This window comes from Streptomyces sp. NPDC020192 (assembly GCF_044388685.1).
Lineage (GTDB): Bacteria > Actinomycetota > Actinomycetes > Streptomycetales > Streptomycetaceae > Streptomyces.
The window spans coordinates 113,425-153,873 of record NZ_JBIRXG010000023.1 but is presented as its reverse complement, the minus strand read 5'-3'; the positions used below and the strand labels follow the sequence as shown (position 1 = coordinate 153,873).

Genomic DNA, 40,449 nt, shown 5'->3' with positions numbered 1-40,449 from the left:
CGCCCGGTTACATTCCGAACCCGGAAGCTAAGCCTCACAGCGCCGATGGTACTGCAGGGGGGACCCTGTGGGAGAGTAGGACGCCGCCGAACAATTCTTCCAAAAAGGTCGGATCCTGAACTTCGGTTCGGGGTCCGGCCTTTTTACGTTGTCCTTAACGTGTCGTTCACCCTGCGCGCCCAGCATCCAGCACATGGGAACTGCTGCAATGCTCAGGGCCGCCGGCGTCGGAGTGGGTGACGAGGTCGTCGTACCGGCCTTCGGAAACGTCGAAGTCGCCGAGGCCGTGACCATGGCCGGTGCCCTCCCGGTGTTCGCCGACATAGACCCGGTGACGTACTGCCTCGACCCCGGCGCTGTCGAGGCGGCCGTAACTGCCCGTACGGTGGCGGTCGTTGCCGTGCATCGGTTCGGACGGCGGGCTGACATCGGGCGGCTGCACGCGCTGGGGCAGCGGCAGGGGCTGCTGGTGCTGGAGCAGGGCGAGTCCGAGGTGCCGTACGACGAGATAGCGCAGCGCCGGCAGCGGGCCGCGTACCTCGACGCCAAGCTCAAGGGCGTACGGACGCCGGACGGCGGTGACGGGCACACGTATCAGCAGTACGTCGTACGGGTGCCGGGGAACGGCCGGCCGGACCGGGACGCCTTCGCACGAGCCCTGCGGGCCAGGGGAGTTGAGTGCCGGGTGCCGGTGAAGACGCCCGTGCACCGGCTGCCGGAGTTCCGGCGGTGCGTGTCGCTGCCCGAGACCGAGCTGGCCGCCGACGAGACGCTCGCGCTGCCCGTGGACGCCGCGCTCACCAAGCGGGAGATGCAGCGCGTCGTCTCCGCGTGCAACGCGCTCGGCGGACTGCTGCAGCCCGCCTTCTGATCGGGGCCCGAACGAATTTGGGAACTCGGGCTGGTTCGGGGTACAGTTTCTTCGTCGCCGCGAGGGAAACCTCGAAAATGACAGGCCCCTATAGCTCAGTCGGCAGAGCGTCTCCATGGTAAGGAGAAGGTCAACGGTTCGATTCCGTTTGGGGGCTCGCCAAAAGAAAGACCCCGCCCTTTCGGGCGGGGTCTTTCTCATGCTTCCTGGTGGATTCCCGGCACTCGCATCGCCAGAATCGCCATGTCGTCCGACGGGGCGTCGGACGCGAAGCGTTCCACCGCGCGCATGATGCGGGCCGCGACCGCGCCCGCCGTCAGCCCCGTGCACGTGGTGAGGACGTCGGCGAGGCCGTCGTCGCCCAGCATGCGCGTGCCCTCACGGCGTTCGGTGACGCCGTCCGTGACGCAGAGCAGCACGTCACCGGGGTCGAGGGTGACCGTCTCCTCGTACAGCTCCAGGTCCTCGATGACGCCCAGCAGCGGCTGGGGTTCGGCGGCCGTGACCACCGTGCCGTCCTGGCGCAGGCGCAGCGGGAGCGGGTGGCCGGCGCAGACCACCTTCAGCTCGGCGCTGCCGTCCTCCTGGAGGCGCATCTCGCCGTAGAGGAGGGTCAGGAAGCGGCTGCGGTCGCCCTCGTCGAGGATGGCGGAGTTCAGGCGCTCCAGGACCGCCGGGCCGGAGAGGCCTTCGCGGGCCAGCAGGCGCAGGGCGTGCCGGGCGAGGCCCGTGACCGCCGCCGCGTTGGGGCCCGTACCGCAGACGTCGCCGATGGCGAAGCCGTAGGCGCCGTCGCCGATGGGGAAGAGGTCGTAGAAGTCACCGCCGACCTCGTTGCCCTCGCCGGCCGCGCGGTAGATGACCTCCACCTCGACGCCGTCGATGTGCGGGGTGCCGGGCGGGAGGAGGCTGCGCTGGAGGGCCTGGCTGATGGCCGTGCGCTCCGAGTAGAGGCGGGCGTTGTCGAGGGCGAGCGCGGCCCGGCGGGACAGGTCCTCGGCCAGTTCCAGGATTTCCTGGCGGAAGTGCTCGTCGGTGGGTTTGCCGAGGACGAGCATGCCGATGACGCGGTTGCGGGCGACGAGCGGCAGGACGACCGTCTCGCCGCCGACCGCGGAGGCCGTGGCGAGGGTCGGGCCGATGCCGGCGCTGACCGGGTGCGTGGGGCCGCCGGACAGGCCGAGGGTGCGCATGGAGGTGCGCAGGGCCGCCTGGTGGGCCACCTCGGCGGGGACGGTCCACACGCGGGCGCCGGGAGTCGGTACCGGGTCCGGCGGGGCGATCTTGGACAGCAGCGACTTGATGCCGTCGATGAGGTCCTCGTCCTCGTGCAGGACGTACGACAGATACGGGTCCGAAGCCTGGTCGGCGATCGTGTAGACGGCGCACCAGGTGGCCAGGGTCGGTACCGTCATCTGGGCCATCAGGGCCAGGGTCTGGTCGCGGTCGAGGGTGCCGGCCAGCAGGTCGGAGGCCTCGACCAGGAAGCTCAGGGAGCCGCGGCGCAGGCGCTCCAGCTCGCCCAGGCGGGCCGATTCGACGGCCAGGGCGATGCGGTCGGCGGCGAACTGCAGGCGCAGCGCCTCCTCGTTGGAGTACCGGCCGGGCGCCTCGGCCGCGACGCCGAGGGAGCCGGTGAGGCGGCCCTCGACCTTCAGCGGGACCGTGACGACCGAGCGCATGCCGGTGCCGCTCAGCAGGGGTACGGCGCCGGGTACGGCCGTGAGGTCCTCGTGGACGGCGGGCATGCGGGCGGAGCCGTAGCGGCCGGGGCCCGCTTCGACGGGCACGCGCGCGAATCGCTGGCGGGCGGACGGCAGGCCGGTGGAGGCGCGGACCTCCAGCTCGGTCTCGTCATCGGTGGCCAGCAGCAGGAAGGCGGAGTCGCCGTCGAGCATGTCACGCGCGCGTTCCACCGTGCGCTGCAGGAGGCCGTCGAGGTCGTCCGGGGCGGGGGAGCCGATGAACACCTCGAACGGGTCGGCGCTCTGGCCGTCGGAGGACTGGCTCTGGTCGCCGGCCGGGACGCGCGGCGGCGTCTGGAGCACGGCCCGCTCGTGCTCCCGTACCAGGAGGCAGACGGTGGAGGGCTCGCCGCCGGTGTCGCGGACCCTGAGGTGGGAGGCGTAGACCGGGGCCACCCGGCCGTCGGCGCCGCGGATGCCGTAGCTGCCCTCCCAGCGGGAGAGCTGGAGGGCCTCGGCGACGCCGGTGCTGGTGCCGGGGGTGTGCGGCCAGGCCGCGAGTTCGGTGAGCGGTCTGCCGATGACCTCGGACGCCGTGTGGCCGAAGAGGTCCTCGGCGTCCTCGTTCCAGGCGGTGACGGCGCCCTTGCGGTCGACCTGGAGGACGGCGACGCGGACCCGGCCGTCGGCGTGCGGGAGCAGCTCGGCCGGCAGGGACGGGCCGGCGGTGCGGGTGCCGACCGGGCGCTGGGGGAGGTTCAGCTGGAACCAGACGTTCTTGTGGGTGGGGGTGTAGTCCACGCCCCAGCGGGCGGCGAGGGCCGCGGCGAGCTGGAGGCCGCGGCCGCCCTCACGGTCGGGGCTGCCCATCGTCGCGGCGGAGCTCTGCAGGGGGACCTCGCGCTCGGGGTAGCGGTCGGAGACCTCGATGCGCACGCCGTCCTCGGTGCGCAGACAGAGCACGTCCGCGTGCGTGCCCGCGTGGACGACGGCGTTGGTCACCAGTTCGCTGGTGAGGACGACGGCGTCGTCGACGATGTCGGCGAATCCCCAGCCCTGGAGGGTGTCGCGGACGAAGGACCGGGCGGTCGCGACCGATCGTCCGACGGGCTCGAAGGTGGCGGCCGCGCGCGCGGTGATCACAGAACTCCTCGGCCGGTTGTCGACGTGCAGTGCAGCATGGCCGGCCGGCTCGCTTCGCTGCTGGGGCAGCAGCTCGCCCGTCGGCTGTGGCTCCGGGGGCTGTCCCCCGGGGATGACTCCGGTGGTCATGGTCTGCGGCCGCCCCTCCGATGCCCGCTCGTTCTCGTGCCACCGCCCAAGCCGGTCGGACCGGTGCGGCTGGACAGCCGCATGCAAGGTTACTTACCTTCGCCGTCCGAGCGGATGCCGGTCGCGAGTGTTTACCCCCCACGGTGTGCGGGCGATGTGCGAAGCTGCCGAACTGTTATGGCCTGGTTCGGGCCAGGTGAAACACTGGGCAAGCTTCTGATGAAGGTCGGGCCAGGCTGCGTGCGTTCCGTGTACGGCGGGCAGCAGCCTCTGGTGTGGCCGGATCTCGTCTGGCAGAAATACGCAGCAGTAACGGGTACGCGGAAGTATCCGGTATGCCGATGACCGGCACGCCGGGACCGAGGCGGCCGAGCACGGAGCACAACAGTAGTGGTCTACCCCTCCGGGAGGGACACAGTGGAGTCTGGCGCGGCGACGCGTGGCACGAAGACGCGCGCGAAAGGCGGACCGTCCCTGGGCAGGAACGGCGGCACCACCGCCGTGGACACGGCTGCCCTGAACCGTCTGCTGGCGGCTCTCGTGGCGATGCGTGACGGCAACTTCCGCAAGCGGCTCACCGTGTCCGGGGACGGGGTGATGTCGGAGGTCGCGGCCGTCTTCAACGAGGTGGCCGACCGGAATCTGCATCTGACCGGTGAGCTGTCCCGGGTACGGCGCATGGTGGGGCGTGAGGGAAAACTCACGGAACGGCTGGAGACGGGGGCCTGCGAGGGCTCCTGGGCGTCCGCCATCGACGCCTCCAACGCGCTGGTGGACGACCTCGTCTGGCCGGTGTCGGAGGTCAGCCGGGTGCTGACGGCGGTCGCCGAGGGCGATCTGTCGCCCCGGATGGAGCTGCGCACGCAGGCGCCGGACGACGGCGCCGGGCATCCGCTGCGGGGCGAGTTCCTGAAGGTCGGCCGTACCGTCAACAACCTGGTGGACCAGCTGTCGACGTTCACCGACGAGGTCACGCGCGTGGCCAGCGAGGTCGGTACGGAGGGCAAGCTCGGCGGACAGGCCCGGGTGCGCGGGATGTCGGGTTCGTGGAAGGACCTGACCGAGTCCGTCAACACGATGGCGGACCGGCTGACCGCGCAGGTGCGCGACATCGCGCTGGTGACCACGGCGGTCGCCAAGGGTGACCTGTCACGCAAGGTGACCGTCCATGTCGCCGGTGAGATGCTGGAGCTGAAGAACACCGTCAACACGATGGTGGACCAGCTGTCGGCCTTTTCCTCCGAGGTCACGCGGGTGGCCCGGGAGGTGGGCACCGAGGGCATCCTGGGCGGTCGCGCGCAGGTGCCCGAGGTGGCCGGCGTGTGGAAGGAACTGACCGACTCCGTCAACACGATGGCGGGCAACCTGACGGCGCAGGTGCGCGGGATCTCACAGGTCACGACCGCCGTCGCGAACGGTGATCTGTCGCAGAAGGTGACGGTTCCGGCACGCGGCGAGGTGGCGCAGCTCGCCGAGACGATCAACCAGATGACCGAGACGCTGCGGATCTTCGCGGACGAGGTCACGCGCGTGGCGAACGAGGTCGGCGCGGAGGGGCGGCTCGGCGGTCAGGCGAACGTGCCGGGCGCGGCCGGGACCTGGAAGGACCTGACGGACTCGGTCAACACGGTGTTCCGGAACCTGACCACGCAGGTGCGGGACATCGCCGCCGTGACGACGGCCGTGGCCAGCGGTGATCTGTCGCAGAAGGTCACGGTGGACGTGGCCGGCGAGATGCTGGAGCTGAAGAACACCGTCAACGGCATGGTGGACCAGCTGTCGGCGTTCGGTGCCGAGGTGACCCGGGTGGCCCGGGAGATCGGTGTCGAGGGTGAGCTGGGCGGCCAGGCGCAGGTGCCCGGTGCCGCCGGTGCGTGGAAGGACCTGACCGACTCCGTCAACACCGCATTCCGCAACCTCACCGGGCAGGTGCGCAACATCGCCCAGGTGACCACGGCGGTGGCCAACGGCGACCTGTCGCAGAAGGTGACCGTCGACGTCTCGGGCGAGATGCTCCAGCTGAAGAACACCGTGAACACGATGGTGGACCAGCTGTCGAGCTTCGCCGACCAGGTCACGCGGATGGCCCGGGACGTGGGTACGGAGGGCCGGCTCGGCGGTCAGGCCCGGGTGGACGGCGTGTCGGGCACGTGGAAGGAGTTGACGGACTCCGTCAACTTCATGGCCGGCAACCTGACGTCCCAGGTGCGCAACATCGCCCAGGTGACCACGGCGGTGGCCAACGGCGACCTGTCCCAGAAGATCGACGTTGACGCGCGCGGCGAGATCCTCGAGCTGAAGAACACGATCAACACGATGGTTGATCAACTGTCCGCCTTCGCCGACCAGGTGACCCGGGTCGCGCGTGACGTGGGCACGGAGGGCCGCCTCGGCGGTCAGGCTCAGGTGCCCGGCGTCGCCGGTGTGTGGCGGGACCTGACCGACTCCGTGAACGGCATGGCCGGCAACCTCACCGCCCAGGTGCGCAACATCGCGCAGGTCGCCACCGCCGTGGCACGCGGTGACCTCTCCCAGAAGATCACCGTGGACGCGCGCGGGGAGATCCTGGAGCTGAAGAACACCCTGAACACGATGGTGGACCAGCTGTCGTCGTTCGCCCAGGAGGTCACCCGGGTGGCCCGTGAGGTGGGCACGGAGGGCATCCTCGGCGGCCAGGCCGAGGTCCAGGGCGTCTCCGGCACCTGGAAGGACCTCACGCAGTCCGTGAACTTCATGGCGAACAACCTGACGATCCAGGTGCGCAACATCGCCGAGGTCACGACGGGGGTGGCCAAGGGCGACCTGTCGAAGAAGATCACTGTTGACGCCAAGGGCGAGATTCTTGAGCTGGTCACGACGGTCAACACGATGGTTGATCAACTGTCCAGCTTCGCCGAGCAGGTGACCCGGGTGGCCCGTGAAGTGGGCACCGAGGGCATCCTGGGCGGCCAGGCGCACGTGCCGGGCGTCACCGGTATCTGGAAGGACCTGAGCAACAACGTCAACCTGATGGCCAACAACCTGACCATGCAGGTGCGCAACATCTCGCAGGTGTCCGCGGCCGTCGCCAACGGTGACCTGACGCGGCAGGTGACGATCGAGGCGCGGGGTGAGGTCGCGCAGCTCGCCGACACCATCAACACCATGGTCAGGACGCTGAGTTCGTTCGCCGACCAGGTCACCAAGGTGGCCCGTGAGGTGGGCACGGACGGCATCCTGGGGGGCCAGGCGCACGTACCGGGTGTGGCCGGTACCTGGAAGGACCTCACCGAGTCCGTGAACCAGATGGCGTCCAACCTGACGGGTCAGGTGCGCAACATCGCCATGGTCACCACGGCCATCGCCAAGGGTGACTTGACGAAGAAGATCGACATTGACGCCCGCGGCGAGATTCTTGAGCTGAAGACGACGATCAACACGATGGTTGATCAGCTGTCAAGCTTCGCCGAGGAGGTCACGCGCGTCGCGCGCGAGGTGGGCACCGAGGGACAGCTCGGCGGCCAGGCGCGCGTGCGTGACGTCGACGGAACCTGGCGGGACCTGACCGAGTCGGTGAACGAGATGGCCGGGAACCTGACCCGGCAGGTGCGTGCCATCGCGCGCGTGGCGACCGCGGTGACCCGTGGTGACCTGAACCTGAAGATCGACGTGGACGCGTCCGGCGAGATCCAGGAACTGCAGGACTACATCAACAAGATGATCGCCAACCTGCGCGACACCACGATCGCCAACAAGGAGCAGGACTGGCTCAAGGGCAACCTGGCCCGCATCTCGGCCCTCATGCAGGGCCGCCGCGACCTGGAGGACGTGGCCTCCCTGATCATGAGCGAGCTGACGCCGGTGGTGTCGGCGCAGCACGGCGCGTTCTTCCTGGCGATGCCGATGGTCGAGGGCAAGACGGTGGGCAACGGCGAGGACAACTACGAGCTGCGGATGCTGGGTTCGTACGGCTATTCGATGGGCTCCATGCCGACGTCGTTCCGGCCCGGTGAGGCGCTGGTCGGCACGGCCGCGCAGGAGAAGCGCACGATCCTGGTCTCGGACGCGCCCAGCGGCTATCTGAAGATCTCCTCCGGGCTCGGTGAGGCCCCGCCCGCGCAGGTGATCGTGCTGCCGGTGCTGTTCGAGGGCAAGGTGCTCGGCATCATCGAGCTGGCCTCCTTCACGCCGTTCACGCAGATCCAGAAGGACTTCCTCAACCAGATCGCCGAGATGATCGCGACCAGCGTCAACACCATCTCGGTCAACACCAAGACCGAGCTGCTGCTGAAGCAGTCGCAGGAGCTGACCGAGCAACTGCGCGAGCGGTCGGCCGAGTTGGAGAACCGGCAGAAGGCGCTGCAGGCCTCCAACGCCGAACTGGAGGAGAAGGCCGAGCTGCTGGCCCGGCAGAACCGCGACATCGAGGTGAAGAACACCGAGATCGAGGAGGCCCGGCAGGTCCTGGAGGAGCGCGCCGAGCAACTCGCGGTGTCGATGCGCTACAAGAGCGAGTTCCTCGCCAACATGTCGCACGAGCTGCGCACCCCGCTCAACTCGCTGCTGATCCTCGCCAAACTGCTCGCCGACAACGCCGAGGGCAACCTCTCGCCGAAGCAGGTCGAGTTCGCCGAGACCATCCACGGCGCCGGCTCCGACCTGCTCCAGCTGATCAACGACATCCTGGACCTGTCGAAGGTCGAGGCGGGCAAGATGGACGTCTCACCGACGCGTATCGCGCTCGTCCAGCTCGTGGACTACGTGGAGGCCACCTTCCGCCCGCTGACCGCGGAGAAGGGCCTGGACCTGTCCGTACGGGTCTCGCCGGAGCTGCCCGCGACCCTGCACACCGACGAGCAGCGGCTGCTGCAGGTGCTGCGCAACCTGCTGTCGAACGCGGTGAAGTTCACCGACTCGGGCTCGGTGGAGCTGGTGATCCGGCCGGCCGGCGCGGACGTCCCGGTGGGCATCCGGGAGCAGTTGCTGGAGGCCGGTTCGCTGACCGATCCGGACGGGCCGCTGATCGCGTTCTCGGTGACGGACACCGGCATCGGTATCGCTGCCAGCAAGATGCGGGTGATCTTCGAGGCGTTCAAGCAGGCGGACGGTACGACCAGCCGCAAGTACGGCGGCACCGGCCTCGGCCTGTCGATCTCCCGGGAGATCGCGCAGCTGCTCGGCGGTGAGATCCACGCGCAGAGCGAACCGGGCCGCGGCTCGACGTTCACGCTGTACCTGCCGCTGCACCCGAGCGAGCTGCCGCCGCAGGGCTACCAGCAGTCCGTGCCCCCGCTGGGGGCGGGCGAGCTGCTCGCCTCCGAATCCAGGCCGTCCTCGGAGCTGTCCGCCGTGGAGATCGAGACCCCGGCCGAGGTGAAGTCGTACCGGGAGACGCAGAACGGCGCCGCGGCGCTCTTCCGGCGCCGCCGCCGCGGTCTGCCGCAGGGCGAGCCGCGGCACGAGCAGTGGGCGGCACCCGAGCAGGAGGGCACGCCGCATCCCGCGCACGCGGTGCGGTTCGGCGGCGAGAAGGTGCTGATCGTCGACGACGACATCCGCAACGTGTTCGCGCTGACCAGCGTGCTGGAGCAGCACGGTCTGTCGGTGCTGTACGCCGAGAACGGCCGCGAGGGCATCGAGGTGCTGGAGCAGCACGACGACGTGGCGGTCGTGCTGATGGACATCATGATGCCGGAGATGGACGGGTACGCGACGACCACGGCGATCCGCAGGATGCCGCAGTTCGCCGGGCTGCCGATCATCGCGCTGACGGCGAAGGCGATGAAGGGCGACCGGGAGAAGGCGATCGAGTCGGGCGCCTCGGACTATGTGACCAAGCCGGTCGATCCGGACCATCTGCTGGCCGTGATGCGGCAGTGGATGGCCGGCAAGTGACGGGAGAAGTCACAGGAGGGGCCGCCGGGATGTGAACACTCGGGGAACCTCCGGCGGGCGCCGGGAGTTGTCCCTGTGAGGCGGCTGCGAAGGTAGGGCTCGAGAGGGCTGTGCACGTATGGGAATGCGGGATTCCGGGAACCATCCCGGCCCGTGCCGCGTTTCCGTTACGTGCACAGTGACATCGCGGTGACAGGGTGTGGCGACGGGCGGGGTGCGGCTACGATGACCGGCACAAGGACGGGCGGCGAAAGGGAGTCGTCCCCTGGGGCGGCGCCCGGTGTACCGCCGGGGCGAGGAGGGCGGGCCATGGTGCAGAAGGCCAAGATCCTCCTGGTCGATGACCGGCCGGAGAATCTGCTGGCGCTGGAGGCGATCCTCTCGGCGCTCGATCAGACGCTGGTGCGGGCATCGTCCGGGGAGGAAGCGCTCAAGGCACTGCTCACGGACGATTTCGCGGTCATTCTGCTGGACGTCCAGATGCCGGGCATGGACGGTTTCGAGACCGCCGCGCACATCAAGCGGCGCGAGCGGACCCGGGACATCCCGATCATTTTCCTCACGGCGATCAACCACGGCCCCCACCACACCTTCCGGGGGTACGCGGCGGGCGCGGTGGACTACATCTCCAAGCCGTTCGACCCGTGGGTGCTGCGCGCGAAGGTGTCGGTCTTCGTCGAGCTGTACATGAAGAACTGCCAGCTGCGGGAGCAGGCGGCGCTGCTGCGGCTGCAGTTGGAGGGCGGCGGCAAGGGCGCGGTCGGCGGCAAGGAGTCGGCCGGGCTGCTCGCCGAGCTGTCCGCGCGGCTCGCGGCCGTGGAGGAGCAGGCCGAGGCGCTGTCCAAGCAACTGGACGATGACTCGGCGGACGCGGCCGCGGTGGCCACGGCGGCCCATCTGGAGCGCAAACTCACCGGGCTGCGCCGCGCGCTGGACGCCCTGGAGCCGGGCGCCGGGGCCAGCGGTTCGTCGGTGCCGGCGCAGAACTGACGTACACGCGGGCGGCGGTTGGCCATGAGCGTGCGTCAGTTCCGCATCCCCGCAAGGGCGACACGAACGGGTGAAGCTGTGGCCACGCGTGTCCGCTGTCGTCTCCCCCGGTAACCTCACACTCATGGCCTCACGTCCCTCCGCAGCCAAGAAGCAGCCCGCGAAGAAGGCGGCCGCTCCCGCGAAGGCTCCGGCGAGGAAGGCCGCAGCGAAGAAGGCCCCGGCCAAGAAGGCGCCCGCCAAGAAGGCCCCGGCGAAGAAGGCGGCGCCGCCGAAGCCGGCACCGAACCCCACCGGGGGCGTGTACCGGCTGGTGCGCGCCCTCTGGCTCGGTGTCGCGCACACCGTCGGCGCTGTCTTCCGCGGCATAGGGCAGGGCGCGAAGAACCTCGACCCTGCCCACCGCAAGGACGGCATCGCGCTGCTGCTGTTCGGCATCGCGCTGATCGTCGCCGCCGGTACCTGGGCCGACCTCAAGGGCCCCGTCGGCGACCTCGTGGAGATCCTCGTCACCGGCGCCTTCGGCCGGCTCGACCTGCTGGTGCCGATACTGCTCGCGGTGATCGCCGTACGGTTCATCCGGCACCCGGAGCAGCCGGAGGCCAACGGGCGGATCGTGATCGGCCTGTCCGCGCTCGTCATCGGCGTGCTCGGGCAGGTCCACATCGCCTGCGGCTCGCCCGCGCGCAGCGACGGCATGCAGGCGATAAGGGACGCCGGCGGCCTCATCGGCTGGGCGGCGGCGACCCCGCTGACGTACACCATGACCGACGTGCTCGCCGTACCCCTGCTGGTACTGCTGACGATCTTCGGTCTGCTCGTGGTGACCGCCACCCCGGTCAACGCCATCCCGCAGCGGCTGCGGGCGCTCGGCGTGCGCCTGGGCGTGCTGCACGACCATGAGGCCGAGGGGTACGAGGAGTACACCGACGACGACGCGCGCTACGACGAGCAGTGGCGCGAGGCGCTGCCCGCGCGCCCCCGCAGGCGCTCGAGCGCCCCCCAGGCGTACGACCCGGACAGCGCCGAGGAAGACGCCCTCTCGCACCGCCGCGGCCGCCCCAGGCGCTCCGCGGTGCCCCAGCCGGATCCGCAGCGCCAGATGGACGCCGTGGACGTCGCAGCGGCCGCCGCTGCCGCGCTCGACGGTGCCGTGCTGCACGGCATGCCGCCCTCCCCGCTGGTCGCCGACCTCACCCAGGGCGTCAGCATCGGTGGGCGCGAAGAGACCACCCCGGTGCCCACGCCCACGCCCGACCCCGCGCCGGCCCCCGCGCCCTCGCCCGTCCCGGCCGCGCGCCCCAAGCAGGAGAAGCTCCAGCCCGGGATCGTCCCCGACCTGACCAAGAAGGCCCCCGAGGAGCCCCGCGACCTGCCCCCGCGCGCGGAGCAGCTCCAGCTCTCCGGGGACATCACCTACGCGCTTCCCTCCCTGGACCTCCTCACCCGTGGCGGCCCCGGCAAGGCGCGCAGCGAGGCGAATGACGCCGTAGTCGCCTCGCTCACCCAGGTCTTCTCCGAGTTCAAGGTCGACGCGGCCGTCACCGGCTTCACCCGCGGCCCGACGGTCACCCGCTACGAGGTGGAGCTCGGCCCGGCCGTGAAGGTCGAGCGGATCACCGCGCTGACCAAGAACATCGCGTACGCGGTCGCCAGCCCGGACGTGCGGATCATCAGCCCCATCCCCGGCAAGTCCGCGGTGGGCATCGAGATCCCGAACACCGACCGCGAGATGGTCAACCTCGGTGACGTGCTGCGGCTGGCGGAGTCCGCCGAGGACGACGATCCGATGCTGGTCGCCTTCGGCAAGGACGTCGAGGGCGGGTACGTCATGCACTCGCTGGCCAAGATGCCGCACATGCTGGTCGCCGGCGCCACCGGCTCGGGCAAGTCGTCCTGCATCAACTGCCTGATCACCTCGGTCATGATGCGGGCGACCCCGGAGGACGTCCGGATGATCCTGGTCGACCCCAAGCGGGTCGAGCTGACCGCGTACGAGGGCATCCCGCACCTGATCACGCCGATCATCACCAACCCCAAGCGGGCCGCCGAGGCGCTCCAGTGGGTCGTACGCGAGATGGACCTGCGCTACGACGACCTCGCCGCGTTCGGATTCCGGCACATCGACGACTTCAACCAGGCCATCCGGGACGGCAAGGTGAAGTTGCCCGAGGGCAGCGAGCGCGAGCTCCAGCCGTACCCGTACCTGCTGGTGATCGTGGACGAGCTGGCCGACCTGATGATGGTCGCCCCGCGTGACGTCGAGGACGCGATCGTGCGCATCACGCAGCTCGCGCGCGCGGCGGGCATCCACCTGGTGCTCGCCACCCAGCGCCCGTCGGTCGACGTGGTCACCGGTCTGATCAAGGCCAACGTGCCCTCCCGGCTGGCCTTCGCCACCTCCTCGCTGGCCGACTCCCGGGTCATCCTCGACCAGCCCGGCGCCGAGAAGCTGATCGGCAAGGGCGACGGGCTGTTCCTGCCGATGGGGGCGAACAAGGCGACCCGTATGCAGGGCGCCTTCGTCACCGAGGCCGAGGTCGCCGTCGTCGTACAGCACTGCAAGGACCAGATGGCGCCGGTCTTCCGGGACGACGTCACGGTCGGCACCAAGCAGAAGAAGGAGATCGACGAGGACATCGGCGACGACCTCGACCTGCTGTGCCAGGCGGCCGAGCTGGTCGTCTCCACGCAGTTCGGGTCGACCTCCATGCTCCAGCGCAAGCTGCGCGTGGGCTTCGCCAAGGCCGGGCGGCTCATGGACCTCATGGAGTCCCGGGGCGTCGTGGGGCCCAGCGAGGGCTCCAAGGCACGTGATGTTCTTGTGAAGCCTGACGAGCTGGACGGCGTGCTCGCGGTGATCCGCGGGGAGTCTGACGGGTAGGTAGTGCGAAGGGCCGTCCGGCGGACACGGGTTACGCCGGGTGGCCGGATCGTCGTGACCCACCCGTTAGAGATGAGCGGGCAACCGTTTCCCTTTGTGGTACGTCAAGTTGAGCGAGAGGACGGGCAGGCGTCCCACCATGGGACATCTGCCTGTTCGACCGTCGGGACGACCGGCCATTCCGATGGCGTAAAGGTCCGACCGCCCGGTTGCCCCACCCTTTCGTACCCCCCCTAGACTGAGCTTCCAGCACAGGTGGCTACACGCTCGAAAGGCGCCCCCGTGTCCATCGGCAACTCCCCTGAAGACGAGCGTCCGTTCCCAGACGAGTCCCAGGAACCCCGTGTCTCCGTGGGCCGCGCCCTGCAGCAGGCGCGGATCGCGGCCGGGCTCACCGTGGACGACGTCAGCAGTGCCACTCGTGTCCGTATCGCCATCGTGCACGCCATCGAGGCGGACGATTTCGCCCCCTGCGGCGGCGACGTGTACGCGCGCGGGCACATCCGCACGCTGGCCAAGGCCGTCCATCTCGATCCCGCGCCCCTGATCGCCCAGTACGACGCCGAGCACGGCGGGCGTCCCGCTCCCACTCCGGCGGCCCCCCTGTTCGAGGCGGAACGGATCCGTCCCGAGCGGCGCGGGCCGAACTGGACCGCGGCCATGGTCGCCGCGATCGTCGTCGTGATCGGATTCGTCGGCTTCACCGCGCTGAAGGGCGGCGACGGCGGAAACGACTCCAAGACCCAGGTCGCCGAGGGCGCCAAGTCCTCCGCCAGTAAGTCCGCCTCGCCCACGCCGAAGAAGGACAAGCCCGCCCAGCCGACCGGCGAGCCCTCCGACAGCGCCATCGCCGCGGCCCCCCAGGACAAGGTGACCGTGCAGGTCAGTGCGCCGAACGGACGCAGCTGGATCTCGGCCAAGGACCACAACGGCCGGATGCTCTTCGACGGGCTGCTGAAGAAGGGCGAGTCCAAGACCTTCCAGGACAGCTCCAAGATCAACCTGATCCTCGGCGACGCCGGCGCGATCGAGCTGTACGTCAACGGCAAGAAGATCGACGACAACTTCCAGCCGGGCGCGGTGGAGCGCCTGACGTACACGAAGGGCGACCCGGTCGCGGGGTGATCTGCCCTGCGGTCCGCCGGGGAGGCCCTGACCCCGTCGACGTGGGCTGTCAGTGAGACAAAGTACTCTTGAGCCCATGCCTGAACGCCGTACCGTCGCACTCGTCACTCTCGGCTGCGCCCGTAACGAGGTGGACTCGGAGGAGCTCGCAGGCCGTTTGGAGGCGGACGGCTGGCAGCTCGTCGAGGACGCCGCGGACGCCGACGTCGCCGTGGTCAACACCTGTGGCTTCGTCGAGGCCGCGAAGAAGGACTCCGTCGACGCCCTCCTCGAGGCCAACGATCTCAAGGACCATGGGAGAACCCAGGCTGTCGTGGCCGTGGGCTGCATGGCCGAGCGGTACGGCAAGGAGCTGGCCGAGGCGCTGCCCGAGGCCGACGGCGTGCTCGGCTTCGACGACTACGCGGACATCTCCGACCGCCTGCAGACCATCCTGTCCGGCGGCATCCACGCCTCCCACACCCCGCGCGACCGCCGCAAGCTGCTGCCGATCAGCCCGGCCGAGCGGCAGGAATCGGCCGCCGCCGTCGCACTGCCCGGCCACGGCCCGGCGGACCTCCCCGACGGCGTCGCGCCCGCCTCCGGCCCGCGCGCGCCCCTGCGTCGCCGTCTCGACGGCTCCCCGGTCGCCTCGGTGAAGCTCGCCTCCGGCTGCGACCGGCGCTGCTCCTTCTGCGCCATCCCCTCCTTCCGCGGCTCCTTCATCTCACGCCGCCCGAGCGACGTGCTGAACGAGACCCGCTGGCTGGCCGAACAGGGCGTGAAGGAGATCATGCTGGTCTCCGAGAACAACACCTCCTACGGCAAGGACCTGGGCGACATCCGCCTGCTGGAGTCCCTGCTGCCGGAGCTGGCCGAGGTCGACGGCCTCGAGCGGGTGCGCGTGAGCTATCTCCAGCCGGCCGAGATGCGCCCGGGGCTCATCGACGTCCTGACCTCGACCCCCAAGGTCGTCCCGTACTTCGACCTGTCCTTCCAGCACTCCGCGCCCGACGTGCTGCGGGCCATGCGCCGCTTCGGCGACACCGACCGCTTCCTGGAGCTGCTCGACACCATCCGCAGCAAGGCCCCCGAGGCCGGCGTGCGCTCCAACTTCATCGTCGGCTTCCCCGGCGAGACCGAGGCCGACCTGGCGGAGCTGGAGCGGTTCCTGACCGGCGCCCGCCTGGACGCCATCGGTGTCTTCGGCTACTCCGACGAGGAGGGCACGGAGGCGGCGACGTACGAGAACAAGCTGGACGAGGACGTCGTGGCCGAGCGGCTCGCGCACATCTCCCGGCTCGCCGAGGAGCTCGTCTCGCAGCGCGCCGAGGAGCGCGTCGGCGAGACCGTGCGCGTCCTGGTCGAGTCCGTGGACGAGGAAGAGGGCGTCTACGGCCGCGCCGCGCACCAGGCGCCGGAGACCGACGGCCAGGTGCTGCTCACGAGCGGCGGAGGCCTGAGCGTCGGACGTATGGTCGAGGCGAAGGTGGTCGGTACGGAAGGTGTCGACCTGGTGGCCGAGCCGCTGGCCGGCTCGCTCGCATGTAGTGAGGAGGCGGGCAGATGACCGGAGTCCCGGCATCCGCCGCAGGCGGCTCCTCCGGCGCACAGGGCCCCCGGGGTTCCGCCGCCGCTGCCGACGGCACCCGGTCCGAGGCCTCCGGTACTGCTCCTGGCACCGACAACGGCGGCAAGCCCGCGCGGGGCGGGAAGATCGCGGCCGCGGCCGTCAACCAGGCGAGCGTCTGGAACGTCGCCAATCTGCTGACCATGCTCCGGCTGGTGCTGGTGCCCGGCTTCGTGGCCCTGATGCTGGCGAACGGCGGCTACGACCCGGCCTGGCGCTCACTGGCCTGGGCGGCCTTCGCCGTCGCCATGATCACCGACCTGTTCGACGGGCATCTGGCGCGTACCTACAACCTGGTCACGGACTTCGGGAAGATCGCCGACCCCATCGCCGACAAGGCGATCATGGGGGCGGCGCTCATCTGTCTGTCCGCCCTGGGCGACCTGCCGTGGTGGGTCACCGCCGTGATCCTCGGCCGGGAACTCGGCATCACACTTCTGCGTTTTCTGGTCATCCGCTACGGCGTGATCCCCGCGAGCCGGGGCGGCAAGCTCAAGACGCTCACCCAGGGCGTGGCCGTCGGGATGTACGTCCTGGCACTGACGGGGTGGCTGGCGACTCTGAGGTTCTGGGTGATGGCCGTGGCGGTCGTCCTCACCGTCGTCACCGGTCTCGACTATGTAAGACAGGCCATTGTGCTGCGCCGAGAGGGAATCGCGGAGCGCGCGGCGGCGTTGGAGGATGAGGAAGCGTGAGTTCCACGGCCACCGAGCTGGTGCGACTACTGACTGTGAGGGGCGAGACCCTCGCCGTCGCCGAGTCGCTCACCGGTGGCCTGGTGGCGGCGGAGATCACCGCGGTCCCCGGAGCGTCCAAGGTGTTCCGGGGGTCGGTCACCGCCTACGCCACGGAGCTGAAGCACGAGCTGTTGGGCGTCGACGCCGCCCTGCTGGCACGGCAGGGAGCGGTGGATCCGCAGGTCGCGGCCCAGATGGCGGCCGGAGTACGCAAGGCTCTGGGCGCCGACTGGGGTCTCGCGACCACCGGAGTCGCCGGCCCCGACCCGCAGGACGGCAAGCCCGTCGGGACGGTGTTCGTGGCCGCCGACGGGCCGTTCACCGACCGTGCCGGTTCTGCCGGTGGCGGAAAAGTGGAGGCTCTGCGGTTGAACGGCAGCCGTGCGGAAATTCGTATGGAGAGTGTACGGAGCGTACTCGCAGTGCTCCTGAAGCAGCTTGCGGGCGAACAGACCGGGAATGAGCGGGCACAGGATACGGAACGGAACGGGGGGTTTTGATGTTTGCAGCCCTGAGTGAACACGACATCGCTCCCCGCACGGCCGCAGCGCGAGGCGGTACGGTGGGGCGAGAAGGATGCGGCTACGCGGTCCGAGGAGGGAGCCACCGATGATTCTGCTCCGTCGCCTGCTGGGTGACGTGCTGCGTCGGCAGCGCCAACGCCAGGGCCGTACTCTGCGCGAAGTCTCCTCGTCCGCCCGAGTCTCACTCGGCTATCTCTCCGAGGTGGAGCGGGGGCAGAAGGAGGCTTCCTCCGAGCTGCTCTCCGCCATCTGCGACGCGTTGGACGTACGGATGTCGGAACTCATGCGAGAAGTGAGCGACGAGCTGGCGCTCGCCGAGCTGGCCCAGTCCGCCGCGGCCACCGAGCCCGTGCCCACGCCGGTCCGTCCGGTGCTGGGTTCCGTCTCGGTGACCGGTGTGCCACCGGAACGGGTGACCATCAAGGCGCCCGCCGGGGCGGTGGACGTGGTCGCCGCGTGAGGTTCGCGCGCGCGGCCCGGTGACCCGATACGAGTGACAGCCCCGGTCGGCTGCTCCAGGGAGACCTGGGGGAGGCGGCCGGGGCTTGTCTCGTTCTCGGCCCGGGTTGCGTCCGTTTGCCGGGTTTGTGCGGTGCGGTCATGGTGGAGGGACGTGACGGCGCCGAAGCACCGGAGGAAGCGGATGTACGTCGTGAAGAGCCCGTTGCCCGACGCGGACCTGAAGACCGTGTCCGAGGCGTTGCAGGGCGCCCTCGTCGACCTGGTGGATCTCTCGCTGGTCGCCAAGCAGATCCACTGGAACGTCGTCGGGCCGCGCTTCCGGTCCATCCACCTGCAGCTCGACGAGGTCGTCGCCTCCGCGCGCACCCACTCCGACACGGTGGCCGAGCGGGCCTCCGCCCTCGGCGTCCCGCCCGACGGGCGCGCGGCCACGGTGGCCTCGTCCAGCGGCATCGGCACCACTCCGGCGGGCTGGATCAAGGACGGGGACGCGGTCAGAGCGATGGTGGACGCGCTCGGCGCCGTGATCACCCGGATGCGGGAGCGGGTGGCCGCCACGGCGGAGCCGGATCCGGTGTCCCAGGACATCTTCATCGGGATCACCGCGGATCTGGAGAAGCATCACTGGATGTTCCAGGCGGAGAACGCGTAGCGGCTCGTCCAGGGACGCTCGACGCGCTGTCTCATGCGGCTCGACCGTGGCTCGACAATGTGCATCGATGAGCCCTCGATGCGCCTCCCGCGCCGGACAGGCGGCGGTCTAGCGTCTCGCAGGAGGTGATGGCGGCCATGGTGGCGCGGACAGTGCGCTGGGCGCTCGGGCTGGGGCTCACGGCCGTGTGGTGGTGGGCCGTGCTGCGGCTCGCCCTGGGGCAGAGCCCGGGTGTGGTGGAGGGCGCCGTCGTGGCCGGCGGGTGGGGGCTGAGCGTGCTGCCCGTGCACTGTGTGCCCAAGGGGCGGGCGGACGGGGCGCTGCCGACGGGGCGCTGGGGGGCGGCCTGGCGGGCCGGAGACGTCACCAGGGCATCGCCACACCCCCGTTCGGGCGAAGTATCTGACCCGTCGTGAACAGCGAGGCGTCCGACGCCAGATGCAGCACCGCGTGGGCGACGTCGTCCGGCTCGCCGACCCGGCCGAGGGGCGCCATCCGGGCCATCATGCCCTCGGTGTGCGCCTGGGCCTCGCCGTCGTGACGCTGTGTCATGGGGGTGCGGATCCAGCCCGGCGCGACCGCGTTGACCCGGATGCCGTGCGGGCCGACCTCGGTGGCGAGGGTCCTGGTCAGCTGGACCACGGCCGCCTTGGCCGCGCCGTAGCAGAGCAGCCCCGGTCTGCCGGTGTCGACCGCGCCGGACGCCATGGTGACGATGCTGCCCCGGGTGCCCTGGGCGAGCATCAGCCGGGCCGCCTCCTGGCAGGCGTACAGCACGCCCTTGAAGTTGACGTCCAGGACCCGGTCGAGATCCTCGTCGCGGGTCTCCAGCACCGGGCTGCTGTGCATGATCCCGGCGATCGCCGCCATCACGTCCAGGCGCTCGCAGGACCGTACGGCCTCGGCGAGCGCGGTCCGGTCGGCGACGTCCAGGACGTGTACGAGGGCCGTGCCGCCGTGGTCCTTGATCTGCGCGGCCGTGCCGTGCAGGCCGTCCGCGTCCCGGTCGGCACAGTGCACCGTCGCACCCGCCTCGGCGAGCAGGACGGCACTGGCCCGGCCGATACCGCCGGCGGCTCCGGTGACGAACGCGGTGCGTCCGGTGAGGTCGTACGCGGTGAGGGGCATGCAGCGACCGTACGAGCATTTCTGACGGGTCGTCAATTAGTCGGTGGGGATCGGGCTGGGGCCGGGGTGTGGGATCGGTCGGCCGGGGCGCGGAGCGCGGGGTATGGGCCGGCTCGGGATCCGGTCGGTTCGGGCGCCCGGCAGGGTGTGGCGGGGCGCGCGTCCGGTGTCAGGCGGGGCGGCGGGGAGGGTGGTCTCGCCGACGTTGCGGTGAGCCGGGGGCCGGTGCGGGGCCGATCTGGCAGGTGGGGCACCAGTAGGTGGGGCGGGTCCGGGAGCCGTCGCCCTGGTCGGCCACGCGGACGGGGGTGTGGCAGCGCAGACAGGGGTGGGGTGCGCGGCCGTAGACGAACAGGTCGTGCCGGTGCAGGCCCGTGGTCTGGCGGACCGGGCGGTCGCGGTTGGCCTCCAGCAGCTTCTTGGCGAGCGGGGGCAGCCTCTCGGCGCGGTCCGCGGGCAGGGCGCCGACGCGCAGCCAGGGGGTCACGCCGAGCAGGAAGCACAACTCGCTCTTGTAGACATTGCCGATACCGGCCAGGTTGCGCTGGTCGAGCAGGGCCTCGCCGAGCGGGCGGGCGGGGTCGGCGAGGAGGTTGGCCAGGGCGAGCCCGGGGTCCCAGTCCGGGCCGAGCAGATCGGGGCCGAGATGGCCGACGACCCGCTCCTCCTCCCGCGTGCGCAGCAGCTCCAGGACCTGGAGGCGATAGCCCACGGCCGTGCGGTCGGCCGTGCCGAGGACCGCCCGGATCTGGTGGGCCGGCCCGCCCCGCCAGCGCTCGCCCGCGCCGTACACCCGCCACGCCCCCTCCATCCGCAGATGGGTGTGCAGGGTGAGGCCGCCCTCGAACCGGGTCAGCAGATGCTTGCCGCGCGGGATGGTGTTCAGCACCGTACGGCCGGTGAGGTCGACCGTCGCGTACTTCGGCACCCGGAAGTCGCTGCGGGTCAGTGCCTTGCCCGCGAGGGCCTCGTGCAGCCGCCGCGCGGCCTGCCAGACCGTGTCACCTTCGGGCATGCGTCCAGGGTCCCACGGGGGATGTGGGGTGTGCCGGGCATGCGGTGGCCGTGGTGGTCAGGCGTGGCTCTTCCAGCGGTGCGTCACGCTCTCAGGCGCAGACCGCGTGGTGTGGCCACGAAGCCCGCGGCCTCCAGAAGGGTGCCTATGGGGGAGGTCAGGGCCTGGGCGCCGTTGATCCGCTCGACCGTGACCGTGCCCAGCGAGCCCGCGCGGGCCGCCGCGGCCAGAGCCTCGGCCGCCGTACGCAGACGGGGGTCCTCCGGGGCCGGGGTGTCCGGGCCGGCGGGCCAGGCCAGCAGCGTCTTGCCGCCGCGCTCCATGTACAACGTCAGCTCGCCCTCCACGAGGACGACCAGTGAGCCCGCCTTGCGGCCCGGCTTGTGCCCGGCGCCGGTGGGCGACTCCGGCCAGCCGAGGGCCGCGCCGTAGGCGTTGGCGGGGTCGGCCGCAGCGAGGACCACGGCTCGCGAGTCGGGCGCCGACGGGCCTGTACGACCGCTGCCGTAGCCTCGGTTGGGGGCCGCGCTGTAGGCGCCGCCGCCCCGGGGGCCGCCGTAGCCGGGGGAGGCGAAGGGGTCGGCCAGATCGCGTGGGGAGACGTACTCGCCGGGAGCGGGCGGGTCCGCCGGTGGCCAGGTGAAGTCGCCGTCGAGGCCGGGGTGGGCGAAACCGCCGTCCGAGCCGTCGAACGCGCCGGGAAGGGTGCGGTCGTGGGGCGAGCCGTCGCCGCCGTCGAAGGCGCTCGGGAACGCCAGCTCGGCGTAGCCGTTCGCAGGACCCGGGAAGCCGTTCGGCCGGGACGGGGAGGCCAGGGCCTCGCCGCGGTCGCGGGCGCTCGCCACCGCGCGGAGGCGGTCCACGGCGCCGTCCATGGCGAACTGGGCCGCGCCCAGCCCCTCGACCACATAGCCGCGCCGCGCCTGGCCGCTCTCCTCGAAGACGGACAGCACCCGGTACACCGCCGAGAAGCCGCCTTCGACGCCCTCCGCCGCGACCGCCCCGCGTGTCACCACGCCGTGCCGGTCCAGGAGGGTGCGGGCCAGGGCGTGGGCGCGCACGGTGGCGTCCCGTTCGGCCGTCGGCAGCAGCGACCAGCGGCCGGCGACGGTCGGCGGGCCCGAGCGGGAGGCGGGGCGGGCGGCGGCTGTCAGGGAGCCGTAACGCCCGCGCGGGACGGCCCGCCTGGCACGGTGCGCGGTCGATCCCGCCGTACGGCCCGAGCCGAGCAGGGAGCGCATCGGCGCCAGGGTGTCGTTGGTGAGCCGTCCGGACCAGGCCAGGTCCCAGAGCGCGTCGGCCAGATGAGGATCGGTGACGTCGGGGTGGGTCGTGGCCCGCACCTGGTCGGCGATCTGGCGGAAGAACAGACCGTAGCCGCCGGACAGCGCGTCCAGGACGGACTGGTGGAGCGCGGTCAGCTCCAGGGGGTGCGGCGGAGGGAGGAGCAGCGGGGCCGCGTCCGCCAGATAGAGGGAGACCCAGCCGTCCTTGCCGGGCAGGGCGCCCGCGCCGGCCCACACCACCTCACCGGCCGCGGTCAGCTCGTCGAGCATCGCGGGCGTGTAGTTCGCCACGCGGGAGGGCAGGACCAGTTTCTCCAGCGCGGAGGCGGGCACGGAGGCCCCCTGCAACTGCTCGACGGCGCGCACCAGTCCGTCGATCCCGCGCAGCCCGTGCCCCGTGCCGATGTGCTGCCACTGCGGCAGGAACTGAGCGAGAGCGGCGGGCGGGACGGGCTCCAACTCGTGCCGCAGCGCGGCCAGGGAGCGGCGGCGCAGGCGGCGCAGTACGGCCGCGTCGCACCACTCCTGGCCGATGCCCGCCGGATGGAACTCGCCCTGGACGACCCGGCCGCTCGCGGCGAGCCGTTGCAGGGCGCCTTCGGTGACCGCGACGCCCAGGCCGAAGCGGGCCGCCGCCGTGGCCGACGTGAACGGGCCGTGCGTACGGGCGTGGCGGGCCAGGAGGTCGCCCAGCGGGTCCTTGACCGGCTCGGTGAAGGCCTCCGGCACGCCGACCGGCAGTGCCGTGCCGAGCGCGTCCCGCAGCCGGCCCGCGTCCTCGATCGCCGCCCAGTGGTCGGCGCCGGCGATGCGGACCTTGATGGCCCTGCGGGCCCCGGCCAGCTCCCGTGCCCAGTGCGGATCCGCGCCCCGCGCGACCAGCTCGGCGTCGGTCAGCGGGCCGAGCAGCCGCAGCACGTCGGCCACGCCCTCCACGTCCTTGACCCGGCGGTCCTCGGTGAGCCACTGCAGCTCGCGCTCCAGCTCGGTCAGCACCTCGGCGTCGAGCAGCTCGCGCAGCTCGGCCTGGCCCAGCAACTCGGCCAGCAGCCGGGAGTCCAGGGACAGCGCGGCGGCCCGGCGCTCGGCGAGCGGGGAGTCGCCCTCGTACAGGAACTGGGCGACGTACCCGAAGAGGAGGGACCGTGCGAAGGGCGACGGCTCGGGGGTGGTGACCTCGACCAGGCGCACCTTGCGGGACTCGATGTCGCCCATCAGCTCGGCGAGCCCGGGGACGTCGAAGACGTCCTGGAGGCACTCGCGGACCGCCTCCAGGACGATCGGGAAAGAGCCGAACTCGCTCGCCACCTGGAGCAGCTGGGCCGCGCGCTGGCGCTGCTGCCACAGCGGGGTGCGCTTGCCGGGGTTGCGGCGCGGCAGCAGCAACGCGCGCGCGGCGCACTCCCGGAACCGGGAGGCGAACAGGGCCGAGCCGCCTACCTGGTCGGTGACGATCTGGTCGACCTCGCCCTTGTCGAAGGCGACGTCCGCCGCGCCCACGGGTGCCTGCTCGGTGTCGTACTCCGTGCCGGCCTTCATCGGTGCCTGGTCGAGCAGGTCCAGGCCCAGCAGGTCGGCGTCGGGCAGGCGCAGCACGATGCCGTCGTCGGCGTGCATGACCTGCGCGTCCATGCCGTACCGCTCGGACAGGCGGGCGCCGAGCGCGAGGGCCCAGGGGGCGTGGACCTGGGCGCCGAAGGGGGAGTGGACGACGACCCGCCAGTCGCCCAGCTCGTCACGGAAGCGCTCCACGACGATCGTGCGGTCGTCCGGGACATGGCCGCAGGCCTCGCGCTGCTCGTCCAGGTACGACAGCACGTTGTCCGCCGCCCACGCGTCCAGGCCCGCCGCCAGCAGGCGCAGCCGGGCGTCGTCCTTGGGCAGCGAGCCGACCTCGCGCAGGAACGCGCCCACCGCGCGGCCCAGTTCGAGCGGGCGGCCGAGCTGGTCGCCCTTCCAGAACGGCAGCCGGCCCGGCACGCCCGGGGCGGGGGAGACCAGGACCCGGTCGCGGGTGATGTCCTCGATGCGCCAGGAACTCGTGCCCAGCGTGAAGACGTCGCCCACGCGGGACTCGTAGACCATCTCCTCGTCCAGCTCGCCGACCCGGCCGCCGCCCTTCTTGGGGTCGGAACCGGCGAGGAAGACCCCGAACAGGCCCCGGTCGGGGATCGTGCCGCCGGAGGTGACGGCGAGGCGCTGGGCGCCCGGGCGGCCGGTGATCTCGCCGGTCACGCGGTCCCACACCACGCGCGGGCGCAGCTCGGCGAACGCGTCCGACGGATAGCGGCCCGCGAGCATGTCGAGGACCGCCGTGAACGCCGACTCGGGCAGTGAGGCGAAGGGCGCCGCGCGGCGGACCGCGGCGAGCAGGTCGTCGAACTGCCAGGTGTCCAGCGCCGTCATGGCGACCAGCTGCTGGGCGAGTACGTCCAGCGGGTTCGCGGGCACCCTCAGGGACTCGATCGAGCCCGCGCGCATCCGCTCGGTGACCACGGCGGCCTGGACGAGGTCGCCGCGGTACTTGGGGAAGACGACACCGGTGGAGACGGCGCCCACCTGGTGTCCCGCGCGGCCGACGCGCTGGAGCCCGGAGGCGACCGAGGGCGGGGACTCGACCTGGACGACGAGATCCACCGCGCCCATGTCGATACCGAGTTCGAGACTGGAGGTGGCGACCACCGCGGGCAGGCGTCCGGCCTTCAGGTCCTCCTCGACCAGGGCGCGCTGCTCCTTGGAGACCGAGCCGTGGTGCGCGCGGGCGATCACCGGGGGAGCGCCCTGGGCCGCGCCCGAGCCGCCCATCAGCTGCGCGGGGGCGTGATGCTCCTCCAGGGTCTCGCCCGTCGCGCGCTCGTACGCGATCTCGTTGAGCCGGTTGCACAGCCGCTCCGCGAGGCGCCGCGAGTTGGCGAACACGATCGTGGAGCGGTGGGCCTGGACCAGATCGGCGATCCGCTCCTCCACATGCGGCCAGATCGACGGCTTCTCGCCGCCTTCGGCGGCGTCGGCCGCAGGGGAGCCGCCCAGCTCGCCCATGTCCTCGACCGGGACCACCACCGACAGGTCGAACTCCTTGCCGGACTCCGGCTGGACGATCTCCACCTTGCGGCGCGGCGAGAGATAGCGGGCCACCTCGTCCACCGGGCGCACGGTCGCCGACAGGCCGATCCGGCGGGCCGGCCTCGGCAGCAGCTCGTCCAGCCGCTCCAGGGAGAGCGCGAGATGAGCGCCGCGCTTCGTGCCCGCGACGGCGTGCACCTCGTCCAGGATCACCGTCTCCACGCCCGTCAGCGCGTCGCGCGTGGCCGAGGTCAGCATCAGGAACAGCGACTCGGGGGTGGTGATCAGGATGTCCGGCGGGCGCGTGGACAGGGCGCGCCGCTCGGCGGCCGGGGTGTCACCGGAGCGGATGCCGACCCTGACCTCTGGCTCGGGCAGGCCCAGGCGCACGGACTCCTGGCGGATGCCGGTCAGCGGGCTGCGCAGATTCCGCTCGACGTCGACCGCGAGGGCCTTCAGCGGTGACACGTACAGCACCCGGCAGCGCTTCTTCGGGTCGGCCGGGGGCGGGGCCGAGGCCAGCTGGTCCAGGGCGGCGAGGAACGCGGCCAGGGTCTTGCCCGAGCCGGTCGGCGCCACCACCAGCACGTCCGAGCCCGCCCCGATGGCCTGCCACGCGCCCGCCTGGGCCGCGGTGGGCGCGGAGAACGCCCCCGTGAACCAGCCGCGGGTCGCGGGCGAGAAGCCGTCGAGGGCTCGATGTGCGGAGCTGACCATGCGTCCATCCTGCACCCGACCACTGACAATCGCGCTGACCTGGGGAAACGCCGTGCGGCGGGGTGCGCGGAGGCCGGTCGCGGGCAGCGGGGCGGACAATGGGCGCATGGCGGGTGCGGCTCGGCGGGGCGAGGAACGGACGGGTGGGAAGACGGGCGGGCGTCGGCCGGCGGAGCGTGCGCGGCACTGGCGGTACGACGACCTGCCGGGCGTGGACCTGCTGCGGGCCCGGTACATCCACAAGACCTTCGTCCGGCACACCCACGAGCACTTCGTGATCGCGGCCATAGCCGACGGCGTCGAGGTCTTCCACCACCGCGGCTCCGACGTGTACGTCCCCGCCGGCGCCCTGGCTCTGGTCAACCCGGACACCGCGCACACCGGCCGCGCAGGCGTCCCCGACGGCTGGCGGTACGGCGCGGTCTACCCGTCACCCGAGGTGGTCGCCGCGATCGCGGCCGAGACCACGACCATCCGGGGCACGCCCGGTTTCGTCAGCCCCGTCCTCGACGACCCCTACACCGTCCGCCTGGTCCACCAGGTGCTGCGCGCCGCCGACGAGGGCAACGCACTGGCCGCCGACACCCTGCTGCGCGTCGCCGTGACCAGACTGCTGCGGCTGAACGGCGGACCTCTGCCCCAGCGGCCGGTCCGCACGGCCGGAGCCGGCATCGCGGCACGCGCGCGTGCGGTGCTGGCGGAGCGGATGGCCGAGCCGCCGACCCTGGAACGGCTGGCCACCAACCTCGGCACCAGCCCGTTCGCGCTGCTGCGGGCGTTCCGTGACGCCTACGGCATGCCGCCGCACGCCTGGCTGACCGACGCCCGCGTGCGCCGCGCGCGGCTCCTGCTGGACGCCGGCACACCCCCCGCCGAGGCGGCCACGGCCGTCGGCTTCACCGACCAGCCGCACCTCAACCGGCACTTCACCCGGATCGTCGGCGTGCCCCCGGGGGCCTACCAACGCGAGCGCCGGAACGCGGGCGAGCCGAGGAACACGCGCGGGCGCAAGAACGTACAAGACCCGGGGTGAGGGACGTCCGTACCGTCCGGGGCGTGGCACAGCAGACAGCATGCGCGGACATGAGCGCCGGCGGCGCGGACAAGCCCGACCGGGCCGTCGTACGGGACGCTCTCGGGGTCGGCGTCGCCGTGGGTCTGTCCGGATTCGCCTTCGGGGTGACCTCGGCCGGCAGTGGACTCGGGCTGCTCCAGACCTGCGCGCTCAGCCTCCTGGTCTTCACCGGCGCCTCCCAGTTCGCCCTGGTCGGAGCGCTCGCCGCCGGAGGCAGTCCGTTCACGGCGGCCGCCGGCGCCTTCTTCCTCGGCGTGCGCAACGCCTTCTACGGGCTGCGGCTGTCGCAGCTGCTCGCCCTCCCGCGCGCGGTACGGCCGTTCGCCGCCCAGTGGGTGATCGACGAGACCACGGCGGTCACCCTGGCCCAGCCGACCCGGCGCGCCCGGCGGATCGGCTTCACCGTCACCGGGCTCACGCTGTACGCGCTCTGGAACCTCACCACGCTGCTCGGCGCGCTCGGCGCCAAGGCCATCGGCGACACGCACGCGTGGGGCCTGGACGCGGCCGGGCCCACCGTGTTCCTGGCGCTGCTCGCGCCGATGCTGAGGACGATCACCGAGCGCGCGGTCGCGGGCCTGGCGGTCCTGCTGGGCCTCGGCCTGCTGCCCGTCCTGCCGGCCGGCGTTCCGGTCCTGGTGGCGGCCCTGGCGGCACCGATCGCCCTCGTCGCCGAGGGCCGTCGCGAAGGGCGTGGCCGACCGGGCGTACGCCGCGGGCCGGGCCGGACGGGTGGACCGGCTGGACTCACCGGATCGGATGGAGCGGCCCGGGTGGACCGGATTGACCAGGTTGACCGGATCAATGGAGTGGACGGAACGGACGGCGGAGCCGTGGCGGAGGGGGACCGGTGAGCACCTGGATCGCGATCGGCTTGACCGCCGTCGGCTGCTACGCCGTCAAGCTCGCCGGGCTGCTGGTGCCCGCGGGCGCCATGGAGCGGCCGTTCGTGCGGCGGATCGCCGCCCTGCTGCCCGTCGCCCTCCTCGCCGCGCTCACGGCTCAGCAGACGTTCGCCGACGGGCACGCGCTCGTGCTGGACGCGCGGGTCGCGGGGCTCGGCGCGGCCGCCGTGGCCCTGGTGCTGCGCGCGCCGTTCCTGCTGGTCGTGGCCGCGGCCGTGGTGGTGACGGCGGGCGTACGGGCGTTTGGCGGCTGACGCGGGACCGGCGCAGGCCGGAGCGGCTCACGCCGGCGTTCCGCGCGCGCCGGTCGGGCTCGGCCACCGGGTGGGTGGCCGCACGGCACCGGCTCAGCCCACGAAACGGCCGTACGACCTCAGTGTGCGCAAGGCCGCGATCGTCACCAGGGGGCGTGACTCCAGGGCGGGAGCCGGGGCCCACTGGCGCCAGCGGACGGGCCAGCCGCCGTCGTCCTGTTGCTCGGCCGCCAGGTGGTCCAGGGAGCGGGCCATCTCGTCGTCCGTGAACCACGCGCGCGCGAGCGAGTCCGGAGTCCGCGCGAAGTCGTGCGGGAAGTGGTGCTCGGCCGGGGCGTAGCCGGGCGCGACCGGGTACTTGTCGAGGCGGGCCGGGTCCAGTGCCGCGAGCCGCTGCTCGCGCACCATGCGGCCCAGCCGGTCGGCCGCGGCCTGCGCGCGCGAGCGGTCGGGGACGGAGTCCAGGAAGGTCACGGCGGCCTCCACCTCGTAGGGGTGGGACTTCTCCAGGGACTCCACGGCCTGCCAGCAGAAGTCGGTGGCCCGGAACAGCCAGGCGTGCCACACCTCGTTGCGGTGCAGCAGCCCGACCACCGGTCCGGTGGCGAGCAGGTCGCTGGGCGGGTCGTCGACGACCGGCACGAACGGCGCCGCCGGATAGCCGCGCTGGCTGGGATGGACCGCCGGCAGGGCGCCGTCCGCCGTGGAGACCGAGGTGAGATAGCGGCACACCCGCTCCACCCGCTGCCCGCCGCAGCGCCCGATGGCGTCCAGGACGCGCAGCGCGTGCGCGGTGTGCAGGGGCTGGCTCGCGGGTCCGCGCAGATCGGGCTCCAGCGCGTGCCCGTACCCGTTGTCCTCGTTGCGGTAGGCGTCCAGCGCCGTCTCCACCGCCTCCGGAGTGCCGTGCAGGAAGTGGTGTGCGAAGAGGCGCTGCTCCAGCACGCGCGCGGTGAGCCATACGAACTGTTCGGCGCGGAAGAGCGGGGAGCGCGCCTGGGGCGTGGAGGGGAGCGGGGAAACTCCGGTGTCGGCCATGGATCAGACCGTAGGACGGAAAGCGGTCTCGGCAAGCGGTCCCGGCCGGGGCCCACCCCCAGGGGCGGGATACTGGAGTCATGCGGTTGACGGTCTTCTGGCAGCGGATGGCGGAACACTTCGGTCCGGGGTACGCCGACACCTTCGCGCGCGATCACGTCATGGCGGAGCTGGGCGGACGCACGGTGCACGAGGCGCTGGACTCCGGCTGGGACGCGAAGGACGTCTGGCGCGTGGTCTGCACGGTCATGAACGTGCCCGGTGAGCGGCGCTGACACGCTGACCGGACGCTCCGTCACCCCGCTGTCTGATATGTGTTGATTGTTCGTGAAAGCGGCTGCGGTACGGCACTGATCGGTCACGAAATCGCAGGTGGACGCCGGTTGTCGGTGGCGTCGGCGAGACCTGGCACGTGGCATCCACGGACGACGTCAACGAGCCGCTGACCCGGCACGCGGCATCCACCGCTACGACAGCGCCCGACCGGCCCCCGGCCCCGGGCACCGTCGTCCCGGGCGGCCGCATGCCGCGCTGGCTGCCGCGGGCCATGGTGCTCGCGCTCGCGCTGATCGCCGTGTTCCGGCTGGGCACCTGGGCTTTCCACCAGCTGACCGGACTGTTGATCAACGTGTTGATCGCGTTCTTCCTGGCCCTCGCGATCGAGCCCGCGGTGAGCCGGATGGCCGCCCGCGGTATGCGCCGGGGCCTCGCCACCTTCCTGGTCTTCCTGACGTTGGCGATCGCCGCCGCCGGGTTCATCACCTTGCTCGGATCCATGCTGGCCGGCCAGATCATCAAGATGGTCGAGGGCTTCCCGGGCTACCTTGACTCGCTCATCAGGTGGATCAATGACTCCTTCCACGCGGACCTCAAACGCGTGGACGTCCAGGAGGGCCTGCTCCACTCCGACTGGCTGCGCACGTACGCGCAGAACAGCGCGGCGGGTGTCCTCGACGTGTCCCAGCAGGTGCTCGGCGGGCTGTTCCAGTTGCTGACCGTGGGACTTTTCTCGTTCTACTTCGCCGCCGACGGCCCCCGGCTGCGCCGCGCGCTGTGCTCAGTGCTGCCGCCCGCGCGCCAGGCCGAGGTACTGCGCGCCTGGGAGATCGCCGTCGACAAGACCGGGGGCTACCTCTACTCGCGTGGTCTGATGGCGCTGATCTCCGGCGTCGCGCACTACATCCTGCTCCAGGCCCTGGGCGTGCCGTACGCGCCCGTGCTCGGTGTCTGGGTGGGTCTGGTCTCGCAGTTCATCCCCACCATCGGGACGTATCTCGCGGGCGCGCTGCCGATGCTGATCGCCTTCACCGTCGACCCCTGGTACGCGGTGTGGGTGCTGGCCTTCGTCGTGGCCTACCAGCAGGTCGAGAACTACATGCTCCAGCCCAAGCTGACCGCCAGGACCGTCGACATCCACCCGGCGGTCGCCTTCGGCTCGGTCATCGCGGGCACCGCGCTGCTCGGTGCCGTCGGCGCGCTGATCGCGATCCCGGCGGTGGCCACCCTCCAGGCCTTCCTGGGCGCCTACGTGAAGCGCTACGCCGTCACGGACGACCCCCGGGTGCACGGGCACCGCGGCCCGGGGCCGGGCGGTCCCGGGATCCTCGCGCGCATACGCGGTCTCCGGGTCCGGGAGCCGGAGGCGGAGGAAATACCGTAACTCCGGGTGTGCTCAGTACGTCAGCACCGCCCACACGCCCGCCCCGGCGACGGCCGCGGCGTAACAGCCGACCGCCGTGGCCACGATCCGCCGACGCGTCCGTTCGCTCCAGGGCGAGCGGGACAGCAGCCAGGCCAGCAGCGGCAGGACGAGGACGGCGTGCAGGCTGACGCCGTGCAGGGGCTTGAGCGGGGCCGTGGAGTGGTAGGCGGCCTCCTGGTGGCCGGTCCGGGTCAGCACGACCCCGCGCGCGATCATCGCCGCACCCGAGGCCAGTCCCACCAACAGCACGGCGAACCCGGAGCGGACCGCCAGCGGCATGCCGGCGGGGCCCGTCGGCCGGTGCCGGAAGGACGCGACGGCGAAGAGCGTGAGCACGACCACCAGAATCGCGCCGCCCACCGCGAGCGTCATGGACACCGCCGTGTCGAAGGGCGTCTCCATGTTCAGATGCGAGGGCACCCGGCGCCACGCCTGGAGGGCGATCCCGCCGACCTCCACCACGCAGTCGGTGGCGAAGACGAGCAACAGGACCGCACGCAGCCGCGCCCCTACGCGCACGTACGACGTGACCCAGGTGATCGCGATCAGCGTCAGCCCGAAGGAGAGCCCGAACGTGAACGGCTTGCGCCAGGAGACCGGGCCGTCCCAGGGGCCGCCGTCGACCGCGAACACCACCAGGTGCACGAGAGCGGACAGGACGAGGAACAGCCCCGTCGCATGACAGAGGCGGTCGACGGAGCGCGCAATCTTCATGGGCCAAGGCTCGCCGGAGCCACCAGCGCGGTCGTCGTCCGGCCGAAGACACCCGCCGTACGCCGGCGGAAGTAGCCGTACGGCGCCCGGTCGAGAGGGATCAAGTGGGCTTGCCGCCCGGGTGGCCGTGGATGCCGGCTTTCCGATGAGCATGCCGCTGAGGGCCTGCGGCAGCGCCCGGCCGCGGGCGCGGCGCAGGGTCGTGGGGTCCCGGGCGGGCCGGTCGGCGGCGTGGAAGCGGTCGGCGGCCTCCGCGGCGCTCGTGGCGGGGGCACGCGGCGTGAGGGGGAGCCAGGCGTACTTGGCCGCCGAATCCAGGATTCCGGCACCGTGTGGCGCGCTTGACACGAAAATCGAACATCCATTCTCATGGAAGCTCAGGCGAGGCTCTAGGTGGCGGATTTCGTCCCGTTTCGCGGGAAGATGTCCCCCGGTTATCCACAGGCTGGGCCTGCGTCGGGGCGCATTGTCAGTGGCAGGGGTTAGCGTCTTTGACGTGAAGCGATCGACTCAAGCAAACCGGGTGGAACCCATGGCAGGAACCGACCGCGAGAAGGCGCTCGACGCCGCGCTCGCACAGATTGAACGACAATTCGGCAAGGGCGCGGTCATGCGCATGGGCGAGCGGGCGAAGGAGCCCATCGAGGTCATCCCGACCGGGTCGACCGCGCTCGACGTCGCCCTCGGCGTCGGTGGCCTGCCGCGCGGCCGTGTCGTGGAGATCTACGGACCGGAGTCCTCCGGTAAGACGACCCTGACCCTGCACGCCGTGGCCAACGCCCAGAAGGCCGGCGGCCAGGTCGCGTTCGTGGACGCGGAGCACGCTCTCGACCCCGAGTACGCGAAGAAGCTCGGCGTCGACATCGACAACCTGATCCTCTCCCAGCCCGACAACGGCGAGCAGGCCCTGGAGATCGTGGACATGCTGGTCCGCTCCGGCGCCCTGGACCTCATCGTCATCGACTCCGTCGCCGCGCTCGTCCCGCGCGCGGAGATCGAGGGCGAGATGGGTGACAGCCACGTCGGTCTGCAGGCCCGGCTGATGAGCCAGGCGCTGCGGAAGATCACCAGCGCGCTCAACCAGTCCAAGACCACCGCGATCTTCATCAACCAGCTCCGCGAGAAGATCGGCGTGATGTTCGGCTCCCCGGAGACCACGACCGGTGGCCGGGCGCTGAAGTTTTACGCCTCGGTGCGTATCGACATCCGCCGCATCGAGACCCTGAAGGACGGCACCGAGGCGGTCGGCAACCGCACCCGCTGCAAGGTCGTCAAGAACAAGGTCGCGCCGCCCTTCAAGCAGGCCGAGTTCGACATCCTCTACGGCCAGGGCATCAGCCGCGAGGGCGGTCTGATCGACATGGGCGTGGAGCACGGCTTCGTCCGCAAGGCCGGCGCCTGGTACACGTACGAGGGCGACCAGCTCGGCCAGGGCAAGGAGAACGCGCGCAACTTCCTCAAGGACAACCCCGACCTGGCCAACGAGATCGAGAAGAAGATCAAGGAGAAGCTGGGCGTCGGTGTCCGGCCGCCGGAGGAGCCCGCCGCCGAGCCGGGTGCGGACGCGGCGGTCACCACCGCGGCCGAGGGCGACGCCAAGACGGCATCCGCGCCGGCAGCGGCCAAGGCCACCAAGCCCAAGGCCGCCGCAGCCAAGAGCTGACCGACCCGTGACACGACGAACCGACTGGGCCGAGTACGAGTACGCCACCCCCGGTGCCCCACGGGGGAGGGGCACCGGGGGCTACCCGGACTCCGCCCCGGACGGTGACGACGGGCACGACGAGTACGGCGGGTACGACGGACCCGGTGAGCACCGTGGAAGCGGTGGCGCCGGTCACGAGGGCGACGACGGTGCCCGCCGGGGCGGCCGGGGCCGCCGTCGGCGCGGCTTCGGGGACGCGCCCCGGGAGGACGAAGGCGCCCCTTCCTCGTCGAGGGCCGAGCGGGGGGAGTCTTCAGGGGACCCGGCTGAGCGGGCACGGGCGATCTGCCTGCGCCTGCTCACCGGGACCCCGCGCACCCGCAAGCAGCTCGCCGACGCCCTGCGCGAGCGGGAGATTCCCGAAGACGTGGCCGAGGAGGTGCTGTCGCGGTTCGAGGAGGTCGGGCTGATCGACGACGGCGCGTTCGCGGACGCCTGGGTGGAGTCCCGGCACCATGGCCGGGGGCTCGCCCGCCGTGCGCTCGCCCGGGAGCTCCGTACCAAGGGGGTCGACTCGGCGCTGATCGACGAGGCTGTCGGCCAGCTCGACTCCGAGCAGGAGGAGGCGACCGCCCGCGAACTGGTCGCCCGCAAGCTGCGTGCCACCCGAGGCCTCGACCGCGACAAGCGGCTTCGCCGCCTCGCCGGCATGCTCGCCCGCAAGGGCTATCCCGAGGGCATGGCCCTCCGCGTCGTCCGCCAGGCCCTGGAAGAGGAGGGCGAGGACACGGAGTTCCTGGGGGACGGGGACATCTGAGGTCTTGGGGCGCGGGGCTCGATGTCCGACGGTGGGGGACACCGGGCGCTCCGACGCCTGACGGCGGGGGCAGCCTTTGGGCGACCCGCGGTGGGGGCGGCTCTCGGATGTCCTGCGCCGGGACCGGGTCTCGGGATGTCTGGCGGCGGGGGCGTTGCCTCGATGCCTGATGGCGAGCCTGGCCATGGACGTTTCACGGCAGGGCTGGCCCTCGTATGCCTCACGCGCAGGCCCGGGGCCCTTGGGCGTCTCGCAGTGAGCCAGCCCCCGGATGTCATGCAACTGGGCGGGGCGGGCGGGGCTTCGATGCCCGATGGCGAGGTTTACTCTCGTGCGCCCCCACGGCAGGGACGGTTCGTAGTGAAGCCGGTCCTCGGATGTCTCGCGGCGGGGGCAGCCCTCGGGCGGCTCGGGGTGGGGTTAGCCCCCGTTGAAGAGGCTGGGGTGCCGCAGTGCTTGGGGGCTTTGTGCGGGCGAAGCTGGTTGGGCGCGCTGGGTCGTGGCACATCGGTGCCGGCCGAGGCCGGGCGTGTTTGACATTGCCGACGCGTACAGCAGAAGAGAGCCCGCCCCGATGATGCTGCGTTACGCCCTACAGACAGTCCGCGCCCGGAAGGCGGGCTTTCTCGGTGCCTTCCTCGCGTTGATGTGTGCGGCCGCCCTGGTGACCGCGTGCGGCACCCTTCTCGACACCGGTCTGCGCGGCACCATCCGCACCGAGCGCTATGCCGGCGCCCCCGTCGTGGTCTCCGGAGACCAGTACGTTCACCAGACCACCGTCAAGCACAAGAAGGGCAAGACCAAGGTCAAGCACAAGGCGAAACCCATCGCCGAGCGGGCCTGGCTGTCCGAGGGGCTGCGGACCCGGCTCGACCATGTTCCCGGCGTGGCCCGGATCGTTCCCGAACTGACCTTTCTCGCCCAGCCGTTGACCCCGGCCGGCACCGGCGGCCGTACCGCCTACGGGCACGCCTGGGACTCCGCCGTGCTGACGCCGTACCGGTTGACCACGGGCAGCGCGCCACGGTCCGACGGCGACCTGGTCGTCGACAGCTACCTTGCCGCCCGGGCCCGTCTGCGCCCCGGTGACCGGCTCACCGTGCAGTCCACGCGGGCTCCGCGCAGTTACCGGGTCACCGGTATCGCGGCGCCCGCCACCGCTGTACCCCACCAGACGTCCCTGTTCTTCTCCGCCGCCGAGGCCCGGCGGCTGGCCGGGCATCCGGGGCAGGTCAGCGCGTTCGGTGTGCTGCCGGAGCAGGGGACGGACCCCGGGCGGGTGCGGCAGGCCGTGGCGGCGGCGTTGCACGGCACTGCCGCCCAGGTCGCCGACGGAGACGCCCGGGGACCCGTCGAGTTCCTGGACGCGGCGACCGCCCGCACCCGGCTGGTCAGCATGGGCGGTGCCATGGGAGGTACCTCGCTGCTGGTGGCCGTGCTCGTGGTCGTCGGCACCTTCGGGCTCACCGTGCAGCAGCGCCACCGTGAACTCGCCCTGCTCCGCGCCATCGCCGCCACGTCAGGGCAGATCCGCGCGCTGCTCGGCCGGGAGGCGCTGGTCGTCGGCGCGGCGGCGGGCACCGTGGGCGCGCTGCTCGGGCTGCCGCTCGGGGGCGTGCTGTACTCCAGGTTCGTCGCCCTGGGCGCCGTACCCGACACGCTCGAGCGCACCGTCAGTGTCTTCCCGCCGCTCGCCGCTCTCGCCGTCACCCTGCTCGGTGCCTGGGCCGCGGCCCGGATCGCCTCCCGCAGGATCGCCCGCATCCGGCCGACGGAGGCCCTGACCGAGGCCAGGACCGAGCCCAGCCGTCCCCCGTGGGGCCGCATCGCCGCCGGGCTGCTGCTGCTCGCCGGCGGAACCGTCCTTGTCGTCGTCCTCACCTCGCTGCGCACCGAACCTGCCTCGACTCCCGTCACGTTCCTCGCCGTCGTCGTCCTGTCCACCTCCGTCGCCCTGCTCGGCCCGCTCTTGGTCAGGGCGGCCGCCCTGCTGCTCGCCGGCCCGCTCCGGCTCACCGGTCACAGCGGCCGCCTCGCCACCGCCAACCTGCGCGGCAACGCCGCCCGTATGGCCTCCGTCGTCACCCCTCTCACCCTGCTCGTCGGCATGACCTGCACCGTCCTGTTCGTCCAGTCGACCCTCGGCGACGCCGCCCGCGCCCAGGCCCGCAACGGCATTCGGGCCGACTGGGTCGTCGCCGCGCGGGGGCCCGGCGTGCCCCACGAGGCCGCCCAGCGGCTGCGGGCGGGGCACGACACCGTCACCGAGGTCGTCCGTACGACTGTCCGCATCGGCCTCGACAAGTACCCGGCGCAGGGCGTCACCCCGGCCGGCCTGACCCGCACCTGGGACCCGGAGGTCGCCGCCGGCTCCCTCGACCGGCTCGCCCCCGGCACAGTCGCCGTCAGTCAACTGGTCGCCGATCAGCACCACTTGAAGCCCGGCAGCACCCTGAAACTCACCCTCGGCGACGGCACGCCCGCCACGCTCACCGTCGCCGCCGTCTATGCCCGGGGTCTGGGCTTCGGCGACCTCACCTTCGCCCACGACCTCCTCGCCCGGCACGTCGACAACCCGCTCGCCTCCTCCGTCCTCGTCAGCACGACCCGCACACAGACACAACTCTCGACTACGCTCCGTGAGTTCCCGGGGCTCCGGATTCTTTCTCCGGCCGCCGCGGATGCCCTCCAGGCGGACCGGCAGCAGACGAACGCCGAGGTCAACTACCTCGCCATGGGGCTGGTGCTGGCGTTCACCGCCATCGCCGTCGTCAACACGCTGGCCATGTCGGTGGCGGAACGTGTCCGGGAGTTCGCCCTGCTCCGGCTCGCCGGGGCGACCCGCCGCCAGGTGCTGCGCATGCTGCGCACCGAGGTGCTGAGCGTGCTGCTCCTGGCCACCTCGCTCGGCAGCGGGATCGCCCTCGCCGTGCTCACCGCGTTCAGCGTCGGGATGACCGGCCGAGCCGCGCCCACGGTCACGCCCCTGCTTTACGTCACCGTCGTCGCGGTGGCCGGACTCCTCGCACTCGTGGGCAGCGCGGTGCCGGGGCGCGCGGCGCTGCGGGTGCGGGCGGTGACGGTGGCGACGGCGAAGGAGTAGCACGGAGAGGACCTGGCGCTGAACCTCCGCTCCCCGAAACGGAGGTTCAGCGCCTGCCTCTCTCATGTCTCAGAGCGGCGCTTTCAGCGCGCCGCCGGTTGCACCGGCAGCCCCGCCGACCGCCAGGCCTGGAAGCCGCCCACCAGGTCCGTCGCCCGGTGCAGGCCGAGTTGGTGGAGGGAGGCGACAGCCAGGCTGGAGGCGTAGCCCTCGTTGCAGATCACCACGATGCGCAGGTCGTGGCCGGTGGCTTCGGGGGTGCGGTGGCTGCCCTGTGGATCGAGGCGCCACTCCAGTTCGTTGCGCTCGATGACGAGGGCGCCGGGGATCACACCGTCCTGCTCGCGCAGGGCCGCGTACCGGATGTCCACCAGCAGCGCCGCACCGGTCCGCGCCGCCTCGTGCGCCTCCCGTACATCAATGCGCCGGTAGCCCGCGCGCACCCGCTCCAGGAACTCGTCGATGCCGACCGGCGTACGACCGGTGCTGTCGCTCACTGCCAGTCCTCCGGGCGCTCCACCTGCTCCAGGCGCAGTACCTGGCCCGTGCGGCTGTAGCGGCGGATGCGGGGGAGGGGCGGGTAGTAGGCGTGGACGGAGATGGCGTGTTCGGTGCGGGACTCGTTGAGGACCTCGTGGACGTGGTGGCGGCCGAAGGAGCGGCCCTGACCTGCGGGGAGGCGGCGCTCGCGGTCGACGTCCTCGGTGAGTTCCAGGGTCCGCCAGCCGTCGGTCGGCAGCCGGGCGGCGAGCGAGTTCTCCTTGAGCTCGCCGGAGGCCGTGAGGAACGCGCCGACCGACTCGGCGTGGTCGTGCCAGCCGGTGCCGGTGCCGGGCGGCCAGCCGATCAGCCAGGCCTCGCTGCCGCCCGGCCCGTCCAGCCGCACCCAGGTGCGGCCCTCCGGGTCGAGCGGAAGGGAGGCGATCAACCCGGTGTCGGCGGCCGTACGCCGGGCGAAGTCGAGGAGGTCCGCCTGGGTGGGCGGCGCGGAGCCGACGGCAGGGGACGCGGGAGCAGGGGAGACAGACACGTTCACCGTCCTGAAGAGCGTTCGCGGAACGGGCGCACGACGGCGCCCGGGGAGGGAAGAGGGGTGCGAATTCAGCAGGACGGGCGACACACGCAGCCCGCGTAGCGGACGAGGTCCATGTGGACCCTCCGCCACAGGCGCACGCAGGTGTCGGTCATGGTCCGGAGTACAGCATGCGCGTGCACCACGGTCAACTCACCGTCACCATGTGGACAGAGCGTGACCGGAGCGCGGGTCAGCGCGCGCTGGAGGCGGCCTGCGCCTCCTCCTTCACCGCGCCTCCCACCGCCGCCTCCGCCGCCGCGTACAGGTCGGCCGGGCGGACCCCGCTCAGCGCCGTGACCAGGTGGCCGTCGGGGCGCACGAGCAGCACGCTGTGCGCCGGCGCACCCGGGTACTCCTCGGCGACCAGCAGCTCGGCCGGGTGCGGCAGCGCGGTCACCGCGGCCGCCAGGCGGGGCATCACTCCGGCGGACACCCAGTGCTTGCGGTCCCACACGCCCGTGCCCGGCGCGATCAGGACGGCGAGCAGGGCGCCGCGGCCGAGCCGGTCGCGCAGCCGGACGAAGGAGCCGTCCTCCGCGGTGACCCGGACGTCGGTGACCGGTGCGCCCGGCGCGGTCTCGACCGGGATCTCGCCCTCCAGATGCCGGGGCGCCAGCGGCGAGCCGGCGTACGCCCCCGGCGCGCCGAGCGGACCGCGCCCCAGGTGACCGTCCGTGAGCAGTGCGTCATGGCCACGGGCAGCGCCCGGGACCATGTGGCGCAGCCCGCCGGAGCCGCGCAGCACCGGCAACACCTGGTCGGCGGCGCGCAGCCGGGCGGCGACCACCGCGCGCCGCTCGGTCTGGTAGCTGTCGAGCAGCGCCTCGTGGTGCCCGTGGTGCCAGGCCGGGGCGAGCTTCCAGGCGAGGTTGTCGGCGTCCCTGAGGCCCTCGTCGAGCCCTTGGGTGCCGAGCGCGCCGAGCAGATGGGCCGCGTCCCCGGCGAGGAAGACCCGGCCGGCGCGCCACCGTCGGGCGAGGCGGTGGTGCACCGTGTGGACACCGGTGTCGAGCAGGTCGTACGGCGGTGTGGAGCCCTCCGTCCAGCCCGCGAGGGTCTCGCGGATCCGGGCCACCAGGATCTCGGGCGTGACCAGGTCCTTGCCCGGGGGCAGCAGCCAGTCCAGGCGCCACACGCCGTCCGGGAGGGGGCGGGCGGTCACCTCCCCGGCCGAGGGCCCGGACTGCCGCCACGGCGGCATCCGATGGAGCAACGCCTGGCCCTCCCACGGAAGTTCCGTCCGCAGCGCGGCGACCGCGTGCCGCTCCACCGCCGTACGGCCCGGGAAGCGGATGTCCTGGAGTTTGCGGACGGTGGAGCGGGGGCCGTCGCAGCCGACCAGGTAACTGCCGCGCCACCAGGTTCCCTTGGGGCCGCGGCTGTGCGCGGTGACGCCGGAACGGTCCTGCTCGATCGCGTCCAGGCGGCTGTCCACGGCCGTCTTCACCAGCGGCTCGTCGGCGACGGCCGCGCGCAGGGCGGCGGTGAGGACGTGCTGGGCGATGTGCAGCGGGGCGGCGGGGTCGGCCTCGGCGAAGTCGATCTCGCTCATCACCTGCCTGCGCCTGAGGGACCGCCATCCGGCCCAGCGCACGCCGTACTCACCGAGCGCCATGCCGGTCAGCCGCTCCAGCAGGGCGGCCGTGTCCTCGCGCAGCACGACCGTGCGCGCCGGGCGGGGTTCGTCCTTGCCGGGGCCCTCGTCCAGGACGACGGACGGCACCTCCTGGCGGGCCAGCGCCAGGGCGAGCGTGAGCCCGACCGGCCCCGCTCCGACGATGATCACCGGGTCCATGACGCGGCGCCCCCTGCCCGTGACGATGCCCTGACGGAGACAAGTGAACAGGAAGGGGGAGCGGGGTGCACGATCACAGAACGTATGCAACCCATTGGCAGAGTTTGCGTCAAGCGAACAGGGGCAGTGGCGATCATGCCACTGCCCCCGGGTGACGCATTCGGGTCTGATCCGGCGTCAGGCCGCGGTTCCCGCTCCCGCGTGGCCCGGGATGTCCACGGTGTCCTGGACGCCCAGCACCGCGCCGGTCGACTTCTTGCCCCGCCGCAGCCGGCCCTCCAGCCAGCTCGCGAACGAGGTCAGCGAGAAGTTGATGACCACGAAGATCACGGCCACCACCGTGAAGGACGCGATGACGTTGGCGCCGTAGTAGCCGCTCATGGTGTTGGCCGACGACAGGAGTTCGGGGAAGGTGAGGACCGCGCCGCCGAG

30 protein-coding genes, 1 tRNA gene and 1 rRNA gene (1 of these 32 only partly in view) are annotated in these 40,449 nt (G+C 71.9%); 21 read left to right on the top strand and 11 right to left on the bottom strand.

Annotated features, from left to right (window positions below):
* The 3 genes from rrf to ACH47Z_RS35240 form a co-directional block, all read left to right on the top strand.
* Positions 1 to 92, top strand: a 5S ribosomal RNA gene (rrf, locus tag ACH47Z_RS35250); the annotation flags it as partial.
* A gap of 116 nt (positions 93 to 208) precedes the next feature.
* Positions 209 to 871 (top strand): DegT/DnrJ/EryC1/StrS family aminotransferase, encoded by a 663-nt coding sequence (locus tag ACH47Z_RS35245; protein ID WP_399081130.1) that lies wholly within the window; start codon positions 209 to 211, stop codon positions 869 to 871.
* Between the two features lie 84 nt (positions 872 to 955).
* Positions 956 to 1,028 (top strand) — tRNA-Thr (locus tag ACH47Z_RS35240).
* A gap of 40 nt (positions 1,029 to 1,068) precedes the next feature.
* Here the strand turns inward: ACH47Z_RS35240 and ACH47Z_RS35235 are convergent.
* Complete coding sequence (locus tag ACH47Z_RS35235) at positions 1,069 to 3,828, bottom strand: SpoIIE family protein phosphatase (RefSeq protein ID WP_399081114.1); 2,760 nt, start codon at positions 3,826 to 3,828, stop codon at positions 1,069 to 1,071.
* A 417-nt stretch (positions 3,829 to 4,245) separates the two neighbouring features.
* On the opposite strand from ACH47Z_RS35235, the gene ACH47Z_RS35230 reads away from it, so the two are divergent.
* The 10 genes from ACH47Z_RS35230 to ACH47Z_RS35185 all read left to right on the top strand — a co-directional run bounded on the left by ACH47Z_RS35230 (position 4,246) and on the right by ACH47Z_RS35185 (position 19,101).
* A complete protein-coding gene (locus ACH47Z_RS35230; protein ID WP_399081112.1) occupies positions 4,246 to 9,702 on the top strand; it encodes a HAMP domain-containing protein in 5,457 nt (1,818 codons plus the stop codon).
* A gap of 309 nt (positions 9,703 to 10,011) precedes the next feature.
* Positions 10,012 to 10,692, top strand: a complete 681-nt coding sequence (locus tag ACH47Z_RS35225; RefSeq protein ID WP_399081110.1) for a two-component system response regulator — start codon at positions 10,012 to 10,014, stop codon at positions 10,690 to 10,692.
* Between the two features lie 124 nt (positions 10,693 to 10,816).
* Positions 10,817 to 13,576 carry a DNA translocase FtsK gene (locus ACH47Z_RS35220; RefSeq protein ID WP_399081108.1) on the top strand — a complete coding sequence of 920 codons (2,760 nt, stop codon included), beginning with the start codon at positions 10,817 to 10,819 and terminating at the stop codon, positions 13,574 to 13,576.
* Positions 13,577 to 13,858: 282 nt separating this feature from the next.
* Complete coding sequence (locus ACH47Z_RS35215) at positions 13,859 to 14,701, top strand: helix-turn-helix domain-containing protein (protein ID WP_399081106.1); 843 nt, start codon at positions 13,859 to 13,861, stop codon at positions 14,699 to 14,701.
* Positions 14,702 to 14,777: 76 nt separating this feature from the next.
* Positions 14,778 to 16,250, top strand: coding sequence for a 30S ribosomal protein S12 methylthiotransferase RimO (rimO, locus tag ACH47Z_RS35210; protein WP_399081104.1), 1,473 nt, complete (start codon positions 14,778 to 14,780; stop codon positions 16,248 to 16,250).
* Positions 16,247 to 17,005, top strand: a complete 759-nt coding sequence (pgsA, locus tag ACH47Z_RS35205) for a CDP-diacylglycerol--glycerol-3-phosphate 3-phosphatidyltransferase (RefSeq protein ID WP_399081102.1) — start codon at positions 16,247 to 16,249, stop codon at positions 17,003 to 17,005. Before rimO ends, pgsA begins: the two co-directional genes overlap by 4 nt.
* Positions 17,002 to 17,547: a CinA family protein gene (locus ACH47Z_RS35200; RefSeq protein WP_399081100.1), complete on the top strand. Its 546-nt coding sequence runs from the start codon at positions 17,002 to 17,004 to the stop codon at positions 17,545 to 17,547. Before pgsA ends, ACH47Z_RS35200 begins: the two co-directional genes overlap by 4 nt.
* Before the next feature lie 109 nt (positions 17,548 to 17,656).
* Complete coding sequence (locus ACH47Z_RS35195; protein ID WP_351209052.1) at positions 17,657 to 18,031, top strand: helix-turn-helix transcriptional regulator; 375 nt, start codon at positions 17,657 to 17,659, stop codon at positions 18,029 to 18,031.
* A 183-nt stretch (positions 18,032 to 18,214) separates the two neighbouring features.
* Positions 18,215 to 18,685 carry a Dps family protein gene (locus ACH47Z_RS35190; RefSeq protein WP_399081128.1) on the top strand — a complete coding sequence of 157 codons (471 nt, stop codon included), beginning with the start codon at positions 18,215 to 18,217 and terminating at the stop codon, positions 18,683 to 18,685.
* 137 nt (positions 18,686 to 18,822) lie between these two features.
* A complete protein-coding gene (locus ACH47Z_RS35185; protein ID WP_399081098.1) occupies positions 18,823 to 19,101 on the top strand; it encodes a hypothetical protein in 279 nt (92 codons plus the stop codon).
* Here ACH47Z_RS35185 and ACH47Z_RS35180 read toward each other — a convergent pair.
* From ACH47Z_RS35180 to ACH47Z_RS35170, 3 genes are all read right to left on the bottom strand, one after another.
* Entirely contained in the window at positions 19,049 to 19,813 is a 765-nt protein-coding gene (locus tag ACH47Z_RS35180) for an SDR family NAD(P)-dependent oxidoreductase (RefSeq protein ID WP_399081096.1), read from the bottom strand. The genes ACH47Z_RS35185 and ACH47Z_RS35180 overlap by 53 nt on opposite strands.
* Before the next feature lie 169 nt (positions 19,814 to 19,982).
* Entirely contained in the window at positions 19,983 to 20,828 is an 846-nt protein-coding gene (locus tag ACH47Z_RS35175) for an Fpg/Nei family DNA glycosylase (protein ID WP_399081094.1), read from the bottom strand.
* Between the two features lie 83 nt (positions 20,829 to 20,911).
* Positions 20,912 to 25,894, bottom strand: a complete 4,983-nt coding sequence (locus tag ACH47Z_RS35170) for an ATP-dependent helicase (RefSeq protein ID WP_399081092.1) — start codon at positions 25,892 to 25,894, stop codon at positions 20,912 to 20,914.
* Between the two features lie 106 nt (positions 25,895 to 26,000).
* Here ACH47Z_RS35170 and ACH47Z_RS35165 point away from each other — a divergent pair, with 106 nt between their 5' ends.
* Genes ACH47Z_RS35165 through ACH47Z_RS35155 form a run of 3 tightly spaced genes read left to right on the top strand, consistent with a single transcriptional unit; the run spans position 26,001 to position 28,128 of the window.
* Positions 26,001 to 26,927 carry a helix-turn-helix domain-containing protein gene (locus tag ACH47Z_RS35165; protein ID WP_399081090.1) on the top strand — a complete coding sequence of 309 codons (927 nt, stop codon included), beginning with the start codon at positions 26,001 to 26,003 and terminating at the stop codon, positions 26,925 to 26,927.
* 23 nt (positions 26,928 to 26,950) lie between these two features.
* Positions 26,951 to 27,823 (top strand): AzlC family ABC transporter permease, encoded by an 873-nt coding sequence (locus ACH47Z_RS35160; protein ID WP_399081089.1) that lies wholly within the window; start codon positions 26,951 to 26,953, stop codon positions 27,821 to 27,823.
* Positions 27,820 to 28,128, top strand: a complete 309-nt coding sequence (locus ACH47Z_RS35155; RefSeq protein ID WP_399081087.1) for an AzlD domain-containing protein — start codon at positions 27,820 to 27,822, stop codon at positions 28,126 to 28,128. The genes ACH47Z_RS35160 and ACH47Z_RS35155 overlap by 4 nt, the downstream gene beginning before the upstream one ends.
* Positions 28,129 to 28,221: 93 nt before the next feature.
* Here the strand turns inward: ACH47Z_RS35155 and ACH47Z_RS35150 are convergent, their stop codons facing one another.
* Entirely contained in the window at positions 28,222 to 29,166 is a 945-nt protein-coding gene (locus tag ACH47Z_RS35150) for a hypothetical protein (protein WP_399081085.1), read from the bottom strand.
* A gap of 80 nt (positions 29,167 to 29,246) precedes the next feature.
* Here ACH47Z_RS35150 and ACH47Z_RS35145 point away from each other — a divergent pair, with 80 nt between their 5' ends.
* Both ACH47Z_RS35145 and ACH47Z_RS35140 read left to right on the top strand, forming a co-directional pair.
* Positions 29,247 to 29,441, top strand: a complete 195-nt coding sequence (locus ACH47Z_RS35145; RefSeq protein ID WP_399081083.1) for a DUF3046 domain-containing protein — start codon at positions 29,247 to 29,249, stop codon at positions 29,439 to 29,441.
* A gap of 137 nt (positions 29,442 to 29,578) precedes the next feature.
* Complete coding sequence (locus ACH47Z_RS35140; RefSeq protein ID WP_399081081.1) at positions 29,579 to 30,826, top strand: AI-2E family transporter; 1,248 nt, start codon at positions 29,579 to 29,581, stop codon at positions 30,824 to 30,826.
* A 12-nt stretch (positions 30,827 to 30,838) separates the two neighbouring features.
* Here the strand turns inward: ACH47Z_RS35140 and ACH47Z_RS35135 are convergent, their stop codons facing one another.
* Positions 30,839 to 31,582: a hypothetical protein gene (locus tag ACH47Z_RS35135; protein WP_399081127.1), complete on the bottom strand. Its 744-nt coding sequence runs from the start codon at positions 31,580 to 31,582 to the stop codon at positions 30,839 to 30,841.
* 532 nt (positions 31,583 to 32,114) lie between these two features.
* Between ACH47Z_RS35135 and recA the strand changes: the two genes are divergently transcribed.
* The 3 genes from recA to ACH47Z_RS35120 all read left to right on the top strand — a co-directional run bounded on the left by recA (position 32,115) and on the right by ACH47Z_RS35120 (position 37,147).
* A complete protein-coding gene (recA, locus tag ACH47Z_RS35130) occupies positions 32,115 to 33,245 on the top strand; it encodes a recombinase RecA (RefSeq protein ID WP_399081079.1) in 1,131 nt (376 codons plus the stop codon).
* Between the two features lie 7 nt (positions 33,246 to 33,252).
* Entirely contained in the window at positions 33,253 to 34,044 is a 792-nt protein-coding gene (recX, locus tag ACH47Z_RS35125; protein WP_399081077.1) for a recombination regulator RecX, read from the top strand.
* Between the two features lie 574 nt (positions 34,045 to 34,618).
* Positions 34,619 to 37,147, top strand: a complete 2,529-nt coding sequence (locus ACH47Z_RS35120; RefSeq protein WP_399081126.1) for an ABC transporter permease — start codon at positions 34,619 to 34,621, stop codon at positions 37,145 to 37,147.
* Positions 37,148 to 37,230: 83 nt separating this feature from the next.
* Here the strand turns inward: ACH47Z_RS35120 and ACH47Z_RS35115 are convergent, their stop codons facing one another.
* The 5 genes from ACH47Z_RS35115 to ACH47Z_RS35095 form a co-directional block, all read right to left on the bottom strand.
* Positions 37,231 to 37,644: a rhodanese-like domain-containing protein gene (locus ACH47Z_RS35115; RefSeq protein ID WP_399081075.1), complete on the bottom strand. Its 414-nt coding sequence runs from the start codon at positions 37,642 to 37,644 to the stop codon at positions 37,231 to 37,233.
* On the bottom strand, positions 37,641 to 38,177 hold the full coding sequence (locus ACH47Z_RS35110) for a cysteine dioxygenase (RefSeq protein WP_399081073.1): 537 nt from the start codon (positions 38,175 to 38,177) through the stop codon (positions 37,641 to 37,643). Before ACH47Z_RS35110 ends, ACH47Z_RS35115 begins: the two co-directional genes overlap by 4 nt.
* Before the next feature lie 71 nt (positions 38,178 to 38,248).
* Entirely contained in the window at positions 38,249 to 38,296 is a 48-nt protein-coding gene (locus tag ACH47Z_RS35105) for a hypothetical protein (protein ID WP_309506048.1), read from the bottom strand.
* Positions 38,297 to 38,412: 116 nt separating this feature from the next.
* On the bottom strand, positions 38,413 to 40,017 hold the full coding sequence (locus ACH47Z_RS35100) for an FAD-dependent monooxygenase (protein ID WP_399081071.1): 1,605 nt from the start codon (positions 40,015 to 40,017) through the stop codon (positions 38,413 to 38,415).
* A gap of 177 nt (positions 40,018 to 40,194) precedes the next feature.
* Positions 40,195 to 40,449 carry the end of an amino acid ABC transporter permease gene (locus ACH47Z_RS35095; RefSeq protein WP_399081069.1) on the bottom strand. It continues 639 nt past the right edge of the window, so 255 of the gene's 894 nt are visible here — the last part of the coding sequence; its start codon lies off the right edge, out of view — the gene reads right to left on this strand; the stop codon is at positions 40,195 to 40,197.

Coding starts and splice junctions, on each gene's coding strand:
- ACH47Z_RS35245 (WP_399081130.1), top strand. CDS start 209: ATGCTCAGGGCCGCCGGCGTCGGAGTGGGTGACGAGGTCGTCGTACCG.
- ACH47Z_RS35235 (WP_399081114.1), bottom strand. CDS start 3,828: ATGACCACCGGAGTCATCCCCGGGGGACAGCCCCCGGAGCCACAGCCG.
- ACH47Z_RS35225 (WP_399081110.1), top strand. CDS start 10,012: ATGGTGCAGAAGGCCAAGATCCTCCTGGTCGATGACCGGCCGGAGAAT.
- ACH47Z_RS35220 (WP_399081108.1), top strand. CDS start 10,817: ATGGCCTCACGTCCCTCCGCAGCCAAGAAGCAGCCCGCGAAGAAGGCG.
- rimO (WP_399081104.1), top strand. CDS start 14,778: ATGCCTGAACGCCGTACCGTCGCACTCGTCACTCTCGGCTGCGCCCGT.
- pgsA (WP_399081102.1), top strand. CDS start 16,247: ATGACCGGAGTCCCGGCATCCGCCGCAGGCGGCTCCTCCGGCGCACAG.
- ACH47Z_RS35195 (WP_351209052.1), top strand. CDS start 17,657: ATGATTCTGCTCCGTCGCCTGCTGGGTGACGTGCTGCGTCGGCAGCGC.
- ACH47Z_RS35190 (WP_399081128.1), top strand. CDS start 18,215: ATGTACGTCGTGAAGAGCCCGTTGCCCGACGCGGACCTGAAGACCGTG.
- ACH47Z_RS35185 (WP_399081098.1), top strand. CDS start 18,823: ATGGTGGCGCGGACAGTGCGCTGGGCGCTCGGGCTGGGGCTCACGGCC.
- ACH47Z_RS35180 (WP_399081096.1), bottom strand. CDS start 19,813: ATGCCCCTCACCGCGTACGACCTCACCGGACGCACCGCGTTCGTCACC.
- ACH47Z_RS35175 (WP_399081094.1), bottom strand. CDS start 20,828: ATGCCCGAAGGTGACACGGTCTGGCAGGCCGCGCGGCGGCTGCACGAG.
- ACH47Z_RS35170 (WP_399081092.1), bottom strand. CDS start 25,894: ATGGTCAGCTCCGCACATCGAGCCCTCGACGGCTTCTCGCCCGCGACC.
- ACH47Z_RS35165 (WP_399081090.1), top strand. CDS start 26,001: ATGGCGGGTGCGGCTCGGCGGGGCGAGGAACGGACGGGTGGGAAGACG.
- ACH47Z_RS35150 (WP_399081085.1), bottom strand. CDS start 29,166: ATGGCCGACACCGGAGTTTCCCCGCTCCCCTCCACGCCCCAGGCGCGC.
- ACH47Z_RS35145 (WP_399081083.1), top strand. CDS start 29,247: ATGCGGTTGACGGTCTTCTGGCAGCGGATGGCGGAACACTTCGGTCCG.
- ACH47Z_RS35135 (WP_399081127.1), bottom strand. CDS start 31,582: ATGAAGATTGCGCGCTCCGTCGACCGCCTCTGTCATGCGACGGGGCTG.
- recA (WP_399081079.1), top strand. CDS start 32,115: ATGGCAGGAACCGACCGCGAGAAGGCGCTCGACGCCGCGCTCGCACAG.
- ACH47Z_RS35120 (WP_399081126.1), top strand. CDS start 34,619: ATGATGCTGCGTTACGCCCTACAGACAGTCCGCGCCCGGAAGGCGGGC.
- ACH47Z_RS35100 (WP_399081071.1), bottom strand. CDS start 40,017: ATGGACCCGGTGATCATCGTCGGAGCGGGGCCGGTCGGGCTCACGCTC.